Annotated in this window: 58 protein-coding genes and 3 tRNA genes (1 of these 61 cut by a window edge); 18 read left to right on the top strand and 43 right to left on the bottom strand. The window is 56.4% G+C overall.

Annotated elements, in window-relative coordinates; all coding sequences use genetic code 11:
* Positions 1-182: 182 nt before the first annotated feature.
* The 3 genes from IEX44_RS05655 to IEX44_RS05665 are packed head-to-tail and all read left to right on the top strand — an operon-like array spanning position 183 to position 2,527.
* The gene (locus IEX44_RS05655) at positions 183-956 is read left to right on the top strand and encodes a DeoR/GlpR family DNA-binding transcription regulator (RefSeq protein ID WP_188690023.1); all 774 of its coding nucleotides are present in this window, start codon (positions 183-185) and stop codon (positions 954-956) included.
* Positions 957-997: 41 nt separating this feature from the next.
* A complete protein-coding gene (locus IEX44_RS05660) occupies positions 998-2,137 on the top strand; it encodes an MFS transporter (RefSeq protein WP_188690027.1) in 1,140 nt (379 codons plus the stop codon).
* Between the two features lie 6 nt (positions 2,138-2,143).
* Positions 2,144-2,527, top strand: coding sequence for a VOC family protein (locus IEX44_RS05665; RefSeq protein WP_188690030.1), 384 nt, complete (start codon positions 2,144-2,146; stop codon positions 2,525-2,527).
* Positions 2,528-2,716: 189 nt separating this feature from the next.
* Here IEX44_RS05665 and IEX44_RS05670 read toward each other — a convergent pair whose 3' ends face one another.
* Positions 2,717-3,733, bottom strand: coding sequence for a LacI family DNA-binding transcriptional regulator (locus IEX44_RS05670; RefSeq protein ID WP_188690034.1), 1,017 nt, complete (start codon positions 3,731-3,733; stop codon positions 2,717-2,719).
* 330 nt (positions 3,734-4,063) lie between these two features.
* Here IEX44_RS05670 and IEX44_RS05675 point away from each other — a divergent pair, with 330 nt between their 5' ends.
* From IEX44_RS05675 to IEX44_RS05705, 7 genes are all read left to right on the top strand, one after another.
* Positions 4,064-5,200, top strand: coding sequence for an ABC transporter ATP-binding protein (locus IEX44_RS05675; protein WP_188690038.1), 1,137 nt, complete (start codon positions 4,064-4,066; stop codon positions 5,198-5,200).
* Between the two features lie 25 nt (positions 5,201-5,225).
* Positions 5,226-6,458, top strand: coding sequence for an ABC transporter substrate-binding protein (locus IEX44_RS05680; RefSeq protein WP_188690041.1), 1,233 nt, complete (start codon positions 5,226-5,228; stop codon positions 6,456-6,458).
* 94 nt (positions 6,459-6,552) lie between these two features.
* Positions 6,553-7,428: a carbohydrate ABC transporter permease gene (locus IEX44_RS05685; protein ID WP_188690045.1), complete on the top strand. Its 876-nt coding sequence runs from the start codon at positions 6,553-6,555 to the stop codon at positions 7,426-7,428.
* Between the two features lie 15 nt (positions 7,429-7,443).
* Entirely contained in the window at positions 7,444-8,295 is an 852-nt protein-coding gene (locus IEX44_RS05690; protein WP_188690048.1) for a carbohydrate ABC transporter permease, read from the top strand.
* A gap of 65 nt (positions 8,296-8,360) precedes the next feature.
* A complete protein-coding gene (locus IEX44_RS05695; protein ID WP_188690050.1) occupies positions 8,361-10,349 on the top strand; it encodes a beta-galactosidase in 1,989 nt (662 codons plus the stop codon).
* 326 nt (positions 10,350-10,675) lie between these two features.
* A complete protein-coding gene (locus tag IEX44_RS05700; RefSeq protein ID WP_188690053.1) occupies positions 10,676-11,470 on the top strand; it encodes a TatD family hydrolase in 795 nt (264 codons plus the stop codon).
* A gap of 18 nt (positions 11,471-11,488) precedes the next feature.
* Positions 11,489-12,136 carry a hypothetical protein gene (locus IEX44_RS05705; protein WP_188690058.1) on the top strand — a complete coding sequence of 216 codons (648 nt, stop codon included), beginning with the start codon at positions 11,489-11,491 and terminating at the stop codon, positions 12,134-12,136.
* A 25-nt stretch (positions 12,137-12,161) separates the two neighbouring features.
* Here the strand turns inward: IEX44_RS05705 and IEX44_RS21305 are convergent, their stop codons facing one another.
* From IEX44_RS21305 to tpiA, 29 genes are all read right to left on the bottom strand, one after another.
* A complete protein-coding gene (locus IEX44_RS21305; protein ID WP_188690060.1) occupies positions 12,162-12,554 on the bottom strand; it encodes an SseB family protein in 393 nt (130 codons plus the stop codon).
* Between the two features lie 182 nt (positions 12,555-12,736).
* A tRNA-Pro gene (locus IEX44_RS05715) sits at positions 12,737-12,813 on the bottom strand.
* 49 nt (positions 12,814-12,862) lie between these two features.
* The gene (locus IEX44_RS05720; RefSeq protein ID WP_188690063.1) at positions 12,863-13,249 is read right to left on the bottom strand and encodes a MerR family transcriptional regulator; all 387 of its coding nucleotides are present in this window, start codon (positions 13,247-13,249) and stop codon (positions 12,863-12,865) included.
* Positions 13,215-13,532, bottom strand: a complete 318-nt coding sequence (locus IEX44_RS05725; RefSeq protein ID WP_188690065.1) for an integration host factor subunit alpha — start codon at positions 13,530-13,532, stop codon at positions 13,215-13,217. Before IEX44_RS05725 ends, IEX44_RS05720 begins: the two co-directional genes overlap by 35 nt.
* A gap of 64 nt (positions 13,533-13,596) precedes the next feature.
* A complete protein-coding gene (pheT, locus tag IEX44_RS05730; RefSeq protein ID WP_188690068.1) occupies positions 13,597-15,951 on the bottom strand; it encodes a phenylalanine--tRNA ligase subunit beta in 2,355 nt (784 codons plus the stop codon).
* Between the two features lie 15 nt (positions 15,952-15,966).
* Positions 15,967-16,962, bottom strand: a complete 996-nt coding sequence (gene pheS, locus IEX44_RS05735) for a phenylalanine--tRNA ligase subunit alpha (protein ID WP_188690071.1) — start codon at positions 16,960-16,962, stop codon at positions 15,967-15,969.
* Between the two features lie 170 nt (positions 16,963-17,132).
* Positions 17,133-17,492: a 50S ribosomal protein L20 gene (gene rplT / locus IEX44_RS05740; protein WP_184102295.1), complete on the bottom strand. Its 360-nt coding sequence runs from the start codon at positions 17,490-17,492 to the stop codon at positions 17,133-17,135.
* Positions 17,493-17,508: 16 nt separating this feature from the next.
* A complete protein-coding gene (rpmI, locus tag IEX44_RS05745; RefSeq protein ID WP_184102296.1) occupies positions 17,509-17,706 on the bottom strand; it encodes a 50S ribosomal protein L35 in 198 nt (65 codons plus the stop codon).
* A 180-nt stretch (positions 17,707-17,886) separates the two neighbouring features.
* Positions 17,887-18,408: a translation initiation factor IF-3 gene (gene infC / locus IEX44_RS05750; protein WP_188690475.1), complete on the bottom strand. Its 522-nt coding sequence runs from the start codon at positions 18,406-18,408 to the stop codon at positions 17,887-17,889.
* 98 nt (positions 18,409-18,506) lie between these two features.
* Complete coding sequence (gene thrS, locus IEX44_RS05755) at positions 18,507-20,405, bottom strand: threonine--tRNA ligase (protein ID WP_188690073.1); 1,899 nt, start codon at positions 20,403-20,405, stop codon at positions 18,507-18,509.
* Between the two features lie 207 nt (positions 20,406-20,612).
* A tRNA-Val gene (locus IEX44_RS05760) sits at positions 20,613-20,689 on the bottom strand.
* A gap of 141 nt (positions 20,690-20,830) precedes the next feature.
* A complete protein-coding gene (locus IEX44_RS05765) occupies positions 20,831-21,130 on the bottom strand; it encodes a DUF2818 family protein (protein ID WP_188690076.1) in 300 nt (99 codons plus the stop codon).
* A gap of 8 nt (positions 21,131-21,138) precedes the next feature.
* The gene (gene nuoN, locus IEX44_RS05770; RefSeq protein WP_188690079.1) at positions 21,139-22,593 is read right to left on the bottom strand and encodes an NADH-quinone oxidoreductase subunit NuoN; all 1,455 of its coding nucleotides are present in this window, start codon (positions 22,591-22,593) and stop codon (positions 21,139-21,141) included.
* Positions 22,594-22,637: 44 nt separating this feature from the next.
* Entirely contained in the window at positions 22,638-24,155 is a 1,518-nt protein-coding gene (locus IEX44_RS05775; RefSeq protein WP_188690084.1) for an NADH-quinone oxidoreductase subunit M, read from the bottom strand.
* 52 nt (positions 24,156-24,207) lie between these two features.
* A complete protein-coding gene (gene nuoL, locus IEX44_RS05780) occupies positions 24,208-26,253 on the bottom strand; it encodes an NADH-quinone oxidoreductase subunit L (protein WP_188690087.1) in 2,046 nt (681 codons plus the stop codon).
* 27 nt (positions 26,254-26,280) lie between these two features.
* A complete protein-coding gene (gene nuoK, locus IEX44_RS05785; protein ID WP_229678771.1) occupies positions 26,281-26,586 on the bottom strand; it encodes an NADH-quinone oxidoreductase subunit NuoK in 306 nt (101 codons plus the stop codon).
* Between the two features lie 13 nt (positions 26,587-26,599).
* Positions 26,600-27,241 carry an NADH-quinone oxidoreductase subunit J gene (locus tag IEX44_RS05790; RefSeq protein ID WP_188690093.1) on the bottom strand — a complete coding sequence of 214 codons (642 nt, stop codon included), beginning with the start codon at positions 27,239-27,241 and terminating at the stop codon, positions 26,600-26,602.
* 30 nt (positions 27,242-27,271) lie between these two features.
* Positions 27,272-27,751: an NADH-quinone oxidoreductase subunit NuoI gene (nuoI, locus tag IEX44_RS05795; RefSeq protein ID WP_229678794.1), complete on the bottom strand. Its 480-nt coding sequence runs from the start codon at positions 27,749-27,751 to the stop codon at positions 27,272-27,274.
* Positions 27,752-27,775: 24 nt separating this feature from the next.
* Positions 27,776-28,849: an NADH-quinone oxidoreductase subunit NuoH gene (gene nuoH / locus IEX44_RS05800; RefSeq protein WP_373287770.1), complete on the bottom strand. Its 1,074-nt coding sequence runs from the start codon at positions 28,847-28,849 to the stop codon at positions 27,776-27,778.
* An 11-nt stretch (positions 28,850-28,860) separates the two neighbouring features.
* A complete protein-coding gene (gene nuoG / locus IEX44_RS05805; RefSeq protein WP_188690102.1) occupies positions 28,861-31,164 on the bottom strand; it encodes an NADH-quinone oxidoreductase subunit NuoG in 2,304 nt (767 codons plus the stop codon).
* A 176-nt stretch (positions 31,165-31,340) separates the two neighbouring features.
* Positions 31,341-32,630 (bottom strand): NADH-quinone oxidoreductase subunit NuoF, encoded by a 1,290-nt coding sequence (gene nuoF / locus IEX44_RS05810; RefSeq protein WP_188690106.1) that lies wholly within the window; start codon positions 32,628-32,630, stop codon positions 31,341-31,343.
* A complete protein-coding gene (gene nuoE / locus IEX44_RS05815) occupies positions 32,631-33,104 on the bottom strand; it encodes an NADH-quinone oxidoreductase subunit NuoE (protein WP_188690109.1) in 474 nt (157 codons plus the stop codon).
* Positions 33,104-34,360, bottom strand: coding sequence for an NADH-quinone oxidoreductase subunit D (locus tag IEX44_RS05820; protein WP_188690114.1), 1,257 nt, complete (start codon positions 34,358-34,360; stop codon positions 33,104-33,106). The genes nuoE and IEX44_RS05820 overlap by 1 nt, the downstream gene beginning before the upstream one ends.
* Positions 34,350-34,949, bottom strand: a complete 600-nt coding sequence (locus tag IEX44_RS05825; protein ID WP_188690117.1) for an NADH-quinone oxidoreductase subunit C — start codon at positions 34,947-34,949, stop codon at positions 34,350-34,352. Before IEX44_RS05825 ends, IEX44_RS05820 begins: the two co-directional genes overlap by 11 nt.
* An 8-nt stretch (positions 34,950-34,957) precedes the next feature.
* On the bottom strand, positions 34,958-35,467 hold the full coding sequence (locus IEX44_RS05830) for a NuoB/complex I 20 kDa subunit family protein (RefSeq protein ID WP_184102312.1): 510 nt from the start codon (positions 35,465-35,467) through the stop codon (positions 34,958-34,960).
* Positions 35,468-35,471: 4 nt separating this feature from the next.
* On the bottom strand, positions 35,472-35,840 hold the full coding sequence (locus IEX44_RS05835) for an NADH-quinone oxidoreductase subunit A (RefSeq protein WP_184102313.1): 369 nt from the start codon (positions 35,838-35,840) through the stop codon (positions 35,472-35,474).
* Between the two features lie 191 nt (positions 35,841-36,031).
* A tRNA-Leu gene (locus tag IEX44_RS05840) sits at positions 36,032-36,116 on the bottom strand.
* 33 nt (positions 36,117-36,149) lie between these two features.
* Positions 36,150-36,494: a preprotein translocase subunit SecG gene (secG, locus tag IEX44_RS05845; RefSeq protein ID WP_188690120.1), complete on the bottom strand. Its 345-nt coding sequence runs from the start codon at positions 36,492-36,494 to the stop codon at positions 36,150-36,152.
* Positions 36,495-36,589: 95 nt separating this feature from the next.
* On the bottom strand, positions 36,590-37,300 hold the full coding sequence (gene tpiA, locus IEX44_RS05850; protein ID WP_188690123.1) for a triose-phosphate isomerase: 711 nt from the start codon (positions 37,298-37,300) through the stop codon (positions 36,590-36,592).
* A gap of 430 nt (positions 37,301-37,730) precedes the next feature.
* Between tpiA and pstS the strand changes: the two genes are divergently transcribed.
* From pstS to pstB, 4 genes are all read left to right on the top strand, one after another.
* Entirely contained in the window at positions 37,731-38,771 is a 1,041-nt protein-coding gene (gene pstS, locus IEX44_RS05855; protein WP_188690127.1) for a phosphate ABC transporter substrate-binding protein PstS, read from the top strand.
* 152 nt (positions 38,772-38,923) lie between these two features.
* The gene (gene pstC, locus IEX44_RS05860; protein ID WP_188690131.1) at positions 38,924-39,874 is read left to right on the top strand and encodes a phosphate ABC transporter permease subunit PstC; all 951 of its coding nucleotides are present in this window, start codon (positions 38,924-38,926) and stop codon (positions 39,872-39,874) included.
* Positions 39,875-39,889: 15 nt separating this feature from the next.
* Positions 39,890-40,729: a phosphate ABC transporter permease PstA gene (gene pstA / locus IEX44_RS05865; RefSeq protein ID WP_188690133.1), complete on the top strand. Its 840-nt coding sequence runs from the start codon at positions 39,890-39,892 to the stop codon at positions 40,727-40,729.
* A gap of 41 nt (positions 40,730-40,770) precedes the next feature.
* The gene (gene pstB / locus IEX44_RS05870; protein ID WP_188690136.1) at positions 40,771-41,541 is read left to right on the top strand and encodes a phosphate ABC transporter ATP-binding protein PstB; all 771 of its coding nucleotides are present in this window, start codon (positions 40,771-40,773) and stop codon (positions 41,539-41,541) included.
* Positions 41,542-41,675: 134 nt separating this feature from the next.
* Here pstB and glmM read toward each other — a convergent pair whose 3' ends face one another.
* From glmM to rlmE, 4 genes are all read right to left on the bottom strand, one after another.
* Positions 41,676-43,037: a phosphoglucosamine mutase gene (glmM, locus tag IEX44_RS05875; RefSeq protein ID WP_188690138.1), complete on the bottom strand. Its 1,362-nt coding sequence runs from the start codon at positions 43,035-43,037 to the stop codon at positions 41,676-41,678.
* A 44-nt stretch (positions 43,038-43,081) separates the two neighbouring features.
* The gene (gene folP / locus IEX44_RS05880) at positions 43,082-43,906 is read right to left on the bottom strand and encodes a dihydropteroate synthase (protein ID WP_188690142.1); all 825 of its coding nucleotides are present in this window, start codon (positions 43,904-43,906) and stop codon (positions 43,082-43,084) included.
* Positions 43,907-44,001: 95 nt separating this feature from the next.
* Positions 44,002-45,912, bottom strand: coding sequence for an ATP-dependent zinc metalloprotease FtsH (ftsH, locus tag IEX44_RS05885; protein WP_188690146.1), 1,911 nt, complete (start codon positions 45,910-45,912; stop codon positions 44,002-44,004).
* 101 nt (positions 45,913-46,013) lie between these two features.
* Positions 46,014-46,634, bottom strand: coding sequence for a 23S rRNA (uridine(2552)-2'-O)-methyltransferase RlmE (rlmE, locus tag IEX44_RS05890; protein ID WP_188690149.1), 621 nt, complete (start codon positions 46,632-46,634; stop codon positions 46,014-46,016).
* Positions 46,635-46,677: 43 nt separating this feature from the next.
* On the opposite strand from rlmE, the gene yhbY reads away from it, so the two are divergent.
* Complete coding sequence (yhbY, locus tag IEX44_RS05895; RefSeq protein WP_188690152.1) at positions 46,678-46,998, top strand: ribosome assembly RNA-binding protein YhbY; 321 nt, start codon at positions 46,678-46,680, stop codon at positions 46,996-46,998.
* An 87-nt stretch (positions 46,999-47,085) separates the two neighbouring features.
* On the opposite strand, the gene IEX44_RS05900 is transcribed toward yhbY, so the two are convergent.
* The 5 genes from IEX44_RS05900 to IEX44_RS05920 form a co-directional block, all read right to left on the bottom strand.
* A complete protein-coding gene (locus IEX44_RS05900; protein ID WP_188690156.1) occupies positions 47,086-47,529 on the bottom strand; it encodes a DUF4149 domain-containing protein in 444 nt (147 codons plus the stop codon).
* A 69-nt stretch (positions 47,530-47,598) separates the two neighbouring features.
* Positions 47,599-48,081, bottom strand: coding sequence for a transcription elongation factor GreA (gene greA / locus IEX44_RS05905; RefSeq protein WP_188690159.1), 483 nt, complete (start codon positions 48,079-48,081; stop codon positions 47,599-47,601).
* 161 nt (positions 48,082-48,242) lie between these two features.
* Positions 48,243-51,464 carry a carbamoyl-phosphate synthase large subunit gene (carB, locus tag IEX44_RS05910; protein WP_188690162.1) on the bottom strand — a complete coding sequence of 1,074 codons (3,222 nt, stop codon included), beginning with the start codon at positions 51,462-51,464 and terminating at the stop codon, positions 48,243-48,245.
* Between the two features lie 120 nt (positions 51,465-51,584).
* Positions 51,585-52,709, bottom strand: coding sequence for a glutamine-hydrolyzing carbamoyl-phosphate synthase small subunit (gene carA, locus IEX44_RS05915; protein WP_188690164.1), 1,125 nt, complete (start codon positions 52,707-52,709; stop codon positions 51,585-51,587).
* Between the two features lie 301 nt (positions 52,710-53,010).
* Positions 53,011-53,493 carry a glutathione peroxidase gene (locus IEX44_RS05920; protein ID WP_188690167.1) on the bottom strand — a complete coding sequence of 161 codons (483 nt, stop codon included), beginning with the start codon at positions 53,491-53,493 and terminating at the stop codon, positions 53,011-53,013.
* Between the two features lie 161 nt (positions 53,494-53,654).
* Here IEX44_RS05920 and IEX44_RS05925 point away from each other — a divergent pair, with 161 nt between their 5' ends.
* Complete coding sequence (locus IEX44_RS05925; protein WP_229678772.1) at positions 53,655-54,098, top strand: DUF1841 family protein; 444 nt, start codon at positions 53,655-53,657, stop codon at positions 54,096-54,098.
* Between the two features lie 6 nt (positions 54,099-54,104).
* Here IEX44_RS05925 and IEX44_RS05930 read toward each other — a convergent pair whose 3' ends face one another.
* Positions 54,105-55,589 carry a M48 family metalloprotease gene (locus IEX44_RS05930; protein WP_188690169.1) on the bottom strand — a complete coding sequence of 495 codons (1,485 nt, stop codon included), beginning with the start codon at positions 55,587-55,589 and terminating at the stop codon, positions 54,105-54,107.
* Between the two features lie 51 nt (positions 55,590-55,640).
* Positions 55,641-55,958: an iron donor protein CyaY gene (gene cyaY / locus IEX44_RS05935; protein ID WP_188690171.1), complete on the bottom strand. Its 318-nt coding sequence runs from the start codon at positions 55,956-55,958 to the stop codon at positions 55,641-55,643.
* Between the two features lie 52 nt (positions 55,959-56,010).
* Here cyaY and lptM point away from each other — a divergent pair, with 52 nt between their 5' ends.
* Positions 56,011-56,220, top strand: coding sequence for an LPS translocon maturation chaperone LptM (gene lptM, locus IEX44_RS05940; RefSeq protein WP_188690175.1), 210 nt, complete (start codon positions 56,011-56,013; stop codon positions 56,218-56,220).
* Between the two features lie 5 nt (positions 56,221-56,225).
* Here lptM and hpnC read toward each other — a convergent pair whose 3' ends face one another.
* Positions 56,226-57,059, bottom strand: coding sequence for a squalene synthase HpnC (gene hpnC, locus IEX44_RS05945; protein ID WP_188690177.1), 834 nt, complete (start codon positions 57,057-57,059; stop codon positions 56,226-56,228).
* Between the two features lie 130 nt (positions 57,060-57,189).
* Here hpnC and IEX44_RS21235 point away from each other — a divergent pair, with 130 nt between their 5' ends.
* Positions 57,190-57,567 (top strand): ComEA family DNA-binding protein, encoded by a 378-nt coding sequence (locus tag IEX44_RS21235; protein WP_188690179.1) that lies wholly within the window; start codon positions 57,190-57,192, stop codon positions 57,565-57,567.
* 80 nt (positions 57,568-57,647) lie between these two features.
* Here IEX44_RS21235 and IEX44_RS05955 read toward each other — a convergent pair whose 3' ends face one another.
* A protein-coding gene (locus IEX44_RS05955; protein WP_188690182.1) for a response regulator transcription factor crosses the window boundary here: on the bottom strand, positions 57,648-57,671 show its 3' end. 609 nt of this gene lie beyond the right edge of the window; only the last 24 of its 633 coding nucleotides appear in the window; the start codon falls outside the window, past its right edge — the gene reads right to left on this strand; its stop codon occupies positions 57,648-57,650.

Here is a 57,671-nt window from a genome sequence, read left to right on the forward strand (position 1 = left end):
AGCAACATAAACATCCGGATTGCTTCAAGCACAGCAGAGCACATCTGACTAATTCTGGTGCACGTTTGCGCCTGGTTACCCCTATCCTGGTCTACAGGTGCATGTTCGTTCATGTTTTATGCTTGACATCAGAATGTTCGCGTGATTAATTACACACTTGTTCACGTTTTGTGTGCACGATCATGCATGAAGATCTTCCTCTCGCCCGCCGCGACCTCATCGCCAGCCGTCTCGCTCAAGGCCAGGCCGTAGTTGCGGCTACGCTCGCGGCTGAATTCTCCGTCTCGGAAGATGCCATCCGCCGCGATTTGCGCGCATTGGCGGCTGATGGTCTTTGCCGCCGGGTTTATGGCGGTGCATTGCCGGTTTCCGCAGCCACCTCTCCAATGGCAGCCCGTATTGACGTGGCCGCTGCCCGCAAGGAGGCACTGGCAAAAGCAGCCTTGCAAACGGTGCAGTCAGGCGAGCTGCTGTTCCTGGACAGCGGCAGCACCAACCTCGCACTCGTGGATTTGTTGCCCGACGACGCGGATGTCACCGTCGCGACCAACTCCATCGACATCGCGGCGGCTGTCGTGCGGCGGCAGGACATCAAACTCGTGTTGATTGGTGGTGGCGTTGACTTGCTGGTCGGTGGGAGCGTCGACGCCGCCGCAGTACAGGCGCTTCTGCAGCTCAACATTGACCGCTGCTTCATTGGGGCCTGCTCGGTGTCCACCGGCAGCGGCGTGAGCGCATTCAATGGATCAGATGCCGCATTCAAACGCGCAGTCCTCAAGCAAAGCCGTCATAGCCTGGTGCTGGCCACCAGCGAAAAAATGGCGATGCGTGCTCACCATCGCATCGCGGACCTCCGGGATTTCGAATACCTGGTAGTCGAGCACGATCTGCCCACCGCCGAACTTGAAGAACTGAAGCAAGGTGGCGCAGTCGTCCTGCAAGCCGCCAATCCCTGAAAACAAAAAGTCAGCCCGCATATCCACTGGAGTTCCATTCCATGTTTTCCGCAGACACGCCAGCAACACGGCTTGCCACCCGCATCGCATTTCTTGTCGCCGGTTTTGGCGTGGCCTGCTGGGCCCCGCTGGTCCCCTTTGCCAAGCAGCGCCTTGGCATTAATGATGGTCAGCTCGGTTTGCTACTCCTCTGTATTGGCATTGGCTCGCTGTGCTCTATGACATTTACCGGCATTCTCAGCGCCCGCATTGGGAGTCGGCGTCCGATCATGGTGGCTGGCCTGGCATTGGCCGTAATGCTGCCCTTCCTGGTCGTCACGTCGACGCCACTGACTCTGGGTATCGCCCTCTTCTTTTTTGGGGCGGCACTGGGCTCTCTGGATGTGGCCATGAACATCCACGCGGTTGAAGTTGAGCGGGATGCCAAGCGCCCTCTGATGTCTGGCTTTCACGCGCTGTTCAGCGTGGGTGGCTTTATTGGCTCGACCTGCATGACCTTCCTGCTCTCCGTGCATGTTGATCCGCATTTGGGCACCTTGCTGTGCGCTGCAGTCATGGTCATCGCCATGTTATTCACCTGGCCGCGCTTGCTCAAACAGCACACCTCTGGCGGAGAAGGCCCTCTGTTTGTCATGCCCCACGGCATTGTCTTGCTGCTGGCCGTACTGGCTGCCGTGACCTTCCTTGCCGAAGGCGCTTTGCTGGACTGGGGTGCATTGCTTGTCACCGACAAGGGCCTGCTGCCGGCAGCGCAAGGGGGTCTGGCCTATATGCTGTTCTCCATCGCCATGACGGTGGGCCGCCTGACTGGTGACGCCGTGACTGCCCGCATTGGTGATCGCACCACGATGTTCTGGGGTGGCATTGTCGCCGTTGCCGGCTTCGTGACCGTACTCACTGTGCCGGTTGGCGTCGTCGCCCTTGGCGGTTTCATCCTGATCGGTCTGGGTGCATCCAACGTCGTGCCGGTTCTGTTTCGTCAGGCGGGTATCCAGAAAGTCATGCCCTCCGGCCTCGCCGTGGCAGCGATTACCACCACCGGTTATGCAGGTGTTCTGCTTGGGCCTGCCCTGATCGGCTTTGCCGCCAAGCATGTCGGTCTTGGGTCTGCCTTCTGGATGCTGGTTGCATTGATGTGCCTGGTGCCGATTTGCGCCGGCATCGTCACCCGTAAGGAGTAAAACCCCATGAACCTGGCCCATGTTGCCTTGTGGACTCGTGACCTCGATAGCGCAGCTGCATTCTGGGAAAGCTATTTCAATGCGACTGTGGGCGCGCCTTATTACAGCGCTCGCCGCCTTGGCTTTGTCTCGCGGTTCGTTAGCCTGCCTGGCTGCGCCAGCAAGATCGAGCTTATGACCGGCCCGTGGATCACCGAGTCAGAGGCTGGGGATAGTGTGGGGTGGGACCACATCGCCATTTCACTCGGCAGCAAGGATGAAGTTGATCGGCTCGCCCGAATTTGCAAAGAGGACGGGCTGCTTGAATCCGGCCCGCGCATGACCGGCGATGGCTATTACGAGGCGGTGATCAGGACGACCGACGGCACCGCGATTGAAGTGACTTCCTGAGGTTTCTGGTACGGACAGGCGCATTCGCTTCCTGTTCGTCAGGGCTCTCCCAAGGCTGAAAACCTTGCCCTTTGGGTTGGTCTGAAAACAAGGACCAGCCCGTTTTTTTTGATGATCGGCATGACAATCAAAGCAGTGGTTTTCGACTTGGGCGGCGTTTGGCTGGCGGTTGTCCACCCCATTTGGGACTCAAGCCTTCGGTGCACCTGTTGAATGTCGCTCAACCAGCCTGAGTTTTTCGATCACCTTCATGGGTGGCTGAGCGGGTTTGTTCCTGGTCAATTCCAGCAGCATCTCAATGGCCTCAAAGGCCATTTCAGTGGTTGGAATGGCTACTGTAGTCAGCCCTGGGCGAGACTGACTCGCCATATGGATATTGGTCACGCTGACTACTGAAATATCTTCCGGTACCCGCAATCCCATCTCTGCCGCAGCATCAAGGACGCCAATTGCCGGCAGGTCGTTGGATACGAACAGCGCGGTCATTCCCTTGTTGGTCGTTAACAGTTCAAACGCAGTTCGATACCCGTCTTCATAGGTATCCTCGCAGAATCGGATCTGTTTTGTTTTGACCGGCAGGTTCGCTTCTTCCAGTGCATCCCGGTAACCGGCGTAGCGTCCGGCGTGAATCCCTTCCGCAGGGCTCGCAATCAACGCGCCAATGTGCTGGTGGCCCAGATCAATCAGGTGTTGTGTTGCCATCTTGCCCGCCTTGGTGGAATCGAAAGCAATGCAAGGGATGCCGGGGTGCTGTGCCGGGTCTTCCCAGATACTGATGACGACCGGGACTCCGCGCTTTTCGATGGACTTGAACTGTTCAAGATTAAGGTTGCCCTTGTTTGCTACCAGCACCCCATCCGACAAGGAGCCCGCGACCTCATTCAGAAACTGGCGACCACCGTCTTCTTCATAGTCAGTGTTGCAGATCAACAAGAAACGGTTCTCGCTCCTGGCGGCCAGGTGTGCCTGCAAAGTGAATTCCGGGTAGAACGGATTGGTCAGGCAACCGAGCATCAGGGCCAGCGTCGGTGACTTGCGTTCTACCAGTGCGCGCGCATTCAGGTTGGGGTGATAGTTGGTGGCAGCCACTGCCGCCAGCACACGATCTCGCGTGGCGTCACCCACTCGGCCGCGACCGCGCAAGACATTGGTTACTGTTGTGGGCGTTACGCCGGCATGTGCGGCGACTTCTTTAATGGTTGCCATGGCTCTTGATGGTCAATGTGTCTCGCCGATGGGCACTCTCAATCGAATTTTCCATGTAGTCAGTGACCGAGTGCTAACAAAACTGGAACGTTATTTCGACTTGGGGCACGCACGCAACGGCTGGATTTTGGATTTTAATTTCTTGTTGCACTTGATTTAACGCTAAATTAAAGTCTACCAGAACGTAGTGAGAAAACACGAACTACAGTTTTTGTCCATAAAGATCGTGGATTGCTCTATGGCCGGGTGTAGCACCCTGGTAGCAAAGTGCCGTCCGGTTCTTATTTTTTTGCAGTGATGATTTAACGATAAACCAGGAAGGACGGCGCTGTGGCTTCAATCATTTTGCGAGCGGTTTCGAAATCCTACGGCGACAACAAGCCGACACTCCGCGACGTAGATCTGCATATCGGGGATAACGAATTCTGCGTGTTCCTCGGCCCGTCAGGGTGTGGAAAATCGACCCTGTTGCGGATCATTGCAGGACTGGATGATCCAACGACCGGCGACATTCTGATTGATGGTGCAAGGGTCAATGAATTGCCCCCGGCACAGCGCAGTGTGGCCATGGTGTTCCAGAGCTATGCGCTGTTTCCGCACATGACCGTCGCCCAGAATATTGGCTTCGGCCTGAAGCTGGCCAAAACACCACCTGCAGAGGTGGAGCGCAAAGTGCAGGAAGCTGCAGCGGCCCTGCAATTGGAACATCTGCTGGCCCGCAAGCCACGTGAATTGTCCGGTGGCCAGCGTCAGCGCGTTGCCATTGGGCGAGCGATCGTTCGCCGCCCCGGGGTGTTCCTGTTTGACGAGCCACTGTCTAACCTGGATGCGACGTTGCGCGGGAAAACCCGCCTCGAAATCGCCCGCCTGCACGCCAGCTTCGACAAGTCCTCCACGGTGTATGTCACGCATGACCAGATCGAGGCCATGACGCTGGCAGACAAAATTGTCTTGCTGCACGCCGGCAAAGCCGTTGATGAGCACGGCAGCATTGCCCAGGTCGGCTCGCCACTGGACCTGTATCACCGCCCCAAGAACCGCTTTGTAGCCGGCTTTATTGGTACACCCCAGATGAATTTCATTGAGGGGACGGTCTCCGACATTGCTTTTGATGGTGTAACGGTAAAGCTGAACAGCTCTAACGACTTCATCAAATCCAGCACAGGAGGTTCGTCCCTCGCGGTTGGCCAACCCGTCACCCTCGGCATACGCCCGGAGCATCTGGTAGTCCGTGAAGCCGGATCCACTCTCGCTGCAGGCGAGTCCGCCATGAGCCGGACTGTACAAATGGTCGAACACCTCGGCGAGCAAACCTACCTGCATCTGCAGGATCCAGCCGGCGGCGCGTTGATGGCCAAAGTCCATGGCGATAGCACCAGTCGCCCCAATGACATCATTCAGGTGGTCGCACCAGCTACGTGCTGCCACCTCTTTACCGCAGATGGTCTTGCGGTCCCGTTCCTGTAAGTCGTTCTGGAGAGAGGAGTCAAAAATGAAAAAAGTTGTACGGTACTCTGCGTTGTGCGCGGCTCTGGCTTTTTCGGCACTCGCTCACGCTGGCGAAATCACAGTCAACATTGCTTTCAAGGGCGCGGGTTCCCGCGCTGTCTGGGAATCCATCATCAGTGACTTTGAAAAAGCCAACCCGGATGTGAAGGTCAAACCCGCCTTCATTGAAGAAGAAACCTACAAGGTCCAGTTGCCGGCGTGGTTGACGACGGTATCGCCCGATATCGTGAAATGGCACGAAGGCGAGCGCATGGCTTATTACGCCGAACGCGGTCTCCTGGAAGACATCTCGGCCGAATGGCCCAAGAACGGATGGGACAAGCAGTTTGCTTCGCTCAAACAAGCTTCCTCCTACAAAGGCAAGCAGTACGCCGTGCCCACTGATTATTTTGCGTGGGGCATGTACTACCGCAAAGACCTGTTCCAGAAAGCCGGGATCACCAGCGAACCGAAAACCTGGGAAGAATTCCTGGCTGCCTGCAAAAAGTTGAAGGCCGCGGGGATCGCCCCGATTGCCGTGGGGGGCCGCGACTCCTGGACCCTGGCCGCCTGGTTTGACTACCTCGACTTCCGCATCAATGGCTATGACAACCACATGAAGTTGATGAACGGGGAAATGGCCTATACGGACCCGAAGGTGAAGAAAGTCTATGCCGCGTGGAAAACGCTGATCGACAACAAATACTTCATCGACAACCCCACCTCCTACACGCTCGATTCGGTTCAGCCGCTGTTCAACCAGGGCCAGGCGGCAATGACGCTGATGGGTACTTTCCTCTCGCCGGTTATTCCGCCGCAAGTCAAGGCACAGACCGGGTTCTTCCAGTTCCCGGTCATCAACGCGGCAGTGCCGGTGGCTGAAGATGGCTCCGCCGAGTGCCTGAACATTCCGGCCAAGGCCAAGAACAAGCCCGACGCCAAGCGCTTCCTGGCCTTCATTGGCAAGCCTGAAATCAGTGCCCGTATTGCCAGTGCGCTGGGTACGTTGCCGGCCAACAACCAGTCACAAATGCCGGAGGATCCCATTGCTCGCAAGGGTTTCCAGATCTTGTCCGGTACGACTGGGGGGATCGCCCAGTTCTACGACCGCGACATGACCAAGGAAATGGCCGACGAAGGCATGAAAGGCATGCAGCGTTTCGTGACGGATCCGTCGAAGCTTGACGAGATCCTGGCGCAACTCGAACAGACGCGTCAGCGTGTTTACAAGAAGTAAGAACCATACCGGGCTGCCCGCCAGCCCGGTGCTTCTGACGGGATTCCCGCTTGCTGCTGCCACGGCGAGCGGGTCTCACAGACGGATTTCAATCATGTCCAGAAACAAGGTCCACGCGCCACTGGCGCAACGACGCAAACGCACCGCATTGCTGTTCCTGCTGCCTGCGATGGTGATATTTGCGGTGTATGTGATTTACCCGATTTTGAGCAGCTTCTGCCTCAGCTTTTACAACTGGGACGGCGTAACCGACAAATCCTGGGTGGGCTTCGCGAACTACAACGAGTTGTTCCATAACCCCGTGTTCTTTACGGCGTTGAAGAACAACGTGCTGTGGTTGGTGCTGTTGATGCTGGCCCCGCCCATTGGTCTCGCGTTCGCGCTTTATCTGAATCAAAGCGTGTGGGGCATGCGGCTCGTCAAATCGCTGTTTTTTTCCCCGTTTGTGCTGTCCGGGGTGGTGATCGGCCTGATTTTCAGCTGGTTCTATGACCCTGCATTCGGTTTGCTGAAATTGATTGTGGGTCATGGCATTCCGGTGCTGGGAGACGAGCATTACGCCACGTTCGGCATCATTTTCGCCGCGCTGTGGCCCCAGGTGCCGTTCTGCATGATCCTGTATCTCACCGGCCTGACCGGCATGAATCCCGAAATCATTGAGGCCGGCCGGATGGAAGGCGCCAAGGGCTGGACGCTGCTATGGCACGTGGTGTTACCCCAGCTCAAATCGGCCACCTTCATGTCCATCACGCTGACGGTGATTGGCGCGCTGCGCAGCTTTGACCTGATTGCGGTCATGAGCGGCGGCGGCCCCTACGACAGCTCCACTGTGCTGGCGTATTTCATGTACGACCAGTCCATCAAGTACTTCCGGTTTGGTTATTCCGCTGCCATTGCAGTGGTGCTCTTCCTGATCATGTCGGTCTTCATTACCTATCAACTGCGCCGCCTGTTGCGCTCTGAGTCCTGACCGAGAGGCTTGGCTATGTATCCGTTACCTATCGAAAAATGGAAGCCAGCTAACCGCTGGTTCTACAAGGCGTCTTTGCCATTGGCGTTGTTGGTGTGGCTGCTGCCGCTGCTCGCCGTGATGATGACCTCGGTCCGATCCAATGATGACCTCATGCAGGGCAACTACTGGGGCTGGCCAACAAAGATCGCAGCCTTTGAGAACTACCGTGCTGTGCTCGTCGAATCTCCGATGTTGCATTACTTCTGGAACAGCTGCCTGATCACGTTCCCGTCGGTTGTCGGTGCGATCATGTTGTCGGCGATGGCTGGCTTTGCGCTGGCGACCTATCCGTTCAAGGGTAATACCGCGATCCTCGCGACCTTTGTGGGCGGCAACTTTGTCCCCGTCCAGATCCTGATGATCCCGGTTCGCGATCTGACCCTGCGCATGGGCCTGTTCAATACAGTCGAAGGGCTGATTCTTTTTCATGTGGCCTTCCAGACCGGGTTCTGCACGCTGTTCCTGCGCAACTTCATCAAGGAACTGCCCTATGAGCTGGTGGAGGCTGCGCGGGTGGAAGGTGCCACCGAGTGGCAGCTTTTCTACAAGATCATCATCCCCCTGATCACTCCGGCACTCGCGGCCCTTGCCATTCTGGTCTTCACATTTATCTGGAACGACTACTTCTGGGCGTTGTGTCTGACCCAGGGCGACGACGCCGCACCACTGACGGTGGGTGTCTCGGCCCTGAAGGGGCAATGGACGACGGCCTGGAACCTGGTATCTGCGGGCTCGCTGCTGGCCGCACTGCCTTCGGTGCTCATGTTCTTTGCCATGCAAAGGCATTTCATTGCCGGCCTGACTTTCGGGGCGACCAAGGGCTAGCGCACGAACTTTTCACTCGGCGTCCGTCCCGGACGCCCACTTCTCACGAATTTCAGGAGGCTTGAATGAAGGTCGGGGTCGATTATTACCCGGAGCATTGGGACCGGGCAGTATGGCAGCAAGATGCCAAAGATATGAAAGCCGCAGGAATCAAGGTGGTCCGACTGGCCGAATTCGCCTGGTCGCGTCTTGAACCCCGCGAAGAGGTTTATGACTTCCAGTGGCTGGACGATGCCATTGCGGTCCTTGCATCAGAGGGGCTGGAGATCGTTCTGGGTACCCCGACCGCCACGCCGCCACACTGGCTGGCTGACGGCTATCCGGACGTACTACCCATCGATAGCAAGAAGCAACCAATGTACAAGGGCGTTCGCTGGCACCGCTGCTACAACAGTCCCTCGCTGCGCCGCTATACCCGCGTCATCGTTGAAAAACTGGCGCGTCACTACGCCGGAAATCCGGCCGTGATTGGCTGGCAGACCGACAATGAGATGGTGGCCAATGACTGTCACTGCGACGCATGTACCGCCGGGTTCCGCCAATGGCTGGAACGCAAGTACAGCACGCTCGACAACCTGAACAAGGAATGGGGCACGGTCGTCTGGAGTGGCGAATACACCGCCTGGTCGCAGGTCACCACCCCGCTGGGTGGCTCACCGCACCAGAACCCGTCGTTCCTGCTGGATTTTCAGCGTTTTTCCTCGGACTCCGTCGCGGACTTCAACAAGTTTCAGGCGGACATCCTGCGCACCCACTGCCCCGATCACTTTGTCACCCACAACATCTGGGGTTACCCGGTTGTGACTGACAACTACGACCTGTTCGAGAGCATGGATTTCGCGGCGGTCGACTATTACCCCGCAACGGACCAGAACAACGACGCCAAGGCCAGGAATTACCTCGGCGCGCTAACCCTTGATCTGACCCGCGGTATCAAACAGAAGAACTTCTGGGTCATGGAACAACTGAGCGGCACGCCTGGCTGCTGGTTTCCCATGTCGCGCACCCCGTTCCCGGGCATGATCCGGGCCCACGCCTGGCAAACCGTTTCCCGTGGCGCAGATGTGGTTGTGCATTTCCGCTGGCGCACCGCCCGCATTGGCGCAGAACAGTTCTGGCACGGCTTGCTGGATCATCACGGTGTACCGGGCCGCCGCTTTGAAGAGTTCAAACGTTTCGCATCGGAGCTCAATATGTTATCCGGACTGCTTGACGGCACGGTCGTACAAAACCAGGTGGCCATGCTCTACTCACACGAGCAGAACAATGCACTGCGGATTCAGCCGCAGGTGGATGGTTTTGACTACCTGGCCAACTTCAAGAAACTGCATCAGTCCTTTGTGCGTCAGGGTGTAGGCACTGACGTGCTGAACTGGACCTCAAAGGTGAGCGACTACAAGTTGGTCATCGCACCTTCGCTGTATCTTGAAGACCCGCTGGTCGTGCAAAAACTTGCAGACTATGTCGAAGCTGGCGGCACACTGGTACTGACCACCCGAACGGGTGTGAAAAACATGAACAACGTGTGCCTCCCGACCCGGTTGCCAGGCGCATTGCGTGAGATTGCCGGAGTCATCGTGGATGAATACGATCCGGTCGGTCATGATGCCCAGAGAATCGCCATGTTCGATGCCAACACGGGTTGCATGCAATGGTGCGATTTGCTGGAGCCCTCAACCGCCAAGCCGATTGCCCATTACGACAGCGAGTACTTCAAGGGGCGTCCTGCGATTACCTGCAACCCGGCAGGCAAGGGCCGGGTGTATTACATCGGGACCGTGCTGGATGACGCAGGGTACGACGCGCTGTTCGGGCATATTGTGCGGGAAACTGGCATCCCCGCTTTTGCGGGTTTGCCAAGTGGTGTTGAAGTGTCGATCCGCCAATCCGGTGATAAGCGCTACATGTTTGTGCTGAATCTGACGAAGCGGACGCACACTGTTCATCTGGAAAATCATCAGCGATGGCGCAACGCGTTTACAGGTGGGATGGCCAGTCCGGACATCCTGCTTGAACAGGGTGGGGTGGAAATCCTGATGTCTGCCGGGGCCTAAGGTCCAGCAGGGAAAGAAAAAGCCGATTGCGTCATCGCAGTCGGCTTTTTGCACGTTGATCAAAACCCGTTCCGACCCTTTGGATAGCCGGTCGGGCCGAGATCAATGGACAGCAGATGAAGGGCTCACAAATCCGGGTTATGGCCTGTGAAACGCCCGCTTCTTGCATGCAACCAGACCTTCCAATCTCGAGTTCGACATGACCGCACCGGCCGAGAAAGCGCCGAGAATCACCAATAAATGCCTAAACTGGTGTCCATTGAGATAGAGCCAGCCTACTTAGCTCCCAAGCGACAGCCCTGGCCGTTACAATCAGGACCCACCACATGCAGAAAACAGATTGTCTGGTCGATATCGGCGTCAATTTTCATTCGTCGCAACTGACCGGGCTCACCGCCACGCTACTGACCCGTGCCAAAGAGGCAGGTGTCACCCGCATTCTGGCCACCGGCACATCGCTCAAGAGTTCACAGCAGGCGCTTGACCTCGCCCGTGCTGAGCCGGGAACCGTGTATGCCACTGCAGGGGTTCATCCCCACACCGCAAAAGACTGGTCGCCCGCTGTCGCTGCAGCTATACACGTCATGCTGGAAGATCCGGCCGTGGTGGCGGTCGGAGAATGCGGGCTGGACTATAACCGCGATTTTTCTCCGCGCGACATCCAGCGCGCCGTATTTGAAGCACAGTTGCAAAGCGCCATTGATACGCATAAGCCGCTGTTTCTGCATTGTCGGGATGCATTCACCGATTTTCATGCGCTGCTGGCCCCTGCGGTGCAGGCCGGTGCCCATGGTGTGGTCCATTGCTTTACTGGCAACCGGGCCGAAGCCGAGGCGTTCATTGAAATGGGACTGGATATCGGTATTACCGGTTGGGTGACTGATCTCAAGCGAGGCGCCGATCTGCGCGACGCGGTAGCGCACATTCCGTTGGCCCACTTGCATCTCGAGACCGACGCTCCCTACCTTGGCCCCAAAAACACCACCAAACGCCGTCCCTACAACGAGCCGGCCAACCTTCCCTACGTGGCGCAAGCCATTGCTGAATTGAAGCAACTGCCGGTAAGCGATGTGGTCCGGCAGTGCACCCAAAACAGCGAACGGCTTTTCAGTCTCCCGTAAAACCGAATGGAATGCCCGATGCAAAGCGACCTCTCAAAAGTGCTCTATAGCGCCACTGACCTGGCGTTGATCAAGCGATTAAGCACGGAGGAGATTCTGTACGTAGAGACCGACAATCACCTGTTTACCGACATTGTTTGTCGATCCGGTTTCACGCTATGCGCCATGCCGGAAGACTACTGGGCCTCAAGTCTGGGTTTTGAACAGGCTGGGTATGCCTGGGTCAAACGTGCGATATTTCAGCAAGAACCCTTTTCTCCGGGCTGGAATGAGGATGGGCAAGCCACACTAAGGATCATTCCACCTGGACCGCTCGAACGTATCTGTATTGTCAGAACCGCTGCCGGATTCAGCGAAGCAGAAGATGAATCAAGCGCAGCGACGTTTGGTGATCGTATTGAGCGCGTGCTCCAGCAAATACGACAGACACATTCTCAACGCAGCTTCAATACTTTCCTGTTTAATCCAGAGCTTGTTGAGAAAACAGACGAGAAGCTTCGTCACTGTCTTGTCGATGTTGGCTTCCTGCTTTTTTTCGACCAAACGGTAGTGAGCGTTGCTGCTTATGACAATTTTTTCAGCCTGGAACCGGCCAGGATGAAGCCCGCTGATCTGGATGACCATTTTATATCCCGCTATCAGATGATCCCGTTGAGGGAAACATGATGAGCACAGGTAGCTGTCCGTCTGCCTACAATTTGTCTTCCAGGATATCCTGAATATCCTGTCGCGGTATGCCAGCCCACGAACCTTGAGGATTGATTACAAGACCACTAAAACCTTGGTCTAACACAAGTTGAAGAACGCTGGTGGATTCCATACCGAATGAAGCGAGGGCTGGATTGCGGCGAGTAACCTCGTTATGGCTCGTGAACGCCAAGAGCGCAGTTCCACCGTCTGGAGCGGACGATGTGAGAAGACGCAATGTAGTGGCTTTCGCAAGTTCAATTGACCGTTGCCCCTGCCGCTCTTGAGGCAAATTAGCAGCCCCCAAGATCAAGTGCCCCGACTTAAGCGAACGATACAGTCCAATGCGATTCGCGCTTGATGGGCGCGCAGTCAGTTCCTCGATTGCCTCATCCACCGAGAGTGAACTTTAATCAGGCTTCATAGGCGAGCCCCGTCGAGCGGAAGTGTCGGCTTCCAAGCATTTACGTTTGTCGGGTTTGGGGTTGGGTTTGGGGTTGGGGTTGGGGTTGGTAGTATCGGCGAGCCAGAAATGCAACAAGGGCCTGTAAACCGAAGTCTACAAGCCCTTGTTTTGTTTGGTCGGAATGGCGGGATTCGAACTCGCGACCCCTTGCACCCCATGCAAGTGCGCTACCAGGCTGCGCTACATTCCGAGGAAGGGCGATTATAGCTGCACCTTGGTGCTCTGCCTACCCCTTTTGCTCAGTTTTGCAGTTGGCCGTTACTACCAGAACCAATGGGTTCGTTCAGCCAGTCCAGCAAAGCTTGAAGCTCCTCGCGGATGGAGGTTGCGGGGTTCGCTGCTTCTTCACCTGCATGCGCAAGCTGGTTACGCGCGCCGCTGATAGTAAAGCCTTGTTCGTAAAGCAGTGAACGGATGCGCCGCACCAGCAGCACTTCATGGTGCTGGTAGTAACGACGGTTACCGCGCCGCTTTACCGGCTTGAGTTGGGTGAATTCCTGCTCCCAATAGCGCAAGACGTGCGGCTTGACACCACACAAGTCGCTTACTTCACCAATGGTAAAGTAGCGCTTGGCCGGGATGGAGGGTAGCTCACTGGTTGGAATGACGTTGCTGTTGCTTTGCATAATGCAGTTCAACAAGTCCCTTCAGTTTCTGGCTGGCATGAAAGGTCACTACGCGGCGGGCGGAGATAGGAATTTCTTCGCCAGTCTTGGGGTTGCGACCCGGGCGTTGTGGCTTGTCACGGAGCTGGAAGTTACCAAAACCGGAAAGTTTGACGACGTCGCCTTCTTCGAGAGAAGCGCGGATCTCTTCAAAAAACGCCTCGACCATATCTTTGGCTTCGCGTTTGTTCAGGCCAACCTTGTCAAACAGCAAATCGGCGAGGTCTGCTTTGGTAAGCGTCATTGTTGTTATCTCAAAAACTTATGTGAGTCGGCACAGGGCGTGCACATCAAAAAAAGAAAACGGGTTACGCGCGCAATGTCGCACCACATGTGTGCGCAGCGGCGATCAACGCAGCCACGGCACCTTCGACTTCTTCGTCGGTCAGAGTCTTCTGAGTATCTTGCAACAACACTTTGAATGCAAGGCTCTTTTTCCCTTCCGGGACACCCTTGCCGCGGTAGATATCGAAGAGTTCGATGCCTGTTACCAAGGGTTGCGCAGCGCTTGCAAAAGCCGACTGCAGGCTTGCAAGTGACTGGGCCTCATCGACCACCAGTGCAAGGTCACGACGGACAGCTTGCTGGCGTGTTACCGCCTTGGCTCGCACCGGTGTGACGGCCAGCAATGGCGCAACGTCCAGTTCAAACACGACTGGTGCTTGAACGAGGTCATACGCCTGGACCCACTGCGGATGCAGTTCACCCACCCAGCCAACCACGATGCCGTCGACGACGATATCCGCAGAACGGCCCGGGTGCAGAGCGTTGTGGCTGGCACGACGGAACTCTGCCACGCGTGGGGCAATCAGGGCTTCGACATCAGCTTTGACATCAAAGAAATCGACCGTAGCCTTGGGCGTTGCCCATTGCTCCGGATCACGCATGCCCCAAGCCAGACCGCCAACCTTTTCAGGTTGAACACGATCAGAAACCCCGTGGAATACGCGACCCAGTTCAAACAAGCGTACGCGTTCTGCCTTGCGATTCAGATTGTATTGCAAAGCACTGATCAGACCGCCCAGCAAAGACGAACGCATGACGCTCATCTGGCTGGCGATCGGGTTGATCAGTTTGACCGCGGCGTTGTTGCCGGCCAGTTCACGCTCCCACTTTTCTTCCACAAAGGCGTACGTGATGGCTTCCTGGTAACCAGCAGCCACCAGAATGCGCTTGAGGGCAAACTTGTCGCGGGCATTGCCCGGTTGCGGCAGCATGGCGATACGGCTGCCCGCCGGATTGACCGGAATATTGTCGTAGCCGTAAACACGGGCGACTTCTTCGATCAGGTCTTCTTCGATTTCGATATCGAACCGGAAGCTTGGCGGGGTAACGGTGATGACGTCGCCAGCGAGTTCTGCAGCCAGACCCAGACGTTGCAGCAACGAAAGCACTTCTGCGCCCGGCAAGTTCAAGCCCAGCACGCGGGCAACGCGCGATACGCGCAGTGCAACCGGTTTGCGTTCTGGCAGCGCTGTGGTGGCTTCTACGATGGGGCCAACCTGACCGCCGCAGATATCCACCAGCAACCGTGTGGCTCGCTCCAGCGCTTCACGGGCATAGCCAAAATCCACGCCGCGTTCGAAGCGGTGGCTCGCGTCAGAAGAGAAACCCAGACGGCGGGCCTTACCCGCGATATCCGCTGGCGCAAAGAAAGCAGATTCCAGGAAAACATCGTTGGAGTTGTCGTCGATCTCTGAGTTGGCGCCACCCATGATGCCGGCCAGCGCCACCGGGCGCACGCCATCGGTGATCACCAGCATGTCAGCGGTCAGATCGAGTTCTTTACCATTGAGCAGCGTGAGCTTTTCGCCATCGCGGGCGAAACGCACCAGGATGCCGCCTTGCAGCTTGTTGGCATCAAACGCATGCATCGGCTGACCTTGTTCGAGCATCACGTAATTGGTGATGTCGACCACCGCAGAAATACTGCGGATACCAGAGCGCTCCAGACGCTGCTTCATCCAGACCGGCGTAGCAGCCTGACGATTAATATTGCGCACGACACGACCGGCGTAGCGTGAGCAAGCGGCACCCGCTTCGAGCTTGATGCTGATGGCAGCATCAATCGTCGGCGGGACTGGTTCAATAGCAACCGGAGTTTGAACTGCACCCGTCAGCGCAGCTACTTCACGCGCGATACCGCGGATAGACAAGCAATCAGCACGGTTCGGCGTGAGCTTGAGTGTGAGCAGCGTGTCGTCCAGATTCAGGTATTCGCGAATCGACACACCAACGGGCGCATCGGCCGGCAGCAACAACAGGCCGTCGGACTCTTCGCTGATACCCAGCTCTTTAGCAGAACACAGCATGCCGCTGGACTCAACACCGCGGACTTTGGCTTGCTTGATCTTGAAATCGCCCGGCAACACAGCGCCTACGCGTGCACACGGTACACGTACGCCAGCCGCCACGTTGGGCGCGCCGCACACGATTTGCACCGGCTCGGCTTCGCCAACGTTGACCGTACATACGTTCAGGCGATCGGCATTTTCGTGTTTGGTGACGGTCAGCACCTCGGCCACGATCACTTGCGTGAACGCCGGTGCAGCCGGATCAGCTTCTTCAACTTCCAGCCCAGCCATCGTCAACAGATGCGCCAGCGCTTCGGATTCGAGCTTGGGATTGACCCAGCTACGCAACCACTGTTCAGAGAATTTCATGGTATTCGCCCTGGCTTATTTGAATTGCTGCAGGAATGCGAGATCGTTCTCGAAGAAAAGCCGAAGATCGTTCACGCCGTAATAGAGCATGGCAAAGCGATCCAGGCCAAAACCAAAGGCGAAGCCGGTGTAGACCTCAGGGTCGATACCGACGTTGCGCAACACGTTCGGGTGAACCATGCCGCAACCACCGATTTCCAGCCAGCCGCGTTCACCCAGCACGTCGACTTCGGCCGACGGTTCGGTAAACGGGAAGAACGACGGACGAAAGCGCACTTGCAGATCGTCACGTTCGAAGAAGTTGCGCAGCCAGTCGGTGATGACGGCTTTCAGATCAGCAAACGACACGCCCTCTTCCACCCACAAACCTTCCATTTGATGGAACATCGGGGAGTGAGTGGCATCCGAATCCACGCGATACACGCGACCTGGCGCGACGATCTTGATCGGCGGCTTGTTGTCGAGCATGTAACGCACCTGGATTGGCGAGGTGTGCGTACGCAGGACCAGGGGCTCAGCCGCTGTCGAACCTTCTACATAGAAGGTATCTTGCATGGCGCGAGCCGGGTGATCCTTGGGGATATTCAGCGCTTCGAAATTGTGGAAATCGTTTTCGATTTCCGGACCATCCGCCACGGTAAAACCCAAGGACGCAAACAACGCTTCGATGCGGTGCTGAACGAGGGTGACGGGGTGGAGGCCGCCCTGACCGTGGGTACGACCGGGCAAAGTGATGTCGAGCGCTTCAGCAGCCAGTTGGCGAGCCAGTTTTTCCTGGGCGAGCGCTTCACGACGGGTATTCAGGGTAGCTTCAAACGCCTGGCGGGCTTGATTGACGGTGGCGCCGAAGGTTTTTTTCTCTTCAGGCGACAGCGTGGCCAGCTGTTTGAGTAGCGCGGTGATCGCGCCTTCCTTGCCAACATACTTGGCTTTTACATTTTCCAGTGCGGCGGCTTCACTGGTCGCATTCAGTTCGGCGAGGCCTTGCGCAAGAAGGGCTTGTACGTCCATATCGAATGTCGCGCGTAATCGCGCGCTCCTGCCTGGAAATCAACAATTCTTCGGTCGTGTCCTGATGACTCAAGACCCGTTAACCAATAAAAAAGGGAGGCCGGGAAGCCTCCCTGATCTTGCTAACTGCGATGAGGCGCCACGGCTATTGCAATGGCGCGCTCATTCAATCAGGCAGCGAGGCTAGCCTTGGCGGTTTCAACAAACTTGGCAAAAGCCGGCTTGTCGAACACGGCCAGATCGGCCAGGACCTTGCGGTCCACCTCAATGCCGGCCTTCTTCAGACCGTTCATGAACTTGCTGTAAGCCAGACCCAGTTCACGGGATGCAGCGTTGATACGCGCGATCCACAGTTGACGGAACTGACGCTTCTTCTGACGGCGGTCACGGTAGGCGTATTGGCCAGCCTTCATTACCGCTTGCTTGGCAATGCGGTATACGTTCTTGCGACGGCCGCGATAGCCCTTCGCCAGATTCAGGATTTTCTTGTGACGAGCACGGGCGGTTACACCACGTTTAACGCGAGGCATGGTTCTTCTCCTTTAGTTACGCGTAGGGCAACATCGCACGTACGTGACCCATGTTGGTCGAATCGACCATGCAGGTGCCGCGCAGTTGACGCTTGTTCTTGGTGGTTTTCTTGGTCAGGATGTGGCGCTTGAACGCTTTAGAGCGCTTCACACCACCGCCGCCAAGGACTTTCAGGCGCTTGGCAGCGCCGCTTTTGGTTTTCATCTTGGGCATTTGTATGCTCTCCAAGTATGTTTAGATCCGGCAGAAGGCGCCCTCATAACAAGGGACTTTGAGCCCGCCACCACGCTTTTATTGCGGCTGCTTGTTCCAGCCAGCGGCAAGCCGCTTTCCGAAACATCAGCGGAGGCAACCGCACCCCCGCTTTAAATCTTTTGCTGCGACCGTGAAGAATTACTTCTTCTTGGGCGCCAGCATCATCACCATCTGCCGGCCTTCCAGGCGGGGAAACTGCTCCACCACCGCCAGTTCGACCAGATCGGCCTCAAGTCGCTTCAACTGAGCCATACCGATTTCCTGGTGAGCCATTTCACGACCACGGAAACGCAGCGTGATCTTGGCCTTGTCGCCCTCGCCGAGGAAACGCACCAGGCTTTTCAGCTTGACCTGGTAGTCATTCTCGTCAGTACCAGGACGGAGCTTGATTTCCTTGACCTGGATCTGTTTCTGCTTGAGTTTGGCCGCGTGATCTTTCTTGGACTTCTCGTACTTGTACTTGCCGTAGTCCATGATGCGGCAAACCGGCGGCGTCGCATTGGGCGCAATTTCAACCAGGTCCAGTTCTGCCTCTTCAGCCTTGGCCAAAGCATCGTACAAACTGATCACACCCAGTTGTTCACCTTGGGCATCCTGCAAACGCACTTCGCGCGCGGTAATCTCGCCGTTGATCCGCGGCTCCTTGTCTTGAGCAGCTATCTTGAATTCTCCAAATCATCCAAAAACAAAACCGTGCGAACGGTCCTGGGTGTTGCCTCGTGTAAATCTGGCCAGATCATACTGATCAGGCCAAAGCTTTACAGCAATTCGGTCTTGAGACGCTCAACAAGCGTTTCAACCGTCATTTGTCCGAGGTCTTCACCACTGCGACTACGCACGGCCACCAAGCCACCAGCTTTTTCCTTGTCACCAACAATGAGTTGGTACGGTAAGCGCTGCAAGCTATGTTCGCGAATTTTATAGGTTATTTTCTCGTTTCTCAAGTCCGCCTGTACACGGAAACCTGCTTGAGTGAGTTGTTGGACCACTTCAGCCGCATATTCAGCCTGATGTTCCGAGATATTCATGACCACCATTTGCGTCGGCGCCAGCCACAACGGGAAGGAACCAGCAAAGTTTTCGATCAGAATACCGAGGAAACGCTCCATCGAGCCCACGATGGCACGGTGCAGCATAATCGGCTTCTGACGGCTGTTGTCTTCCGCCACGTATTCCGGACCAAGACGCTCCGGCAGAACGAAGTCCAGTTGCAACGTACCGCACTGCCAGGACCGGCCAATGGCATCCTTGATGTGATATTCGATCTTCGGGCCATAGAACGCACCTTCACCCGGCAACTCTTCCCAAGTCACGCCACAGGCACGCAAAGCTTCGCGCATGCCTTGTTCCGCCTTGTCCCAGCCCTCTTCGCTACCTGCACGTTTTTCCGGACGCAGGGCGAGTTTGATGGATACATCATTGAAGCCCATGTCTTCATACACGCTCATGGCCAGTGCGTGAAAAGACTTGGCCTCTTCAATGTACTGACCTTCAGTACAGAAGATATGCGCATCATCTTGAGTAAACCCGCGCACGCGCATCAGGCCGTGCAAAGAACCGGAAGGCTCGTTGCGGTGGCAGGCGCCAAACTCGGCAAGACGCAACGGCAGGTCACGATAAGAACGCAAGTCACTATTGAAAATCTGCACGTGACCCGGGCAGTTCATCGGTTTCACGGCGTAGGTACGCTTTTCCGATTCCGTGATGAACATGTTTTCCTGGTAGTTTTCCCAATGGCCGGAACGCTCCCACAAAACACGGTCCATCACTTGCGGTGTGCGCACCTCCTGGTAACCCGCCTTGATCAGGCGGCGACGCATGTATTGCTCGACCGATTGCCACAATTGCCAGCCTTTGGGGTGCCAGAACACCATACCGGGTGCCTCTTCCTGCATATGGAAGAGGTCCAGCGCCTTGCCGATCTTGCGGTGATCGCGCTTTTCCGCCTCTTGAAGGCGATGCAGGTAGGCATCCAGATCTTCTTTCTTCGCCCAGGCCGTGCCGTAGACGCGCGTGAGCATCTCGTTCTTCGAGTCACCGCGCCAATAAGCACCAGCCACCTTCATCAGCTTGAAGACTTTCAGCTTGCCGGTAGATGGCACGTGCGGGCCACGGCACAAGTCAGTGAAGTCGCCTTCGCGATACAGGCTCAGGGTCTGGTCGGCGGGGATGGATTCAATGATCTCGGCTTTGTATTTCTCGCCAATCCCTTTGAAGTACGCAACAGCATCATCACGCGAGAGCTCGTACCGCTCAACCGGAATGTCTTGTTTGGCCAGTTCCGCCATTTTCTTTTCAATGGCAGCCAGGTCTTCAGGGGTAAATGGGCGAGAGTAACTAAAGTCGTAGTAGAAACCGTCTTCAATCACCGGGCCAATGGTGACCTGAGCATCAGGAAACAGTGCCTTGACGGCATAAGCCAGCAAGTGGGCGGTCGAGTGACGGATCACTTCAAGACCGTCTGCATCTTTATCGGTCACGATGGCAAGGTTGACGTCATGATCAATTACGTAGCTGGTGTCGACGAGTTTGCCGTCCACCTTGCCTGCCAATGCGGCACGCGCCAGACCGGCACCAATGCTGCCAGCTACACCGGCCACAGAAACCGGTGCGTCAAATTGTCGTTTGGAACCATCAGGAAGCGTAATCGAGATCATGATCTTGTCGCCTTGAATTCGTGTGTTTCAGTCGATCCGGGGATTTGCGGTTGTTCCACCGGAGGAACCGCTTTACAAGCGGCAAAAAAAAAGTGCGGGCAGCGCCGCACTTTTTTATAAAACCAAAGCCATAGCACGGCTACCGCGTTTATTTACCGGTAGTCGTGGTAGTTCGGAACATGGCTTGGTTTCCTTTACTGAATTCGTTGGTAGGCACGATTGGACTCGAACCAACGACCCCCACCATGTCAAGGTGGTGCTCTAACCAGCTGAGCTACGTGCCTGTCGAAGGAAGGCAATCATAGCGGCAACTTCTTTTGTCCGCAAGCCCCTTGTTGAAAAAAACCGGACAACCCGAGTTTGCCCCACCCATACTACCCGGTTGTAACCAAACAAAAAGCCCCGCAACAAGCGAGGCTTTTTGTTTACAGGCCGGGCTTGCGCCAGAAATAACGCCAGACGAACCCAGGCCAGGCCATCACGATGAACAAGGCAGCAGTGGCCACATAGAACCACCAATGCTGCGGCTGCACTGTTGAAACCCGCGCTTCCAGCACACGGGCCACAAGACCCACAGCCAGATACAGCAGTACGAGTTCGAGCAGACGCCAGCCAAAATGCATTCGCAGCACATTGGGCGGCACGACAAATGCAACGCGATCGCTCAGAAATGGCAAATTGGCGGCCAGGGCCGCCAATCCGCAGAGCAGGAGAATCTCCAGCATCTTGATACTTATGCCGGCAGCAGCGAGTGCGCCACAGCAGCAGAGATGAGATACAGCAACCGATCCGGCATCAAACCAATGATCAGCAGCAGCAGACAGTTGACCGACAGCACAACCCGGCTATCCAGACCAGCCACGATCGGGCTCTTGTCTTCAGCGTCGTCAAAGTACATGACCTTGACCACACGCAGATAGTAGAAGGCACCAATCACCGACATCAGCACGGCGTAGATGGCCAGCCAGGTCAGACCCAGATTCACCACGGCTTCCAGTATGGCCAGCTTGGCAAAGAAGCCAACAAACACCGGGATACCTGCCATGGAGAACATGACGAGCAACATCATGGCGGCAAACCACGGGCTGCGCTGGTTCAGACCCTTGAAGTCATCAATACGATCGGCTTCAAAGCCTTCACGCGACAGCAGCATCACCAGACCGAAGCCGGCGGCGGTGGTCAGCATGTAGGTCACGGCGTAGAAGAACGCAGCGGCGTAACCCACCGGCGTACCCACCAGAATACCCAGCAACAGGAAGCCCATATGCGAGATGGTGGAATAAGCAAACATACGCTTGATGTTGGTCTGGGCAATCGCAGTCAAGTTACCGATGGCCAGCGACAGAATAGCCATGACGACCAGCATGCCTCGCCAGTCCTGGACGTAGGCTTCCAGACCTTGGGCCAGAATGCGGATCACAAAGGCAAAAGCAGCAATCTTCGGCGCTGAACCGATCAACTGGGCGATCAGCGTCGGCGAACCTTCGTAAACGTCAGGCACCCACATGTGGAATGGCACAGCACCCAGCTTGAAGCCGATACCCACCACAATGAATACGATGCCGAACACGATCAGCAAATGGTTCACTTCACCGTTCATGACGCGTTGGGCAATAGTCAGAATATCCAGACTATGCGTTGCACCGTACACCATGGACATACCGTACAGCAGCATGCCGGAGGCCAGCGCACCCAGAATGAAGTACTTCATGGCGGCTTCGGTGGCATGTACGTTGTCGCGACGCAGGGCAACCAGCGCATACAGCGACAAGGACAGCAGCTCCAGACCAACGTACAAGGTGACAAAGTTGAGCGCCGAGCTCATCACCATCATGCCCAGCAACGCGAACAAGGTCAGGCTGAACAATTCGCCCTTGTAGATGCCGCGAGCTTCGGCATAGGTTCGACCATAGATCAGTACGAGGGCAACACCCAGCACCATACCCAGCTTGGCAACACCGGCGATTGGATCAGCCACAAACATCCCGCTGAAAGCCAGTTGGACCGGTTGAGCCAGACCATTAACCGTCAAACAGGCGGTGATAGCCAGTGACACGAGCGTCAACAGGTAGGTGATGTGACGCTTGGCGTCGGAAACAAAAAGATCGATCAGCAAAATGACTGACACAGCCACCAGGAGAAAAATCTCCGGTGCGGCAGCCCATGCGTTAAGACTGGTCCAGGTCATGCTCTAAACCCTTATAAATTCGTCAGTGCCATTAATGTGGCTGCTTATTGGGGCAGCTGGGGTACAGCCAGTTTGGGCTGCGAAACATGCCAGATCAGGTCATTGACCGACACGTGCATCAAGTCAGTAAACATCTTGGGATACAGGCCCATACCGAGCACGGTAATCGCCAGAATCACAAGAATCAGCAGTTCACGCTTGTTCACGTCTTTGAGTTCGGCCACGTGATGGTTGGCAACTTCACCAAAAATCACGCGCTTGTACATCCACAGGGTATAAGCAGCGCCGAAGACCAGTGTGGTAGCGGCAAAGAAGGCAAACCAGAAGTTGACCTGGATGGCACCCAACACCACAAAGAATTCACCCACGAAACCGGAAGTTGCCGGCAAGCCCGAGTTGGCCATGGCAAACAACATCATGAATGCGGCGAAAACAGGCATCTTGTTCACAACACCGCCGTAGTCGGCGATTTTGCGGCTGTGCACGCGGTCGTACATGACACCGATACAGAAGAACATCGCGGCAGAGACGAAACCGTGGGAGATCATCTGCACGATCGCGCCTTCCACTGCGAACTGGTTCATCTGGGTGCCACCGGCAAACATGAAGAAGCCCAGCGTTACAAAACCCATATGCGAGATGGACGAATACGCCACTAGCTTCTTCATATCGGTCTGCACCAGCGCAACCATACCGATGTACACCACAGCGATCAGCGAGAACAGCACAAACACCCAGGCATATTCGCGACACGCATCCGGTGCGATCGGGAGGGCAAACCGCAGGAAGCCGTAAGCACCCAGCTTCAAGGTAATGGCAGCCAGCACCATCGAACCGCCAGTCGGCGCTTCAACGTGAGCATCCGGCAACCAGGTGTGAACCGGCCACATCGGCACCTTCACCGCAAAAGCGAAGAAGAAAGCGATCAGCAGGAAGCCCTGGGCCGTCATGGTCAGCGGTACGCGAGCAAAGTCGGCAATCGCGAACGAACCATTGGTCTGACCGTACAGGTAGATGAAGGCGACCAGCGTCAGCAGCGAACCCAGCAGCGTGTACAGAAAGAACTTGATCGATGCGTATACACGGTTCGGACCACCCCAGATACCAATGATCAGGTACATCGGGATCAGCATGGCCTCGAAGAACACGTAGAACAGAATCGCGTCCTGGGCGGCGAATGCGCCGTTGATCAGACCGGACATGATCAGGAACGCGGCCATGTACTGCGCCACGCGCTTTTCAATGACCTGCCAGCCTGCCAGCACCACCATCAGGGTGGTGAAGGAGTTCAGGATCACAAACCATACGGAGAGGCCGTCAACGCCCAGCGCATAGTTGATGTTGAACGTTGCGATCCAGGGTTTGAACTCGGTGAATTGCATGCCGCCGTTCAACGCATCGAAACCGGTGTAAAGCGGAATCGAAACCAGAAACCCCAGCAGCGCGCCGATCAGGGCCAGCCAGCGCGCGGCTGGTGCCTTGTCATCGCCCCCGGTTGCCAGCACCACCACGCCTGCCAGAATCGGCAGCCAGATCGTGAGGCTCAGAAGATTACCCGTCATAGTCTACCTGCTTGTTTTAATTACTCTGAACTACTCGTATATCAACCCAGGATCAGTGCGCCAGCGCCGCCAGAGGCACTGCCAACCAGACCGTGATCAACACCAGTGCGCCAATAATCATGGCAAACGCATAGTGGTAGATGTAACCGGTCTGTACCCGACGAACCAGGAACGCAAACCAGCCGGTGATTTTCGCCAGACCGTTGACCACAAGGCCATCGATCAGGAGCGCGTCACCCACCTTCCACAACACCGTACCAATGGCACGGCCAGCAGCGGCAAAGACGTTGATGAACAAGAAATCCATGTAGTACTTGTTTTCGAGCAGCTTGTTGACGCCGATCGAATTGAAGAACTTCTCGCAAGCTGCGGGCAGTTCAGGCTTGACCATGTAGAACACATAGGACAGCACCACACCGGCAATTGCCAGCCATACCGGCAGACCAACAAAGGCGTGCGCTGCCATGTCAACCCAGCCGTGGAATTCGTGCGCCAGTTCTTCCATCGCCGGGTGGGCTTCTGTATTAACGAACAGCACGCCCTTGAAGAAGTCACCAAAGAGCATCGGCTCGATAGCAATGGCACCGATAATCACCGACGGAATAGCCAGCAGGATCAACGGCAGTGTTACGACCCACGGGGATTCATGCGGCTTGTCGTTCGGGCCCAGACCATGGTGTTCACCATGATCGTCGTGATCATCATGATGGTCGTGCCCATGGCCCTTCTGCATCCAGCGTTCCTTGCCATGGAAGACGAGGAAGTACATACGGAAGGAGTAGAACGCAGTCACGAATACACCAGCTACCACCGCAAAGTACGCAAAACCGGCACCCGGCAAGTGGGAAGCCTTCACGGCGTCGATGATCGAATCTTTGGAATAGAAACCAGCGAAGAACGGCGTGCCAATCAGAGCCAGCGAACCAATCAGCGAGGTAATCCAGGTGATCGGCATGTACTTGCGCAGGCCACCCATGTTGCGGATGTCCTGATCGTGGTGCATACCCATGATCACGGAGCCAGCGCCAAGGAACAACAAGGCTTTGAAGAACGCGTGGGTCATCAGGTGGAACAGGGCGACGGAGTAAGCCGAAGCACCCAGCGCCACCGTCATGTAACCCAGCTGCGACAGCGTGGAGTACGCCACCACACGCTTGATATCATTCTGGATGATGCCAAGGAAACCCATGAACAGCGCGGTAATGGCACCGATCACCATCACGAAGTTCAGCGCGGTATCCGACAGTTCAAACAGCGGAGACATGCGGCTGACCATGAAGATACCGGCTGTCACCATCGTTGCAGCATGGATCAGCGCGGAGATCGGGGTCGGGCCTTCCATGGAATCCGGCAGCCACACGTGCAGCGGGAACTGGGCAGACTTACCCATGGCACCAATAAACAGCAAGATACAAGTGAGTGTCATCAGCGACCATGTATGGCCGGAGATGATGCTCACGGTTTCATTTTGCAGTGACGGTGCTTTGGCAAACACAGCGGCGTAATCCAGCGAGCCGAAGTGGAACAACACCAGACCGATCCCCAGCAGGAAACCGAAGTCACCCACGCGGTTAACCAGAAACGCCTTCATGTTGGCGAAAATGGCAGTCGGACGCTTGAACCAGAAACCGATCAGCAAGTACGAAACCAGACCCACTGCTTCCCAGCCGAAGAACAGCTGTACGAAGTTGTTGCTCATAACCAGCATCAACATCGAGAAAGTAAACAGCGAGATGTAGCTGAAGAAGCGGTTGTAGCCTGGGTCTTCTTCCATGTAGCCGATGGTGTAGACGTGAACCATCAGCGACACGAAGGTCACCACGCACATCATCATCGCCGTGAGTTTGTCCACCAGGAAGCCGACATTGAAGTCGACACCGTTGATGGTCATCCAGGTGTAAACGGTGCCGTTGAAGCTTTCGCCGCCATTGACGAGGTTATTGAGCGTCCAGGCAGAGAGCGCGAATGCAACAGCCACGCCAGCGATGGTCACCGTATGGGCCACCTTGCGGCTGATCGCCCAGCCAAACAGGCCCGCGACCATGGCACCAAACAGCGGCGCCAGCGGAATCAGCAGGTAAATTGTTTTGATATCCATTGTTTGAAATCCGGGTTCGCTTGTTCGTTAGCCCTTCAGGCTGCCAAGGTCTTCAACATTGATCGAGCGCAGATTACGGAACAGCACGACCAGAATCGCGAGGCCGATTGCCGATTCAGCAGCCGCCACCGTGAGAATGAAGAACACGAAAACCTGACCTGAGGCGTCACCCAGGAACTGGGAAAACGCGACAAAGTTCATGTTTACCGCCAACAGCATCAATTCGATGGCCATCAGCAGCACGATCAGGTTCTTGCGGTTCACGAAGATACCGAACACGGAGACCGCAAACAGGATCGCCGAGAGCACAAGGTAATGAGTCAGAGTCAGCACGTTGGGCTCTCCATCAAGCGTTCGGTTGTTGTTCGTCAGCAGCGGCTTCGCCTGCTGCCGGGCGTGCTTCAGCATTCATCTTGACGATACGCACGCGATCATCACGCTTGACTGCAATCTGCTGAGCCGGATTCTGGTACTTGGTGTTCTTGCGTTTACGCAGCGTCAGCGCAATTGCCGTGATCATGCCGACCAGCAGCAGCGCTGCCGCCAACTGGAACGGCAGGAAATACTGGGTATAAATCAGATTACCCAACACGCGGGCATTGTTATAACCCGCTGCCGGCTCTGGCATGTGAGCACCTGGCAGATCAGCAGCCTTGTGCGTCAGAATCATGATCATTTCGACCACCATGATCGCAGCGACAATGACCGCCAGCGGTACGTGCTTCCAGAAGCCCTTGCGCAACTCTTCGAAGTTGATATCCAGCATCATCACCACGAAGAGGAACAGCACCATGACGGCGCCGACGTACACCAGCACCAACGACACAGCGAGGAATTCGGCCTTCATCAGCATCCACAGCATGGCGCCACTGAAGAACGAGAGCATGAGGTACAACGCAGCGTGTACCGGATTCTTGGCCGTGATGGTTGCCAGACTGGCAAGCAGCAGGACGGCCGCGAAAATGTAGAAAATAACGACAGAAGTCATGACGTTGTTCTATCCCTTGTCTCGATCCGCTTAGCGGTAACGGGCGTCAGCCGCCTTGTTGGCCGCAATCTGGGTCTCGTACTTGTCACCTACGGCCAGCAGCATCGGCTTGGTGTAGTACAGATCGCCACGCTTCTCGCCGTGATATTCCAGAATGTGGGTTTCCACAATGGCGTCAACCGGACAGGCTTCTTCGCAGAAACCGCAGAAGATGCACTTGGTCAGGTCAATGTCGTAACGCGTGGTACGGCGGGTGCCGTCGTCGCGCTGGTCAGACTCAATGGTAATGGCCATCGCCGGGCAAACTGCTTCACACAGTTTGCAGGCAATGCAACGCTCTTCACCGTTGGCATAACGACGCTGGGCATGCAGACCACGGAACCGCGGGCTGATCGGGGTTTTTTCTTCCGGAAACTGCACCGTGATCTTGCGCTGGAAGAAATAACGCCCGGTGAGCATCAGACCCTTGACCAGCTCAACGAGCAGGAAGGTCTTGAAAAAATTGGAAATTCTATCCATGTCTGTATCCTCGCCTTACTTCCACAGCGACAGCGGTGTTTGCATCCACGCGCCGACAACGACAATCCACACCAGCGTAACCGGGATGAACACTTTCCAGCCCAGACGCATCAACTGGTCATAGCGGTAGCGCGGGAAAGTAGCCCGGGCCCACAGGAAGAAGAACAGCATCAGCGCACACTTGAGGAACCACCAGATGAAGCTCGGGGCGCCCAGGAACGGTACGCTCGACGGGAACGGCGACAACCAGCCACCCAGGAACATGACCGTGGCCATGGCCGAGATCAGAATCATGTTCATGTATTCGGCCAGGAAGAACAGCGCGAAACTCATGCCCGAGTATTCGATCATGTGACCGGCCACGATTTCCGATTCGCCCTCGGTCACGTCAAACGGGGCACGGTTGGTTTCAGCCAGACCCGAAATGAAGTAGATGACGAACAACGGCAGCAGCGGCAACCAGTTCCACGACAAGATGGAACCACCGGCAACGCCGTGCCCTTGCTGGTTCACAATGTCGGTCACGTTCAGGCTACCCGACACCATCATCACGCCGATCAGCGCAAAGCCCATCGCCAGTTCGTACGACACCATCTGCGCGGCGGCGCGCATGGCACCCAGAAACGCATACTTGGAGTTGGACGCCCAACCGGCAATGATCACGCCGTAGACGCCCAGCGAAGTAATGGCCATGACGTACAACAGACCAATGTTCACGTCAGCCAGTACCAGACCCGGGAAAAACGGGATCACGGCCCAGGCGGCCAGCGCCGGCATCAGCACCAGAATTGGCGCCACAAAGAACAAACCTTTGCTGGCTGCGGACGGAGCAATGATTTCTTTCAACAAGAGCTTGAGCACGTCAGCAAACGGCTGCAGCAAACCCAGCGGACCGACGCGGTTCGGGCCCACGCGGATCTGCATGTAGCCGATCACCTTGCGCTCGGCGTAGGTCATGTAGGCCACGCTCAGGATCAATGGCACGGCAATGGCCACGATCTTGAGCAGCGTCCAGATCACGAATGCGACGTTATAGCCCCACTCCTGACCGAGCAGCGATGCAAACAAATGTGTCAACAGTTCCATTATTGTTATCGCCCTTATGCTTTGACGACTTGCAGCGCTGCTGCGGCATCAAGATGACGGGTCAGCGGATGGGCCGCGGCGATACGCACAACATCGTTCAGCAGCGCATCATCCTGAGCCACAACGAGTTCAGCTTCGCCACCCTGTACAACCTTGGCCTTCTCGCCCGCAACCAGACCCAGTTGGGCAATGGTGGCAGCGTTGGCGCGCAGGGTTGCGGCAGCTTGAGCATCGACAGTGGCTTGCAGGCCTGGTGCACGACGGGTCAGCGCATCAATCTGGTACAGCGGCACCTCGGCCAGACGAGTCAGACCGGATACAGCCACGGACTTCACGTTGACGGCCTTGGCCGGCGCGTTGTTGAGCTTGCCTTCGATACCGGCGGACAGTGCTTCATCACGTACTTCTTCGGACGAGGCAAACTCGAAACCTTGCAGACCCAGGAGGTTGCCCAGAACACGGAACACCTTCCATGCCGGACGGGTTTCACCCAGCGGACGCACCACACCGTTGAAGCTTTGCGGGCGGCTTTCCAGGTTGATAAACGTGCCGGAAGTCTCGGAGAACGGGGACACCGGCAGAATGACGTCGGCGTAGTCGTAAGCGCAGGACTGGAACGGCGAGAGCACAACCACCATCTCGGCTTGCTCGACAGCAGCTACAGCCTTCGGTGCGCTTGCGGTATCGAAGTCAACTTCGGCACCCAGCACCACGTAGGCTTTCTTCGGTTGGGCAAACGCGTCTGCCATGGTGTTAAAGCCGATCAACTGAGCGCCGACGCTATTCGCACCGCCATTCAGGATACCCAGCTTGCCACCAGCCAGTTCGGCGATCGCAGCGACCACCGCGTGCAGTTCTGCAGCGCGAACGCCTTCAGTAGCCAGACTACCCAGCAGCACGCCCACTTTCTCGCTGGCCACCAGGGTGGTTGCGATCAGTTTGGCTTGTTCAGAAACGGTAATACCGGAAGCATCGATGTGCGCTGGAACGGCAACGCCCTTCTGCTCTGCTACCGACACCAGCACTTCCAGCGCGCCTTCGACCAGTTGATCCGGGCGAGTGGTTACGCTGCCATGCAGGTTGGTCAGCATGTCGTCGTTATGCGGGTTCACCACCGACAGCTTCATGCCGTGCTTGACCGACTGGCGCAGACGTTGTGCCAGCAGCGGCTGCTCTTTGCGCAGCGTGGAGCCCACCACCAGGATGGCGTCGTTGTCGGCCAGTTCCACAATGCTTTGACCCAGCCATTGCACACCGGCGGTGGCAAAAGCGGCATCTTGCTGACGCAGGTTAGCGGCGGTGTTCTTCACGCCCAGTGCACCCGTCAGTTTTTTCAGCAGGAACAGTTCTTCCAGTGTTGAGGACGGCGAAGCCAGAGCAGCCACGCTGTCGGCACCGTGTTCTTCGATCACGGACTTCAGGCCATTAGCGACGTATTCCAGCGCGACGGTCCAATCCACTTCCTGCCATGCGCCGCCTTGCTTGATCAGCGGCTTTTGCAAACGCTCGTTGCTGCCCAGCGCTTCGTAAGAGAAGCGATCACGGTCAGACAACCAGCATTCGTTGATACCTTCGTTTTCCAGCGGCAGAACACGCTTGACCTTGTGGTCCTTGACCTGAACGATCAGGTTGGAACCCAGGCCGTCGTGCGCGCCTACCGACTTGCGACGGGACAACTCCCACGTACGGGCAGAGAAGCGGAACGGCTTGGAAGTCAACGCGCCCACCGGGCACAGATCGATCACGTTGCCGGAGATTTCTGAATTGACGGTCTTGCCAATGAAGGTCATGACCTCGGTATGTTCACCGCGGCCCGGCATGCCCAGTTCCTGGAAGCCGGCGATTTCTTCAGTGAAGCGCACGCAACGGCTGCAGTGAATACAGCGAGTCATGTCGGTCGAGATCAGCGGGCCCAGGTTCTTGTTGGTCACTGAGCGCTTTTCTTCTTCATAGCGCGAACCGGATTGACCATAACCCACGGCCAGATCCTGCAGCTGACACTCACCGCCCTGGTCACAAATCGGGCAATCCAGCGGGTGATTGATCAGCAGGAATTCCATGACGCCCTGCTGTGCCTTCACGGCGGAGTCGGAGTGCGTCCAGACCTTCATACCGTCGGTGACAGGCGTCGCACAGGCGGGCAGCGGCTTGGGCGCTTTCTCAACCTGAACAAGGCACATCCGGCAGTTGGCCGCAATAGACAGTTTCTTGTGGTAGCAGAAGTGCGGGATGTAAACGCCGACCGAATTGGCCGCGTCCATCACGGTGCTACCACCGGGAACTGTCAGTTTGTTACCGTCGATTTCAACTTCCAGCATATCGAGCGATCCAGTTTATTCTTAAAAAGTCTTGGTCAATCGAACTCGCCTGCGTATTTCGTTCCCGTCCGATGCTCGCAATCCTCATGGACATCAAGTCCATTCCGGTTGCTGTGCTTCGGGCGAAAACGAACTACTTTGGCGCCTTCGCCTGACTACCGTCCAACGTCTCGGGCTCAGTAACCCGGAGCAATACAGCGCTTGTTCTCGATGTGGTATTCGAACTCGCTGCGGAAGTGCTTGAGCATGCCCTGCACCGGCATCACAGCGGCGTCGCCCAGCGCACAAATGGTGCGGCCGGCGATGTTGCCACCTACGGACAGCAGCAGATCCAGGTCTTCCGGACGGCCCTGACCGTGTTCGATGCGGTGAATCACGCGATACAGCCAGCCAGTACCTTCACGGCACGGCGTACATTGACCGCATGACTCTTCAAAGTAGAAATACGACAGACGTTCCAGCGCCTTGACCATGCAGGTGTCTTCGTCCATGACGATCACCGCGCCAGAACCCAGCATCGAACCCGCTTTGGAGATCGCGTCGAAGTCCATCGTGGTGTTCATCATGATCTCGGCCGGCAGTACCGGTGCGGAAGAACCACCCGGGATCACAGCCTTGAGCTTCTTGCCGTTACGCATGCCGCCAGCCAGTTCCAGCAGTTCAGAGAACGGCATACCCAGCGGCACTTCATAGTTGCCAGGACGGTTCACGTGACCGGAAATGGAGAACAGCTTGGTGCCACCATTGTTCGGCTTGCCCAGTTCCAGGAACTTCTGGCCGCCGTTACGCACGATGTACGGTACCGAGGCGTAGGTCTCGGTGTTGTTGATGGTGGTCGGCTTGCCATACAGACCAAAACTGGCCGGGAACGGCGGCTTGAAACGCGGCTGGCCTTTTTTGCCTTCCAGCGATTCCAGCAACGCGGTTTCTTCGCCGCAGATGTAAGCGCCGTAACCGTGGTGTGCGTGCAGTTCAAAGTCGAAACCGCCACCCAGGATGTTGTTGCCGAGGAAACCCGCCTTGCGGGCTTCTTCCAGCGCTTCTTCAAAGCGCAGGTAGGCTTCAAACACCTCGCCGTGGATGTAGTTGTAACCGACCGTGGCGCCCATGGTGAACCCGCCGATGATCATGCCTTCGATCAGCGCGTGCGGGTTGTACTTGATGATGTCCAGGTCCTTGAAGGTACCCGGTTCGCCCTCATCAGTATTACAGACCAGGTATTTTTGACCCGGAAAGCTGCGCGGCATGAAGGACCACTTCAGACCGGTCGGGAAGCCTGCGCCACCACGGCCACGCAGGGCCGAGGTTTTCATTTCGGCGATGACGGCATCTTGCGTCATCTTCTCGTTTACGATCTTTTGCAGGGCCGCATAGCCACCGCGTTTTACATATTCTTCGAGACGCCAGCTATCGGGATTCTCGAAATCGACGTCCTCAAACACGACGCCTTTGACGAAAGTTGCCATTTATTCGAGCTCCGCCAGTTTCTTGTCGATTGCTTCAGGCGTCATGTGCTTGCACATGCTGTGGTTGTTGTGGAGCATCACCGGGGCGTAACCGCAGGCCCCCATGCACTCCCCTTCCATCAGCGTGAATTTGCCGTCAGTGGTGGTTTCGCCGTAACCAATACCCAACTTTTGTTGCAGGTATTTGCCAGCGTCGGCACCACCCGACAAAGCACAGGGCAGATTGGTGCACACAGTGATCTTGTGCTTGCCGATCGGCTTGAGCTGGAACATGTTGTAGAACGTGGCCATTTCATACGCCGCGACCGGAGGTTGCTCCAGATAGTGGGCGATGAACTCAATGGTTTCGTTGGACAACCAGCCCTTTTCAATCTGGGCGATACGCAGCGCGGACATGAGCGCCGAGCGCTTTCTGTCGGCCGGATACTTGGTCAGTTCACGGTCGATCTGCGCGAGGGATTCCGGGGACAACATCAGCGATCCACCTCACCAAATACGATATCTTGCGTGCCAATAATGGCCACGACGTCGGACAGCATGTGGCCGCGCGACATTTCGTCGAGCGCGGACAAATGCACGTAACCCGGAGCACGGATCTTCATGCGGTACGGCTTGTTGGCGCCATCCGAGACCATGTAGATACCGAATTCACCCTTCGGGTGTTCCACGGCGGCATAGGCTTCGCCTGCCGGCACGTGCATGCCTTCAGTAAACAGCTTGAAGTGGTGGATCAGCTCTTCCATGTTGCTCTTCATGCCAACACGGGACGGCGGCGCCACCTTGAAGTTGTCAGTAATGACCGGACCTTGATTGGCACGCAACCAGGCAACGCACTGCTTGATAATGCGGTTGGACTGGCGCATTTCTTCAACACGAACCAGATAACGGTCATAGCAGTCACCGTTCTTGCCCACCGGAATATCAAAATCCAGCTTGTCGTAGACTTCGTAGGGCTGCTTCTTGCGCAAATCCCACTCGATACCCGAACCACGCAGCATGGCGCCCGTCAGACCCAGCGCCATGGCGCGCTCTGGCGAAACCACACCAATACCGACGGTACGTTGCTTCCAGATACGGTTATCCGTCAGCAGGGTTTCGTATTCATCGACATAGGTCGGGAAACGGTTGGTGAAGTCTTCGATGAAGTCGAGCATCGAACCTTCGCGGTTTTCGTTCAGACGCTTGATGGCCGCGGCATTGCGCACCTTGGATGCCTGGTACTTCGGCATCTCTTCCGGCAGATCGCGGTAAACGCCACCCGGACGGTAGTAAGCAGCGTGCATACGGGCGCCAGATACAGCCTCGTAGCAATCCATCAGATCTTCACGTTCGCGGAAGGCATACAAGAAGATGGTCATCGCGCCGCAATCCAGGCCGTGCGCGCCGATCCACATCAGGTGGTTCAGAATCCGGGTGATTTCATCAAACATCACACGGATGTATTGCGCACGCAGGGGCACTTCCAGACCCAGCATCTTCTCAATGGCCATGCAATAAGCGTGCTCGTTGGACATCATCGACACATAGTCGAGACGGTCCATGTATGGCAGGGCTTGCAGGAAAGTTTTGTACTCAGCCAGCTTTTCGGTGCCGCGATGCAAGAGGCCGATATGCGGATCAGCACGTTCAACCACTTCACCATCAAGCTCCAGCACCAGACGCAGCACGCCGTGCGCAGCCGGGTGTTGCGGGCCGAAGTTCAGGGTGTAATTACGGATTTCAGACGCCACCGTAGTTCTCCTCGCGAATGATGCGCGGTACGGTTTCGCGCGGTTCAATGGTGACCGGTTGGTAGATCACGCGGGATTGTTCCGGGTCGTAACGCATTTCGACGTAGCCCGACAGCGGGAAGTCTTTGCGGAACGGGTGACCGACAAAACCATAGTCAGTCAGGATGCGGCGCAGGTCCGGATGGCCTTGATAGATAATGCCGTACAGGTCGAACGACTCGCGTTCAAACCAGTTCACAGCAGGCCAGATATCGATCAGGGAATCGATCACCGGAAAATCGTCGTCCGCACAGAAACTACGCAGGCGCAGACGGACATTGTGGGTGTAAGACAAGAGGTGCGCGACGGAAGCAAAGCGCAGGCCGGACCATTGGCCATCACCATATGCGCTGTAATCCACACCGCATACGTCCACACAGGCTTCAAAGCGCAGATCAGCGTGATCACGCAGCAGCGTGGCCGCTTCAATCAGCCTGGCGGCCGGGACTTCCAGGGTCACTTCATCGAGCGCAAGGGAGATTTTGCTGATGCGCTCATCACCCAGCACACGCTTGATGTCATCAATCAGTTGGTTCAGTGTTTTTGCCACGACTCACCTCAACCGTTCACCTGCTCGAGCTGGCGAGCCCGGGCAATGGTGTTGGTACGCTTGATCTTGTTCTGCATCTGGATCAGACCATAGACCAACGCTTCGGCCGTCGGTGGGCAACCCGGGACATAGATATCAACCGGGACAATCCGGTCACAGCCGCGCACCACCGAGTAAGAATAGTGGTAATAACCACCACCGTTGGCACAGGAACCCATAGAGAGCACCCAGCGCGGTTCTGGCATCTGGTCGTACACCTTGCGCAGAGCCGGCGCCATCTTGTTGCACAACGTGCCGGCAACAATCATCAGATCAGACTGGCGCGGAGATGGACGGAACACAATGCCGAAACGGTCGAGGTCATAGCGTGCCGCACCGGCATGCATCATCTCGACCGCACAACAGGCCAGACCAAACGTCATCGGCCACAGAGAGCCGGTACGCGCCCAATTCATCACAGCGTCAACGGACGTTGTGACAAAACCCTTTTCAAGACTTTGCGATGCTGCTGCAGTCATAGTGTTACTCCCACTCCAGCGCGCCCTTCATCCATTCGTAGGCGAAGCCGACAACGAGAATGGCCAGGAAGATCAACATGGAAAAGAAACCGAAAGAGCCAATTTCCTTGAGAACCAGCGCCCAGGGAACGAGGAAGGCAACTTCCAGATCGAACAGAATAAAGAGGATGGCCACGAGGTAGTAGCGCACATCGAACTGCATGCGTGCGTCTTCAAACGCCTCAAAACCACATTCATAAGGAGAGAGTTTCTGTGGGTCCGGCTTGTAGGTTCCAAGCAGTCGGCTAAACACCCCACCCAAGGCCATCAACCCACCACCAATCGCCGTACCAACGATGATGAAGAGCAATATGGGGAAGTAATTCTGTAGCATGTCGATCCCCGTCAAGATCAATTACAAAGGGCAAATAAGGAAAAGAACCGGTTGCGACTATTATTCTACTGATACTGCATACGGACTTATTCGTTCCTGCAACAAGTCCTTTTACTTGATCAACGCAAACAAGCACTGATTTTCTTTATGGAAAACGCCGGGATTGCTGCCCCGGCGTTTTTCCGAATCTATGGTGCCGACAGAGAGACTCGAACTCTCACGGCCGCAGCCACTACCCCCTCAAGATAGCGTGTCTACCAATTCCACCATGTCGGCCTTCAACCACACCTGAACAATCACTGGGCGGTGTTATTCAGGAATCTTGCTCTGGGCGGGCGCAGAGGCCGCAGCCGCAGCCGCAGGCGCCGAAGCAACAGCCTTGATATCACTCATCACGCCCAGATCGGAAGAACGACCCGGCGTAGTCAGCAAAACAAGACCAAGACAGCTTGCGAAAAAGACGGTTGCGCACACCGCAGTGCTGCGGCTCAGGAAGTTGGCCGAACCGGAAGAGCCAAACAGGCTACCGGCAGAACCACTGCCAAAGGCTGCACCCATGTCGGCGCCTTTGCCGTGCTGCATCAGAACGAGAACGATTGTCACCAGTGCCGACAACACATTCACAATCAAAACGAGGCTTTTAAGAAGTTCCATCTTTTCTCATCAACGCGGCGCGAATCATAGCGCCGAAGTGGTATTTTTGCAATCCGCGACAGGGGTCTTGACCCTGCTCAAAGATTACGTTCGCATTAATGTGCAGCGCGGCAAATCCGCAAAAATTCGGTCACCGAAAGCGCCGCACCCCCAACCAGAACACCGTCCACACCATCAACTGCCAGGATGTGCGCGGCGTTGTTTCCCTTTACGCTTCCGCCATATAGCACACAGGTGTGCTGACTCAGCGTCTGCTTGATGAACGCATGCATCTCGGAGATTTGCTCCGGCGCGGCGGTCACCCCTGTTCCAACCGCCCACATCGGTTCGTACGCAACTGCATACAAACTTGTCGGCACGCCGGACAATACTTTCAATTCGTCTGCGATCACGTCGCGGGCCACACCTTGATCACGCTGCTCCTGGCTTTCGCCAACACAGTAGATCGGCAGCAAACCGGCATCCAGCGCTGCACGTACTTTGCGCGCAGCGGTTTCGCTGGTCTCGCCAAAGTAACGACGACGCTCTGAGTGACCAATGATCACCAGCTCACACCCCACGTCCGCCAGCATCGCGGCTGAGACCTCACCGGTGTACGCACCAATGTGGTACTCGCATAAATCCTGCGCGCCCAGTTGTACCGGCGTATCTACCAATAGCGACTTGGCCAGTGACAGATACGGATACGGCATGCAGATAGATACATTGGAACCTAGTTCCGCGCGTGCCAGTTCTGGCACCACGGAGCGGACCTGCCCCACGCTGCCGTGCATTTTCCAGTTACCAACAACAAGTTGCCTTGCCATTGCACCCGACCAATGTGGTTTGCAAAAGAACGCGATTGTAGGCCGCGCCGCGCTGGTGCGTCAAACCGGCACTACCCTGGAAACGCTTTGTTAACAGGCATTTTGCAACACTTCTGGCCGCATCGGGCTGCACGCCCCGCTTGCCGCAAGCTTCTTTGTCATCGCATCTGCATATAACTGTCACATTCATCAGTAAAGATGACCGCCCATACCGGTTCTTGAGGAAGGCGTTGTCACAAATCTGTGCCGAGGCGACGAAGCACGGATAGTCAGGAATCGATATTAGTTAAATATAAACAATCACATAGCAATCATTAGACGGCCACCATCCTTTTATGACACCGACTTGTAATATTTCGGAAACACTTCCCGTCTAGGATGCGGCCGAGTCGGGAATGTACCCGGCATTGCTCAACCGGAGAAAAACATCATGACGTATGGGCGCAAAGTGCTCGTATCGCTGGGCCTCACCGCTGGCCTGTTTACTGCTCAAGCCATGGCTGCCGACATTACCGGCGCTGGTTCTACCTTTATTTACCCGCTGGCTGCCAAGTGGGCTGAAGCCTACAAGACCAAGACCGGCGTGGGTCTGAACTACCAATCCATCGGTTCGGGCGGCGGTATCAAGCAAATCCAGGCCAAGACGGTTGACTTTGGTGCCTCCGACAAGCCGCTCAAGCAAGAAGAGCTGGACAAGTCCGGTCTGGTGCAATTTCCGGTTGCCATGGGTGGTGTTGTTCCGGTTGCCAACCTGGTTGGCGTGAAGGGCGGCGAACTGAAGCTGACCGGCACCGTGCTGGCAGACATCTTCCTGGGCAAGATCAAGAAGTGGAATGACCCGGCGATCGCCAAGCTGAACCCGTCCGCCAAGCTGCCGGACGCTGCCATTACTGTTGTGCACCGTGCTGACGGTTCCGGCACGACCTTCATTTTCACCAACTACCTGTCCAAGGTCAGCACCGACTGGAAGAGCAAGGTGGGTGAAGACGCTACCGTGCAATGGCCGAATGGCGTGGGCGGCAAGGGTAACGAAGGTGTAGCCCAGTATGTTCAGCGCATCAAGGGCGCGATTGGTTACGTGGAATACGCGTACGCCAAGCAGAACAAAATGAACTACATCGACATGCAGAACAAGGCTGGCGCCTTTGTTGCTCCGACCGAAGAATCCTTTAAGGCTGCTGCTGCTGGCGCCGACTGGAAGAGCGCACCTGGCTTCTACGTGATTCTGACCGACCAGGCTGGCAAGACCGCATGGCCGATCACTGGCGCTACTTTTGCACTGATGCAAAAGAAGCAAGACAAGCCGGAACAAGGCAAGGAAGTGCTGAAGTTCTTCGACTGGGGCTACGCGAATGGCGATGGCACCGCTTCGCAACTGGACTATGTCCCGATGCCGAACGATGTGAAAGACGTGATCCGCGCTTCCTGGAAGCAGATCACCGACAACAGCAACGCGCCAGTCTGGAAGTAAGACGGCGATGTCGCCCCGGCACCTTGTGGTGCCGGGTCAAACAAGTGTGAACAGGCCCTCGCATGAACGATAAAATGCAGCCCGAGTACACGCCGAACAGAACAGGAGCCAGGGTGGCTCCTGTTGTTGTTACGCCGGCTTCGGAGACGCTGATGAATTCACAAGAAAAACGGCTGCACAAGCAAGCGATGCAAGACCGTATTTTCCGCGGTACCACCCGCTTTTTCGCCTTTTTTGTGCTTGCGCTCCTGGCGGGCATTCTCATTTCCCTGCTGATCGGCGCATGGCCGGCCATTCAGCAATTCGGGCTCGGTTTTGTTGTGGGTACTGAGTGGAACCCGGTAACTGGCCAGTTTGGCGGCTGGAACTCGATCCGCGGCACCCTGCTTTCTTCTTTTATTGCCTTGCTGATTGGCGTACCGGTCAGCTTTGGTATCGCGATTTTCCTGACCGAACTTTCCCCGGTCTGGCTGCGCCGCCCACTGGGCATTGCCATTGAATTGCTGGCTGGCGTGCCTTCCATCATTTACGGGATGTGGGGTCTGTTTGTGTTTGCGCCATGGTTTGCAGACAACGTGCAACCGTGGCTGACTGAGCACTCTGCAGGTCTGCCCATTATTGGCGGTCTGTTTGACGGGCCGCCCATGGGTATCGGCATGCTGACCGCAGGCCTGATTCTGTCCGTGATGGTGATTCCGTATATCTCTTCCGTGATGCGCGATGTGTTTGAGGTGGTTCCACCCATGCTCAAAGAATCGGCTTATGGTCTGGGTGGCACAACCTGGGAAGTCGTCTGGCGCGTTGTTCTGCCGTATACCCGCAGCGGTGTCATGGGCGGCGTGATGCTGGGTCTGGGTCGTGCGCTGGGTGAAACCATGGCGATTACCTTCGTGATTGGTAATGCACAACAGCCCATCCATAGCCTGTTTGATCCGTCGACCTCGATCTCTGCCACGCTGGCCAACGAGTTCACTGAAGCGACGACGGCGCTGCATACTGGCAGCCTGATTTACCTGGGCCTGTTGCTGTTCTTCATCACCTTTGTGGTGTTGACCCTGTCCAAACTGATGCTTCTGCGCATGCAACGCGCGGAAGGTCACTAAACGAGGCGCTGAGTCATGTTGTCCATTTACGCGCGTCGGCGCTTCGTCAACTTCATCAGTCTGAGCCTCTCGGTTCTGGCCATGCTGTTTGGCCTGTTCTGGCTGGCATGGATTCTTTACACCCTGTTCAAGAACGGTTTTGGCAGCTTGAACCTTGTGCTGTTTACCCAGACGACCCCCGCCCCCGGTAGCGCAGGTGGTTTGTCCAACGCCATCATCGGCAGCTTGTCGATGTCGGTCGTAGGCACGCTGGTTGGCACACCGATCGGCATTCTGGCCGGCACCTATCTGGCCGAGTTTGGCGATCGTGGCTGGCTGGCACCGGTGACCCGATTCATCAACGATATCCTTCTGTCGGCACCCTCCATCGTGATCGGTCTGTTCATGTATGAGGTATATGTGGTGCATACCGGTCACTTCTCGGGTTGGGCTGGCGCGTTGGCGCTGGCGATCCTGGTGATCCCGGTGGTGGTGCGCACGACAGAGAGCATGCTCCGACTGGTACCGCACAGCATGCGTGAAGCTGCGTATGCCCTGGGCGCGCCGCAATGGAAAATGACACTGCAAGTGACACTGCGCGCGGCCAAAGCGGGTGTGGTCACGGGTGTGATTCTCGCCGTTGCCCGTATCGTTGGCGAAACCGCACCGTTGCTGTTTACCTCGCTGAACAACCAGTTCTACAGCAACATGAACCAGCCGATGGCCAACTTGCCGGTGGTGATCTTCCAGTTTGCAATGAGCCCATATGAAGACTGGCATAACCTGGCATGGGCAGGCAGCCTGCTTATCGGCCTCTTTGTACTGGTGATGAACGTTCTCGCCCGTACGTTGATCAAACCGCAGCAACAACACTAAGCCGCAGGGACAAAACTAAAATGCGACTTCAGGACTCCAGCATGACCGCAGAAACCACCAAAGCGAAACTGGCCGTAAAGAACCTCAATTTCTATTACGGCAATTTCCATGCGCTCAAGAACATCAATCTGAATATCCGCGAAGGCAAAGTCACCGCTTTCATCGGCCCGTCTGGCTGCGGCAAATCCACGTTGCTGCGTACGTTCAACCGCATGTATGAGCTCTACCCCAAGCTGCGCGCTGAAGGTGAGATCTTGCTGAACGGCAACAACATTCTGGACCGTGGCGTTGATCTGAACATGCTGCGCGCCAAGGTAGGCATGGTATTCCAGAAACCAACTCCGTTCCCGATGTCGATCTATGACAACATCGCGTTTGGTGTGAAGCTGTACGAAAGCCTGTCCAAGTCTGAAATGGATGATCGCGTGGAATGGGCACTGTCCAAGGCTGCGCTGTGGAATGAAGCCAAAGACAAGCTACGTCAGTCGGGCCTTGGCTTGTCGGGCGGTCAGCAACAGCGCTTGTGTATCGCCCGCGCAATCGCCGTGAAGCCGGAAGTCCTGCTGCTGGATGAACCAACCTCTGCACTGGACCCGATCTCCACCGCGCACATTGAAGAACTGGTGCACGAACTCAAGCGTGACTACACCATCGCCATCGTGACCCACAATATGCAGCAAGCTGCGCGTGTGTCTGACTACACGGCCTATATGTATCTGGGCGAACTGGTCGAAGTGGGCGAAACCGATACCATCTTCACCACGCCGACCAAGAAAGCAACCGAAGACTACATTACCGGCAAGTTCGGCTAAGCGCCCTACCCTGCCAGCGAACAAAAAAACCCGCGACTTTCGCGGGTTTTTTCATTCTCTTGCATCCGGCAGCGCTTCTACCAAACGTGAAAAAGCCCGCCAGAGCGGGCTTTGGATGGAACACGCATCAGCGTCTACTCTGCGCTGGCCTCGGCCGTGACTACGGCGGCTATCGACTCAGCCCATTTCTCTGCTGCGGCCGGATCTACATGCTCCACCATCACGCGCACTAGCGGCTCAGTGCCAGACGGACGCAATAACACACGCCCTCGCGTACCCATTTCGGTTTCAGCTTTCTTTACCGCCTCAGCGATTGAAGGTGAACCGCCAATGTTGAAACCCTTGTTGATGCGCACATTCTTGAGCACCTGGGTCGAGAGTTGGAGCTCTTCACGGAACGCAGACAACGGCTTGCCTTGTTCGATCAACGCTTCCAGCACTTGCAGTGCTGAAACAATCCCGTCGCCAGTCGTGTGACGATCCAGACTCAGAATGTGGCCAGAACCTTCACCGCCCAGCAGCCAGCCATTCTCTTGCAATCGCTCCAGCACATAGCGGTCGCCCACCTTGGCGCGCTCAAATGCGATACCTGCCGCCTTCAGGCCATTTTCCACGCCGAGATTCGTCATCAACGTGCCCACCACGCCGCCGCGCAGCGTGCCACGCTCTGCCCGATAACGCGCCAGCACATAGATCAACAGATCGCCATCAATGACGGAGCCATCACCATCGACCATGATCAGCCGGTCGCCATCGCCATCCAGTGCAATGCCGTAGTCCGCGCCTTCGGCCAGAACCGTCTTGCGCAGCAGATCAACGTGCGTCGCGCCGCAGTTTTCGTTGATATTGAAACCGTTGGGCTTGTCACCGATGGTGATGACTTCTGCACCCAGTTCATGGAATACATGCGGTGCAACCTGATACGTCGCGCCATGTGCGCAATCGATCACCAGACGCAAACCACGCAGGTCGAGTTCATTCGGGAAGGTCGACTTGCAGAACTCGATGTAGCGACCGGAGGCATCGCCGACACGCCAGGCACGGCCCATGGTCTTGGAACCCACGCAGGGTTGCGCGTCATCAATCGCTTCTTCGATAGCCTGCTCGACTTCATCCGGCAGCTTCTTGCCACCAGCACCAAAGAATTTGATGCCATTGTCGTAGTACGGATTGTGCGAGGCTGAGATCACCACCCCCGCAGAGAGACGCAACGCGCGGGTCAGGTAGGCCACACCCGGCGTTGGCAGCGGACCAGTCAAATGCACGTCGACACCTGCAGCATTCAGGCCGGCTTGCAGCGCGGCTTCGAGCATGTAGCCAGAAATGCGAGTGTCCTTGCCGATCAGCACTGAGGCATGTTCACCGTTTTGACGACGCTCAGCTGTCGCGAGCACCCGGCCAGCGGCATAGCCGAGCTTCATGGCAAATTCAGGGGTAATCGGATGCTCACCGACCAACCCGCGTACACCGTCCGTTCCGAAATACTTGCGTCCCATTTATCAATCCTGAAAGTCAACCAACGCGATTCAAAAAATTTGGTTCAGTGTAGGGCGCCAAGGATTTTCAACGCATCCACAGTTTCCCTGACATCATGCACGCGCACGATCGCGGCCCCCTTCTGCACCGCGAGCATGGCGGCTGCGGCACTGGCGACAGCACGCTCAGTGACCGGCCTCCCCGTCACCTGACCCAGCATGGATTTGCGCGATACGCCAATCAAAAACGGGCAAGCCAGCGCCGCAATCATCTGCGGCATAGCCCTGAACAGGGCGGCGTTGTGCTCCAGATTTTTGCCAAAGCCAAAACCGGGGTCCAGCAAAATCCGTTCGCGCGCAATACCTGCTCCCAGGGCTTCGTCGCGCCGCGCAGCCAGATACTGAGTGACCTCTGCCACTACATCATCGTAATGCGGCGCAGTCTGCATGGTGCGGGGCTCACCTTTCATGTGCATCAGACAGATTGCCACATTGTTGCGCGTGGCTACTTGCAATGCACCTTCGCCCTCCAGTGCGGCAATATCGTTGATGAGATCAACGCCGGCTTCCAGCGCCGCCAGCATCACCGCCGGACGACGGGTATCAATGGATAGCGGCACATTCAGCGACTTGAGCGCAGCAATCACGGGCACAACGCGGGCAATTTCATCCTCAACACTGATGTCGCCAGCACCGGGGCGAGTGGATTCACCACCGATATCGATGATGTCAGCCCCTTCCTTCACCATCAGTTCTGCATGGGCGACCGCCTTGGAGGCCGTATCAAAATTTCCGCCGTCAGAAAATGAGTCAGGGGTGACATTAAGAATCCCCATCACAAGAGGCCGGGTAAGGCTGAGTTCAAAACGGCCGCATTGCAAGGTATCCATGGGTACTCCGGTAGAACTTGGGCGCATTGCTGCGCAAAAGACAGAAAGAAAAAGGCGGCCACTCACATGGCCGCCTTTTCATGGCGTAACGTTGATCAGGCTTCGGTTGCCGGGGTGGTTGTCGCCGCCGGTGCATCACCACTAGGGCGATCACCGGAAGGCGAAGCCGGCTTGCTCGGCGGGGTCTTCGGCGGACGCGGATCACGGCCATCCATGATGTCGTTGATCTGGTCGATGTCGATGGTTTCCCAGTCCAGCAGCGCCTTGGTCATGGCTTCGACCTTGTCGCGGTTGGTTTCCAGCAGGTTACGAGCCAGTGCGTATTGTTCGTCAATGATACGACGGATTTCGGCATCAACTTGCTGCATCGTGCTTTCCGACACGCTCTTGTGCGTGGTCACCGAACGGCCGAGGAAGACTTCGCCTTCGTTCTCGCCATAGACCATCGGGCCGAGCTTGTCGCTCATGCCGTAGCGCGTCACCATGTCACGCGCCATTTGCGTGGCACGCTCAAAGTCGTTGGAAGCACCCGTCGTCATCTGGTTCATGAACACTTCTTCTGCAATCCGGCCACCAAACAAAATGGCGATACGGTTCAGCAGGTATTGGCGGTCATAAGCATAACGGTCTTCTTCCGGCAATTGCATGGTCACACCCAGCGCACGACCGCGCGGAATGATCGTGACCTTGTGCACCGGATCCGACTTGGGCAACAGCTTGGCAACTACAGCGTGGCCGGATTCGTGATACGCAGTGTTCCTCTTCTCGTCTTCGGACATCACCATGGTGCGGCGTTCTGCACCCATCATGATCTTGTCTTTGGCGGACTCGAAGTCTTCCATATCCACCAGACGCTTGTTGCGGCGTGCGGCAAACAGAGCAGCTTCGTTCACAAGATTGGCGAGGTCAGCACCTGAAAAACCCGGTGTACCACGGGCCAGCACATTGGGTTCGACGTCGTTGGAGATCGGGACCTTGCGCATGTGCACGCCCAGAATCTGCTCGCGGCCGCGGATATCCGGCAGCGACACCACAACCTGGCGATCGAACCGGCCCGGACGCAGCAGCGCGGGGTCCAGCACGTCAGGACGGTTGGTCGCAGCAATCACGATCACGCCAGAGTTGCCTTCAAAACCATCCATTTCAACCAGCATCTGGTTGAGAGTCTGTTCGCGCTCATCATTACCGCCGCCCATGCCAGCGCCACGCTGGCGGCCGACGGCGTCGATTTCATCGATAAAGATGATACACGGGGCGTTTTTCTTGGCGTTCTCGAACATGTCGCGCACGCGGGCAGCGCCCACACCGACGAACATCTCGACGAAGTCAGAACCCGAGATCGAGAAGAATGGCACCTTGGCTTCGCCGGCAATGGCCTTGGCAAGCAGTGTCTTACCCGTACCCGGCGAGCCCACCATCAAGATACCGCGCGGCATACGACCACCAAGGCTCTGGTATTTGGTCGGGTCACGCAGGTAGTCGACGATTTCGGCGACTTCTTCTTTGGCTTCATCACAACCGGCGACATCAGCAAACGTCACCGAGTTATTGGATTCATCCAGCATGCGGGCGCGGGACTTGCCAAAGCTGAATGCGCCGCCTTTGCCACCGCCCTGCATCTGTCGCATGAAGAAGACCCACACGCCGATCAACAACAGCATGGGGAACCACGAAATGAACAGCTGGGTCAGGAAACCTTGCTCTTCTTCTGCCTTGGCCGAGAATTTGACGTTGTGCTTGATCAGGGTGTCGACCAGGCGGAAATCAAATGGCGCGTAGGTAGAGAAGGCCGAACCGTCATTGAGCTTGCCGCGCAACCACTGGCCTCGCAGCATATTGCCTTCGATCTCCACCGAGGCAACGCGGTCCGCTTCAACATTCGCCATGAATTGCGAGTACGGCACCTGGCCGACCGTGTCCTGGCGTTTGGTGAACTGATTGAAAACCGTCATCAGAACCAGACCGATAATCAGCCAGATGGCGATATTCTTACCGAGATTATTCATTTCCCAAGCCCTTTAACCGGGTAGTACAGCGGGATAAACGCAAGTGCGCATCCTTGCTCCAGCTGCATAAATGCTTGATGCACAGCGTCAATTCTAACTGCTCAAACCTTTTTTTGCTTGCCAAGCAGGTACATTTCCGCGCTACGGTCGCGCGAAGCTTTCGGTTTACGTGTTGTCACTGTGGCAAAAGTGTCACGCATGGCTGTCATATATTCGTTATAGCCATAACCCTGGAATACCTTGACCAGAAAATGCCCGCCAGGTTTCAAATGATTTTGCGCAAACTCTAATGCCAGCTCACACAAGTACATTGATCGGGCTTGATCAGTCACAGCATTCCCAGTGATATTTGGGGCCATATCGCAAATCACAAGGTCTACTTCGCGGTCTTCGAGCAAATCCGTGAAGGTTTTGAGCACAGATTCTTCCCGAAAGTCGCCCTGGATGAAATCCACACCCGGAATAAATGGCATTTCCAGGATATCCAGAGCAAACACGCGGCCCTTCTCGCCGACCAGTTTTGCGGCCACCTGCGACCAGCTACCTGGCGCTGCGCCCAGATCGGCCACCCACATGCCGGGCCTGATGAGATGATCTTTTTCGTTTATTTCCAGCAACTTATATGCTGCGCGCGCGCGGTATCCATCCTTTTGTGCCATATGAACGTAGTGATCGTTCACATGTTCCTGCAACCACGCGTTGCTGGTTTTAGAGCGTGCCATCCGGTACAATCGCCTGTTTATTCAAGGTATTAAAGTCAAAAATATGGAACTTACTGCGGATCAGCGCCGCCACCTGCGTGGCCTTGCCCATCATCTTAATCCGGTCGTGATGATCGGCAACAACGGCCTGACCGATGCCGTGATCCGTGAAATCGCCGTGAACCTCGATGCGCATGAGCTCATCAAGATTCGTGTTCTGGGCGACGACCGCGAAGCACGCATCCAGTATCTGGAGAAAATCTGCGCCGAACTGGGCGCACAGCCTGTCCAGCATCTGGGCAAGTTGCTGATCATCTACCGCCAGGGCGATGCCGAGCGCTCACGCATCGAGTTGCCCAAGGCCAAAAAGGCCGGCAAGTCCTGAAGCTTGTTGATGCCCTGCTGGCCCCGCCAGCGCAAAGGCCCGCTATCAGCGGGCCTTTTGTTTTGCCGCGCACTGCAGCGCAGAGTCTTACTTGCCATCCATATGCCAAACGTACAGGAGACCAAACAGAGCCTGCAAGGCATAAATGGCAGTGGAAATGGTATGCCAGTTGGCAAAGCCGCCACCGAATACACCCACTGCACTTTCGGACAGTGTCGACTTTACGCCTGCCAGAATCGGGAAGATCGCAAACTGGTTAACCAGCGTACAGACCAGCATGCCGATCAACAGCCAGAACGGGCCAGTCTGAAAAGCACGCAGGCCATCAAACCAGACGCGATACACCAGCAAATACAAGCCCGCCACGATCCCCAGCCAACCCATGGCATGCAGGATTTTAGCCGACAAGACCGCAGCAAGACCGTGATTGTTGTCCAGCGACAAAAACAGCACTGGCAAAACCAGCATGCCAACAATCCACAGACCGCCAATCCACAAAACCGTCAGAACGTTCTTGAGTCCGTTGCCCATTTATTTTGTGCGTGTGAGGTTGCAGGGAATAAAGTGAAATCTGCGTGTGGTGCTGCGTGCCCGACAGCCTTAGACGTAACGCACATCCAGTACTTCGTATTCGCGAATGCCACCCGGTGCGACGACTTCTGCCACGTCACCAGCGTACTTGCCGATTAGCGCGCGGGCGATCGGGCTGGAAACAGAAATTTTGCCATCTTTCAGATTCGCTTCGTCGTCGCCCACGATCTGGTAAGTCACCTGGCTACCGGCTTCCAGGTCTTCCAGTTCTACCGTTGCGCCAAACACCACGCGGCCTTCTGCCGTCACGGCGAGCGAGGCGGGGTCAATCACTTGCGAATTGGACAGCTTGCCTTCCAGTTCTGCGATACGGCCTTCCACAAAGGATTGTTTTTCCTTGGCGGCATCGTATTCTGCGTTTTCAGACAAGTCACCGTGCGAACGGGCTTCGGCAATGGCTGCAATCACTTCAGGACGGGCAACACTCTTCAGTTGTTGCAGTTCCGCCTTGAGCTTTTCCGCACCGACAACGGTCAGCGGGATCTTGATCATTTCTTGTTCTCCTGCGGCCTTACAAGACCAGCGTTACAAACCGGTTTCCCGGTGCATCACCGCATGCAAACCGTCTTTTCGGATGTTGCGGTCAGACTATAAAAGCACAACCGCCGCCCCAATAAAGGGCGGCGGTTGTTGTCGTTTCAGCCGTTAAGGTATCAGGCTTTAAGTCGACGATGCAAGCCCTGCACATCGTAAACCTTGACCTCTCCAAGATCGCGCATGCCAATGCAGGCAGCGCGAGCGCCTGCAACCGTAGTGAATACTGGCAACTTGGCCTTGAGTGATTCGTGGCGGATCGAGTAGCTATCCTGAATGGCCTGGCGACGCTCTTCCACGGTATTGACCACCATGGCGATATCGCCGTTCACAATCATGTCGACAATGTGCGGACGACCTTCGGTGACCTTGTTCACATGAGTTACCGCCACGCCGGCTTCTTCCAGCGCAGTGGCTGTGCCTTTGGTCGCGACAATCTTGAAGCCCAGATCGACCAGCACGCGGGCACATTCGATCGCAACGGCCTTGTCGCCATCTTTAACCGAAATAAACACGCTGCCGGACTGCGGCAACACAATGCTGGCAGCCAGTTGCGACTTCACGAACGCCTCGGCGAAGGTTTCACCCACACCCATGACTTCACCGGTCGACTTCATTTCCGGCCCAAGAATGGTATCCACACCCGGGAACTTCACGAACGGGAACACAGCCTCTTTCACCGAGTAGTACGGCGGAATCACTTCTTCCGTCACACCCTGGCTCTTGAGTGTCTGGCCGACCATGCAACGCGCGGCGATCTTGGCCAGCGGCAGGCTGGTGGCCTTGGACACGTATGGCACAGTACGCGAAGCACGCGGGTTCACTTCAAGCACGAACACCTTGGCTTCGTCGCCCTTGCCCTGAATGGCAAACTGCACGTTCATCAGGCCGATTACGTTCAGTGCGCGGGCCATGGCCACAGTCTGGCGACGCAGTTCGTCCTGCAGTTCTTTGGAAAGCGAGTACGGGGGCAGCGAGCAAGCAGAGTCACCGGAGTGCACACCCGCTTGTTCAATGTGTTCCATGATGCCGCCGATCAGTACGTCTTCGCCGTCGGACAGCGCATCCACGTCCACTTCGATAGCGTCATTCAGGAAGCGATCGAGCAACACCGGGCTGTCATTGGAGACCTTGACCGCCTCACGCATATAGCGAGTCAGATCGTCTTCCGAATGAACGATCTGCATAGCGCGGCCGCCCAGCACGTAGGACGGGCGTACAACCAGTGGGTAGCCGAGTTTGGCTGCCAGTACGAGCGCATCCTTTTCATTGCGCGCTGTGGCATTCGGCGGCTGACGCAGACCCAGATCCTGCAGCAACTTCTGGAAACGCTCGCGATCTTCAGCAGCGTCAATCATGTCCGGACTGGTACCGACAATCGGCACGCCATTGGCTTCCAGTGCACGGGCCAGCTTCAGCGGCGTCTGACCGCCGTATTGCACGATCACGCCGTACGGTTTTTCAACCGCAACGATTTCCAGCACGTCTTCCAGCGTCAGCGGCTCGAAGTACAAGCGATCGGACGTATCGTAGTCAGTCGACACGGTTTCCGGATTGCAGTTGACCATGATGGTTTCATAACCATCTTCACGCAGCGCCAGCGCGGCGTGCACACAGCAGTAGTCAAACTCGATACCCTGACCGATACGGTTCGGGCCGCCACCCAGCACCATGACCTTCTTGTTGTTGGTCGGTGCGGCTTCGCATTCCTCGTCATAGCTGGAATACATGTAAGCGGTGTTGGTCGCAAACTCGGCCGCGCAAGTGTCCACGCGCTTGTAGATCGGGCGCACACCCGCAGCGTGACGGGCACGGCGCACGGCGTTCTGGTCAGTGCCCAGCAGCGCACCGATGCGACGATCGGAGAAACCCTTGCGCTTGAGCTTGCGCAGATCAGCAGCGGTCAGGCTTTCCAGCGTCCGGGTCTTGAGCGCGGCTTCGTCTTTCAGCAAGTCTTCAATCTGCACCAGGAACCACGGGTCGATCTTCGACAGGTTGTGGACTTCATCCAGGCTCATGCCGATGCGGAAGGCGTCGGCTACGTACCACAGGCGTTCCGGACCTGGCGATGCAATTTCAGACTCGATCTTCGCGCGGTCAGTCGTGATCTCGTCAAAGCCGGACATGCCGGTTTCAAGGCCACGCAGTGCTTTTTGCAGCGATTCTTGTTGCGTGCGGCCGATGGCCATCACTTCACCTACCGACTTCATTTGCGTCGTCAGGCGGTCGTTGGCCTGCGGGAATTTCTCGAACGCAAAGCGCGGAATCTTGGTGACGACGTAGTCAATCGACGGCTCGAACGACGCCGGTGTCTTGCCACCGGTAATTTCGTTCTTGAGTTCATCCAGCGTGTAACCCACGGCCAGCTTGGCCGCGATCTTGGCGATCGGGAAGCCGGTTGCCTTGGAGGCCAGCGCGGACGAGCGCGACACACGCGGATTCATTTCAATGACAATCAGGCGACCATCTTGCGGGTTCACCGAAAACTGGACGTTGGAACCACCGGTATCCACACCGATTTCACGCAATACCGCGATCGATGCGTTACGCATGATCTGGTATTCCTTGTCGGTGAGGGTCTGGGCCGGCGCTACCGTGATCGAGTCACCGGTGTGCACGCCCATCGGGTCCAGGTTTTCGATGGAACACACGATAATGCAGTTGTCGGCGCGATCGCGCACGACTTCCATTTCGTATTCTTTCCAGCCCAGCAGAGACTCTTCGATCAGCAGCTCTTTGGTCGGGGACAAGTCCAGACCACGCGTACAGATTTCGATGAATTCCTGAATGTTGTAGGCAATGCCGCCACCCGAGCCACCCATGGTGAACGACGGGCGGATAATTGCCGGGAAGCCCAGATTGGCTTGCGCAGCCAGCGCTTCTTCCATGCTGTGCGCGATGGCGGAACGGGCCGAACCCAGGCCGATTTTGTCCATCGCGGCCTTGAACTTCTGACGGTCTTCGGCTTTGTCGATGGCTTCTGGCGTCGCGCCAATCAGCTCAACCTTGTATTTGTCCAGCACGCCGTTGCGCCAGAGATCCAGCGCGCAGTTCAGCGCGGTCTGGCCACCCATGGTCGGCAGGATCGCGTCGGGGCGCTCCTTGTCGATGATCTTCTCGACCATCTGCCAGGTGATCGGCTCGATGTAGGTCACATCGGCCATGTTCGGGTCGGTCATGATCGTGGCCGGATTGCTATTGACCAGAATGACCTTGTAACCCTCTTCACGCAGCGCCTTGCAGGCCTGTGCGCCGGAGTAGTCGAACTCGCACGCCTGACCGATGACGATCGGGCCGGCGCCGATGATAAGAATGCTTTTAATGTCTGTACGTTTGGGCATGGGCTTTGCCTGTGAGGCGTGAGGGCGAGGCAGTAATCACTCGCACATCACTCATTCAAATTTTATTGGGTGAGAAGACACGGACACGCGAGAGAGGCGTCAGACCTCCCTCGGGGTACCTCACTTTTCACTCATCAGCGCAATAAAGCGATCAAACAGGTACGCCACATCGTGCGGGCCGGGGCTCGCTTCCGGGTGACCCTGGAAGCTGAATGCCGGGCGATCCGTCAGCGCGATACCTTGCACGGTGCCATCAAACAGCGAGCGATGCGTAATGCGCACGTTACCTGGCAGACTGGTTTCATCCACCTGGAAACCATGGTTCTGGCTGGTGATCATCACGTGACCGGTATCCAGATCCTGTACCGGGTGGTTGGCGCCATGGTGACCAAACTTCATCTTGCTGGTTTTACCACCGGAAGCCAGACCCAACAGTTGGTGACCCAGACAGATACCAAAGGTCGGAATGCGTTTTTCCAGGAAAACCTGAATGGCCTCGATGGCGTAATCACACGGCTCCGGATCACCAGGGCCGTTGGAGAGAAACACGCCATCCGGATTGAGTGCCAGCACATCAGCGGCCGGAGTCTGCGCCGGGACAACCGTCAACTCACAGCCGCGCTCAGCCAGCATGCGCAAGATGTTGTGCTTCACACCGAAATCGTAGGCCACAACCTTGAATTTGGGGTTGGACTGCACGGTGTAACCCACGCCCAGCTTCCACTCGGCGGTGGTCCATTCGTAACGTTCCGTGGCACTGACAACCTTGGCCAGATCCTGACCCGCCATCGAGCCGAAGGACTTGGCCTTCTCGACCGCAGCAGCAGCATCGATGTTGTCGCCCGAGACGATACAGCCAGGCTGAGCACCCTTTTCACGCAGGATACGGGTCAGCTTGCGGGTATCGATGTCGGCAATAGCCACGACTTTGTGCTTGACGAGATACTCGCCCAGGCTCATCGATGCGCGGAAATTGGAATGCAGGAGTGGCAGATCGCGGATGATCAGGCCAGCGGCGAAGACACCACGGCTTTCAGCATCTTCCGGGTTCACACCGTAGTTGCCGATGTGCGGATAAGTCAGGGTAACGATCTGGCGGCAGTAAGACGGATCGGTCAGGATTTCCTGATAACCGGTGATCGCGGTATTGAATACCACCTCGCCAATGGTTTCACCATCAGCGCCGATGGAAGTACCGTGAAACAGGGTGCCGTCGGCAAGCGCAAGTAAAGCTGGTTTGGACACTGGCGGCTCCTGGGCGTTGCGCCCGCAATTGAGGGGAATCGGTGCGGGGTTGAAAAAAGCCGCCGCACCCGGCCAGTCAGGGGCGGGGTTCACGGGCTCTTTTCAGGCTCCCCGGACGTAGAAAAACGGGACAGGTTGCCCTGGCCCGTTTTCTGTACAAAATTTGACGGATTCTACCCTGGTTTGCTTTTTGCTTCAACAGATCAATGCGTTAGGCCTGTTAACTCACCCCACCACCCGGGGCACCGGCGAGGGCGCTAAAACCTTTCCGATCAAAGACATCCGCCATAAACCGGTTGTGTTACAACAGTTTTTCAATATCGCGCGTCAAGGCTTCAGGTGTCGTCGTTGGCGCATAGCGGCCCACCACATTGCCGTCGCGGTCGATGAGAAACTTGGTGAAGTTCCACTTGATGGCCTCAATCCCGAGGAGCCCGGATTGTTCGGACTTGAGGAACTGATACAGCGGATGCGCGGCAGAACCATTGACGTCGATCTTCGCAAATAGCGGGAACTGCACCCCGAAACTGGTACTGCAAAAGCTCTGGATTTCCGCCTCCGAGCCCGGTTCTTGTGCACCAAACTGGTTGCACGGAAAGCCCAGAACTTCCAGTCCGCGTGCAGCGTAGCGCTGGTAAAGCGCCTGCAAGCCCTCATATTGGGGAGTAAACCCGCAACGGCTGGCCACGTTGACAACCAGCAACACCTTGCCGCGGTAACGCTCCATGGCGATATCGTTGCCCAGTATGTCGGTGACGTGAATTTCATAAAGATTGCGGGTCATGCTGGTTACTCCGTACTGTTTGCCGGAATTTGCTTTGCGCCTGCGCCCTGCCAGGCGACAATCCGGTCTGTCGCGACTGAAAAAACATTGCAGTGATTGCTGCAACTGTTTGGTCAGTCACTTGTTGTTGAAAACCTGAAACTGCAAAAGCCTGAATCCTGATGCTGTTTAATCCCTCACGCGATGAAGCGCGCCACTTCCTGATCGAGTCCTGGCGCAAACATGGCAGCCACGGCAAAGAGCCCATGACCGATCTGGAGAAGATGACGGCTGCGGTGCTCATGCGCCACCCGGAATACCACCAGTTTCTCACTCCGGATTATCTGGACCGTGACTGGCCAGTGGAATACGGCGAAACCAATCCGTTCTTGCATGTGAGCATGCACCTGGCCATCGAAGAGCAGATCTCCATCGACCAGCCTTTTGGCATTCGGGCGTTGTTTGGCGAATTGTGCAAGGTGGCAGGCAATGAGCACGATGCCCAGCATCTGATGATGGAGGGTCTGGGAGAAATGCTGTGGCAGGCACAACGCTACGGCCTGCCGCCTGATCCTGCCATCTACCTGGATATATTGCGCAATAAGCTGCCGAAACAAGGCGGTTGATCACGCTCACTGCGTTTTGGCGTCTTTCTGATCGCTCATCAGCCGCTGAAGTTCCTTCAGCCGTGCATCAATGCCGGAAAGTTGATAGAAATCATCCCCCGGTTGTCGCTGGGCAATTTCCAGTTGCTGAATGGCCGCAGTGTACTCGTGCAGCCGCGCGTAGTACTCACCTTGCGCCACATGCTGCAATTGTAACTTGCCCAGTGCGGCATAGACTTGCGACTGGCGCTGGTAGAACGTCGCATCAGACGGATAGGTTGCCGCTGATTGCTGCGCCACTTTCAGCGCCTCGTCATCGCGTCTTGCTGCAATCAATGTGTCGATTTCTCCGTAGACCAGCGCCCGACTGGACGGAAAACGAGCCTCGCCATCACGAAACAGCTTGAGTGCGTCGTCAAAACGCCCTTCTGCCAATCTGATCGAACCCGCTAGATACTCTAGCGAAGGATGAGAGTCGTCATCCCCGAATGCTTGTTTCGCTTTCTGTAAACTCTGCCATGCGCCAGTCAGATCCCGTGCACTGTATTGCGCCAGCGCCAGGCCATAAAGTTGCGCCGTCAGATTGCCATAACGTTTATCCGCCAGGGTCGAGCGGTAACGCTGCACCAGTGTTTTGACATCCGTTGACTGCAGCACAATGGCGCGCTCGCGCATAAACAGGTAGTCCGCCGAATCCGGAATCTGCTTGAATTGCACATTGTTCAAACGCTCTTGGGCATCCGCAATTCGTTTGTACGTCACCGGGTGCGTACGCAGGAATTCCGGGGCGTTGCCTTCCATTAAACGGTTGGCTTTTTGCAACCGCCCAAAGAAGATGGGCATGGCATACGGGTCGAAACCCGATGCAATCAAAGTCTGCATGCCAACGCGATCAGCCTCTTGCTCGTAGGCGTAGGTGAAATCCAGTTGTCGCTGGATCACGTAACCTGATGTGGCCGCTGCCGCCGCCATGCCGATATCCCCGTTTCCGCCATGTGCAGCCAGAATCGCCAGCCCCATGGCGGCCAGCGTCAGCCATGGGGCCATGCGCTGGGCATCAATCATCCGTGCCAGATGATGCTGGGTAACGTGAGAGATTTCATGCGCCATCACCGCCGCTAGTTCTGACTCGTGCTGGGTAGTGGCAATCAGTCCGCTGTATACACCGACAAACCCGCCAGGCAACGCAAATGCATTGACTTCGCCATCACGGATCACAAAAAAGGTAAACGGAATGGCCGTGCCATTGGCCTGCACCAAACGCCCACCAAGTTGGTTGATATACGCGACCAGCTCCGGGTCAAGCAGCATATCGCCACTGCGACGGATTTCCAGCATGGCCGATTCGCCCACCTGGTGCTCCTGCGTCGGCGTCATGCCTTGACGGGAGTCCTCCCCCAGATTGGGCAAATCAGTGTTATCTGCATGAGCCGGCAACGCCAGCGCGACACCCAGACATAGCGCCAGCATGTGCTTGCGAAGTGACGGACACAGGGTGGGCTTTATGGTCATGCAGACAAGGCTAGCAGGGCATGCGATCAGGAAAAAGCCGCTTTTTACGGTTTATTCGTCAAAGGAGAATGGCTCGCCGCCGTGTAGCGTAATAGCGTGGGCCAGATCGGCAAAAAACTCGCCCTCCTCACGCGTACTGCGCCATTGCCCTTCTTGCAGACGGTAATGAAACCCGCCGTGTTTTGCAGCAATCCAGAGCTCCTGATTGGCCGCATGCCGGTTCACGATAATCTTGCTGCCGTCTTCAAACTCCAGCTCCAGCACGTTACCCTGGCGGTGCGGATCAATATCGGCAGCAGCATCGTCACATGCGGCTTCAATGCGCTCCAGGATCGCATCAGACACATTCAGGAATTCGGTTTCAGTCATGGCATTCTTCGCGCGTGGTAATATCGCGATTTTGCCACCAAAGCTCCCTCTCATGCGCGCACTGTTAGCATGTCTTGCGCTGGTTTCCCTGGCCGCCTGCGGCTTCAAGGGTCCGCTCTACCTGCCCCCGGCCAAAAAGCCACAAAGCACGCCACGCCCGGCCACCGCCAGCAAACCTGCCAATGCCAGTGCAACCGCCAGCGCGCCACGCGCGGACGATGCCAGCGACCCCGTCACGCTCGACAATCTGATCGACGAATAAGCAGCCTATTTCTTGCGCAATGCGCGCCACATCAGGCGCGGCCAATCAGCCGCCCCCAGTGTCGGGCGATGCGCAAACATGTCGTAACGGACTTGTTTGAGCTTTTCCAGGATGGCATCGCCACCCAGCACCGTCAGGCGCAACTCCAGCCCGACACGCCCTGGCAGGGTCACCGCAAGCGGCGCACCGCCCTTGAGCATGCGTTGCGTGCGGTCCACCTGGAACGCCAACAACTGCTGCCAGTTGGCATTGGCGTTGCCAGCGGCGATCTGTGACTCTGCAACACCAAAGCGCACCAGATCAGCCTGCGGGATGTAAACCCGGTCTTTCTGCCAGTCCACCGCGACGTCTTGCCAGAAATTGATCAGTTGCAATGCCGTGCAAATTCCGTCTGACTGCGCCAGATTGGTCGGCGTGGCCGCGCCAAAGATGTACAGCAAAATTCGCCCCACCGGGTTGGCCGAATGACGGCAGTACTGTACGACCTCACCAAAGTCGGCGTAGCGCGTCTTGACCACATCCTGTTCAAACGCGGTCAGCAAATCCCCACACAGCGATAGTGGAACGCCATATTCACGCACTGTCACTGCCAGGGCCTGATAACGCGCGGTCAGTGGCGTCTGGCCTTGCTCGATACGCGCCAATTCTTCACGGCACGCAGCAAGGCCGGCGAGGCGCTCGGCTGGCGTAGCATCGCCTTCATCCGCTAGATCATCGGCGTGTCGCGCAAAGTGATAAATGCTGGCTACCGGTTTGCGGTAGCGCTTGGGCAGCAAGATCGAGCCGACCGGAAAATTTTCGTAGTGCTCGACCGATTGGTTTGGAGTTAAATCAAACATAAACCTGCTTCAGACTGACAAGTGACTAACAGTTCATGCAGCATATGCCCGGCATCCAATGCCGCCATGTGCTAATACTTGGACGGTAACCTGATTCTTTTCTCCTACCCATACCGCAAGGAGTATTTCAATGAAAAAGTGGTTTGTCGCGCTGATTGGCTTGTTTCTGATCATGGGCTCTGCCCTGGCGGCCGTGAACATCAACACGGCTACCCTCGAGCAACTCGAGACCATCAAGGGCATTGGCCCATCCAAAGCTCAAGCCATCATTGATTACCGCACCAAGAACGGCCCTTACAAGACTCCGGAAGATATCATGAAAGTCTCCGGGATCAAGGAAGGCACCTACAACAAGATCAAGGGTGATATCTCGGTGAGCGGTGCCACCACGGTTCCGGCTACAACCCCGGTCGCAGCCCAGGCGCCTGCTGGTGCCAAGGCTCCGCCGACACCGGCACCGAAGCCAACCAAACCGCCCAAGCCGGCCAAGACCAAGGCCTCGTCCTGATCCTGACTACGCTTCCGGCTTACAAAAAAGACCTGCATTGCAGGTCTTTTTTTTGGCGTCGCAAAGAGCGCAACGCTTGATCAGTGCGCGGAAGGCTCTTTGCC

The organism is Silvimonas amylolytica (assembly GCF_014645555.1).
GTDB lineage: Bacteria > Pseudomonadota > Gammaproteobacteria > Burkholderiales > Chitinibacteraceae > Silvimonas > Silvimonas amylolytica.

Coding starts and splice junctions, on each gene's coding strand:
- pstC (WP_188690131.1), top strand. CDS start 38,924: ATGAATTCACAAGAAAAACGGCTGCACAAGCAAGCGATGCAAGACCGT.
- pstA (WP_188690133.1), top strand. CDS start 39,890: ATGTTGTCCATTTACGCGCGTCGGCGCTTCGTCAACTTCATCAGTCTG.
- glmM (WP_188690138.1), bottom strand. CDS start 43,037: ATGGGACGCAAGTATTTCGGAACGGACGGTGTACGCGGGTTGGTCGGT.
- pheS (WP_188690071.1), bottom strand. CDS start 16,962: ATGGACGTACAAGCCCTTCTTGCGCAAGGCCTCGCCGAACTGAATGCG.
- IEX44_RS05765 (WP_188690076.1), bottom strand. CDS start 21,130: ATGCTGGAGATTCTCCTGCTCTGCGGATTGGCGGCCCTGGCCGCCAAT.
- thrS (WP_188690073.1), bottom strand. CDS start 20,405: ATGATCTCGATTACGCTTCCTGATGGTTCCAAACGACAATTTGACGCA.
- hpnC (WP_188690177.1), bottom strand. CDS start 57,059: ATGTTTGATTTAACTCCAAACCAATCGGTCGAGCACTACGAAAATTTT.
- folP (WP_188690142.1), bottom strand. CDS start 43,906: ATGGATACCTTGCAATGCGGCCGTTTTGAACTCAGCCTTACCCGGCCT.
- carB (WP_188690162.1), bottom strand. CDS start 51,464: ATGCCCAAACGTACAGACATTAAAAGCATTCTTATCATCGGCGCCGGC.
- nuoL (WP_188690087.1), bottom strand. CDS start 26,253: ATGGATATCAAAACAATTTACCTGCTGATTCCGCTGGCGCCGCTGTTT.
- IEX44_RS05835 (WP_184102313.1), bottom strand. CDS start 35,840: ATGCTACAGAATTACTTCCCCATATTGCTCTTCATCATCGTTGGTACG.
- IEX44_RS05665 (WP_188690030.1), top strand. CDS start 2,144: ATGAACCTGGCCCATGTTGCCTTGTGGACTCGTGACCTCGATAGCGCA.
- IEX44_RS05685 (WP_188690045.1), top strand. CDS start 6,553: ATGTCCAGAAACAAGGTCCACGCGCCACTGGCGCAACGACGCAAACGC.
- tpiA (WP_188690123.1), bottom strand. CDS start 37,300: ATGGCAAGGCAACTTGTTGTTGGTAACTGGAAAATGCACGGCAGCGTG.
- IEX44_RS05830 (WP_184102312.1), bottom strand. CDS start 35,467: ATGACTGCAGCAGCATCGCAAAGTCTTGAAAAGGGTTTTGTCACAACG.
- IEX44_RS05695 (WP_188690050.1), top strand. CDS start 8,361: ATGAAGGTCGGGGTCGATTATTACCCGGAGCATTGGGACCGGGCAGTA.
- IEX44_RS05660 (WP_188690027.1), top strand. CDS start 998: ATGTTTTCCGCAGACACGCCAGCAACACGGCTTGCCACCCGCATCGCA.
- nuoF (WP_188690106.1), bottom strand. CDS start 32,630: ATGGCAACTTTCGTCAAAGGCGTCGTGTTTGAGGACGTCGATTTCGAG.
- pstB (WP_188690136.1), top strand. CDS start 40,771: ATGACCGCAGAAACCACCAAAGCGAAACTGGCCGTAAAGAACCTCAAT.
- IEX44_RS05930 (WP_188690169.1), bottom strand. CDS start 55,589: ATGACCATAAAGCCCACCCTGTGTCCGTCACTTCGCAAGCACATGCTG.
- IEX44_RS05775 (WP_188690084.1), bottom strand. CDS start 24,155: ATGACGGGTAATCTTCTGAGCCTCACGATCTGGCTGCCGATTCTGGCA.
- IEX44_RS05670 (WP_188690034.1), bottom strand. CDS start 3,733: ATGGCAACCATTAAAGAAGTCGCCGCACATGCCGGCGTAACGCCCACA.
- IEX44_RS05655 (WP_188690023.1), top strand. CDS start 183: ATGCATGAAGATCTTCCTCTCGCCCGCCGCGACCTCATCGCCAGCCGT.
- IEX44_RS05725 (WP_188690065.1), bottom strand. CDS start 13,532: ATGACGCTTACCAAAGCAGACCTCGCCGATTTGCTGTTTGACAAGGTT.
- IEX44_RS05790 (WP_188690093.1), bottom strand. CDS start 27,241: ATGACTTCTGTCGTTATTTTCTACATTTTCGCGGCCGTCCTGCTGCTT.
- secG (WP_188690120.1), bottom strand. CDS start 36,494: ATGGAACTTCTTAAAAGCCTCGTTTTGATTGTGAATGTGTTGTCGGCA.
- rplT (WP_184102295.1), bottom strand. CDS start 17,492: ATGCCTCGCGTTAAACGTGGTGTAACCGCCCGTGCTCGTCACAAGAAA.
- IEX44_RS05720 (WP_188690063.1), bottom strand. CDS start 13,249: ATGCAAAGCAACAGCAACGTCATTCCAACCAGTGAGCTACCCTCCATC.
- IEX44_RS21235 (WP_188690179.1), top strand. CDS start 57,190: ATGAAAAAGTGGTTTGTCGCGCTGATTGGCTTGTTTCTGATCATGGGC.
- nuoN (WP_188690079.1), bottom strand. CDS start 22,593: ATGACCTGGACCAGTCTTAACGCATGGGCTGCCGCACCGGAGATTTTT.
- nuoE (WP_188690109.1), bottom strand. CDS start 33,104: ATGTTGTCCCCGGAATCCCTCGCGCAGATCGACCGTGAACTGACCAAG.
- yhbY (WP_188690152.1), top strand. CDS start 46,678: ATGGAACTTACTGCGGATCAGCGCCGCCACCTGCGTGGCCTTGCCCAT.
- greA (WP_188690159.1), bottom strand. CDS start 48,081: ATGATCAAGATCCCGCTGACCGTTGTCGGTGCGGAAAAGCTCAAGGCG.
- rpmI (WP_184102296.1), bottom strand. CDS start 17,706: ATGCCCAAGATGAAAACCAAAAGCGGCGCTGCCAAGCGCCTGAAAGTC.
- pheT (WP_188690068.1), bottom strand. CDS start 15,951: ATGAAATTCTCTGAACAGTGGTTGCGTAGCTGGGTCAATCCCAAGCTC.
- IEX44_RS05920 (WP_188690167.1), bottom strand. CDS start 53,493: ATGACCCGCAATCTTTATGAAATTCACGTCACCGACATACTGGGCAAC.
- nuoG (WP_188690102.1), bottom strand. CDS start 31,164: ATGCTGGAAGTTGAAATCGACGGTAACAAACTGACAGTTCCCGGTGGT.
- IEX44_RS05680 (WP_188690041.1), top strand. CDS start 5,226: ATGAAAAAAGTTGTACGGTACTCTGCGTTGTGCGCGGCTCTGGCTTTT.
- IEX44_RS05900 (WP_188690156.1), bottom strand. CDS start 47,529: ATGGGCAACGGACTCAAGAACGTTCTGACGGTTTTGTGGATTGGCGGT.
- lptM (WP_188690175.1), top strand. CDS start 56,011: ATGCGCGCACTGTTAGCATGTCTTGCGCTGGTTTCCCTGGCCGCCTGC.
- IEX44_RS05700 (WP_188690053.1), top strand. CDS start 10,676: ATGCAGAAAACAGATTGTCTGGTCGATATCGGCGTCAATTTTCATTCG.
- pstS (WP_188690127.1), top strand. CDS start 37,731: ATGACGTATGGGCGCAAAGTGCTCGTATCGCTGGGCCTCACCGCTGGC.
- IEX44_RS05705 (WP_188690058.1), top strand. CDS start 11,489: ATGCAAAGCGACCTCTCAAAAGTGCTCTATAGCGCCACTGACCTGGCG.
- cyaY (WP_188690171.1), bottom strand. CDS start 55,958: ATGACTGAAACCGAATTCCTGAATGTGTCTGATGCGATCCTGGAGCGC.
- ftsH (WP_188690146.1), bottom strand. CDS start 45,912: ATGAATAATCTCGGTAAGAATATCGCCATCTGGCTGATTATCGGTCTG.
- IEX44_RS05690 (WP_188690048.1), top strand. CDS start 7,444: ATGTATCCGTTACCTATCGAAAAATGGAAGCCAGCTAACCGCTGGTTC.
- rlmE (WP_188690149.1), bottom strand. CDS start 46,634: ATGGCACGCTCTAAAACCAGCAACGCGTGGTTGCAGGAACATGTGAAC.
- IEX44_RS05925 (WP_229678772.1), top strand. CDS start 53,655: ATGCTGTTTAATCCCTCACGCGATGAAGCGCGCCACTTCCTGATCGAG.